Source organism: Kitasatospora sp. NPDC001159 (assembly GCF_053598235.1).
Window position 1 is genome coordinate 1 of record NZ_JBSFJV010000052.1, and the last position, 57491, is coordinate 57491.

Here is a 57491-nt window from a genome sequence, read left to right on the forward strand (position 1 = left end):
CACTCGGGGTGTTTCCTGATGTGGGGCAGCGACACCCCCGGCGGCCTCGGGCTCGGTGCCTGGCCGCAGCCGGGCGAGATCGGCGGCGTCGGGCTGTTCGCCATCGTGCTGCTGGTCGGCGGCGCCGCCGCGCTCGTGGTCGGTCCGCGCAACTCCGTCGTGCTGGCGACCGCCGCCGCCGCGGCCAGCGCCTTCCTGATGCGCTACTGGTACGCCGCCCACATGTACAAGAACCAGGCGGTGATGCTCTACCCGCGCACCAACCAGCAGCTGCTGTACTGCTTCATCGTGCTCACCGGCCTGGCGCTGTTCCTGGGCATCGAGCGGTACCTGGAGAAGCGCCAGCGGACGGCCGCCGCGGGGCCGACGGCCACCGCCGCCCGTACGCCCCGCCGGTACGCCCTCGCCTCGCTCTGCGCACTCGGCCTGCTGTTCGCGATGGCCGGCTCGTCCACCGGGAGCCGGTACATGCCCGACTCGCGGAACGACAGCACCGGTACCTTCGCCTACAAGGCCCAGATCCTGCGTGGCCTGGACGGCACCTGCTCGCCGTACGTCTCGGGCAAGCAGTGCGTCGACCCCGGTGTTCCGACCGTCTACGACCAGGCGGCCAAGGTCCGCCAGGAGCAGGAAAGGCAGCAGAAGCCCGAGAACCAGGTGCTGACCTGCCGGAGCCAGAACTCGCGTCCGAAGGACCCGAAGCCGCCGACGGAGTAGAGGCCGGGGGCTGAGCCCCACCGCCAACGGCTGAGGGCCGGCACTCCTGACGGGGCCGGCCCTCAGCCGTTGGTGCTGCGCCGTTGCTACGACCCGGGATCAGCGATCGGAGCCGACCGGGGCGTCGAGGCGGTCACTGTTGTGACGGACGCCCTCGGTGATGGCCACGGTGCGGGCCAGGTCGGTGAGCTTCTTCTCCAGCGAGCGGAAGCGCAGGTAGGTGTTGAGGGTGAGGAAGCCCATGGCGATCACCATCAGGTAGAGCACCAGGTCCGTACCGCGGCCGACGCCGAGCGCGGTGGCCAGCTTGGTCACGCCGGTCGGCCACAGGATGGCGACGACGTTGGCGATCACGAACAGCGCGAAGGCGATGCGCTTCCACGCCCGGGTGTTCGCCGCGTCCCAGCGCCGGACGAACAGGAGGGCCATGGCCACCGCGGCCACGACCAGGATCAGCTGGATCCAGAGGTGATTCATCGGCGGTTACGCTCCCGCAGCGAGATGTCGAAGAGGATGTTCACGCCGTTGATCAGGGACTGGCCCTTGGCGCGCGAGTAGTCGGTGTAGAGGATGTCCACCGGGACCTCGGCGACCCGGAGGTCCGAGCCGGCGAGGAAGGAAACGATCTCCGAAGCGTGGGCCATGCCGTTCATGGTGATCTTGATCCGGCTGGCGGCCTCACGGTTCATCACGCGCAGACCGTTGTGCGCGTCGGTGAGCTTGAGCTTGCGGGCGGTCGGGCTGACCGCGGCGGCGGTGCGGAGCACGACCCGCTTGATCCACGGCACCTGGCCGGTCTGCTCGATGAAGCGGGAGCCGAGCACGATGTCGGCCTCGTCCTGGCGCAGCAGAGCCACCATCTTCTCGACGTCCGCGGTCTGGTGCTGGCCGTCCGCGTCGAAGGTCGCGAAGTACTCGGCGCCCTCCTGCTCCAGCGCGTACCTCAGACCGGTCTGGAGCGCGGCGCCCTGCCCCAGGTTGACCGGGTGCCGCACCAGGTGGGCGCCGGTCGACATGACGTGCTGGGCCGTGTCGTCGGTGCAGCCGTCGTCGATCACCACGATGTTCGGGAAGGTCTTGCGTGCCCCCTCCACGACGTCGGCGATCACCTGGCCTTCGTTGTAGGCCGGGATCACCAGCCAGACGTTGTCATACTCGGACACAGGTGCTCCATGCTTGGCGAACGGCACGGCGTCGCGTGCCTCGGGTCTGTCTATCGGTGATGATCATGGGCGTTGGCCGATCACAGTCCGTCCCCCGCCCTCAGGAGGTCCGCAGCGGCTCTGCTGCGGTCCGGTCGGCCGACACGGCGGCGGGGCGGGAGGGGAAGGCGCGGTACAGCGACCACAGCATCAGGACGGCACTGACCAGCGAGCCCGCCAGGTACGCGAGCTCCGCGCGGAGACCGACGTTGCCCGGAGTGAGCGCGACAGCCACCAATGCTACGGAACCGGCGGTCCAGCCCACCAGCTGACGGCGGTGCTGGGCACTCGACATCAGCGCCTGGCCGAAGACCGTCGCCAGGACGTAGCAGAGCGTTCCGAACACCAGCCAGACGAAGTCCAGCGGCCCGAGCACGTCCTTGGCGTTGAACAGCAGCGGGTTGAGCTTGGAGCCGAGCACGATCACCGGCAGGCCGCCGCCGATGCACATCGCGGCGACGATCGCGGTGGTGCGGGTCAGCACCTTGCGGAACTCGGCGTGGTCGCCGGCCGCGGCGGCGCCGGAGAGCGCGGAGACCATCGAGGCCTGCAGGGCGCTGTAGGCGAACAGCGGAGCCCGGGCCATCACCACGGCCTGGCCGACCGCGAAGACCAGCGCGTCGGAGGCCTCGGAATGCTTCGGCGCGAGCAGGCGTACACAGACCACGGTCGCGTTCACCACCAGCTGGCTGAGCAGCACCGAGGCGATCAGCAGGCCGAGGCCGCTGGTGAGCTGTTTCCAGGACACCTCGGGCCCGGGGGCGCGGTCGGCGAGGGTGCCGCGAAGGCCGATCAGCGAGGCGGCCAGCGGGGAGACGAACAGGATCAGGCCGAAGGCCAGCGCCGAGTGCAGTCCGACCACCGCCGCCAGCGCGGCCAGGCCGATGCGCAGCCCGCCGTCGACGGCCAGCTGGCTGCCGTACGGACCGAACAGCCCGAGGCCGGCCAGCGCGCCGCGGGCGACCGAGCTCACCGCGAGGCCAGCCAGGCCGCCGGCCAGGGCCAGCACCAGCGACTTGTCACCGCTGAACAGCAGGTCGGCGATCGGGCCGACGGCGGCGGCCAGCACCGCGCAGACCGCGACCAGGATCGCCATGGCGAGCAGCAGCATCCGCCGTACCGCGGGTAGCGCTCCGTGCCCGGCCACCTTGCGGGCGGCCACCAGCCGGGTCAGCTCCAGCTCGACGGGCTGGAAGAGTCCCCACCCCACGGACATCACGATGGTCCAGAGCATCGTCACCCTGGCCGCGCCTGCGGTGCCCAGGCTGTAGCCCACGAGCGCCATGTAGACGTACGCCGAGGCTCCGAGCACGACTGTGCCACCGACCACGAGCCGCGCCCCCGGGGGAAGCACCCCAAGCAGCTTGGCGATCGGGTTCTTCATCACATGACCACCGAATTCAGCGGCCGGCCTTGCCACACGTCTCCGCACGAGGCCGGCCAGGCCGTGCGATTGCTGTGAATAGTAGCGGGTGGCCGTGAATGCTCGGTGCGCACGGGCATCCCCCGTGACCTCATCTCAGACCCCGGGGAAGGCACGGCCCCACGGCTGGGTCCAGAGGTGTCCTGATCGCTCACCACATTGACCGTCAGGCCGTGCTCGGCCAGGCCCCGCTTGATCCGGTCACCCACGGAACGGTCTGCGGTCAGGATGGTCGGCGTCGGGTGCGGCGCAGGGAACTGCTCGATGGCGCCCTTGAACTCGGGTCGGATGCTGGATCTCGCTGTCGGGCGAGCTGTGTACGGTCGACACGGTGCCGTGCCCCTCCGGTCAAGTCCCTGCCGCCCGTCTCCCCCTACCGGGTTCGGACTTCCTCTACCGTCTGCGGGCAGGCTGCAAGCGCCCAGCATACCGAGGGTGGCGTTGGCCCAAACGGCTCAGGGGCCCTCTGGACAGCCTGCGAACCATCGCACGCGAACGCGGTCCGCCCGCCGAGCGACGCCGGACGGTCGACGGTGGAACGGATCCGCTGGTCAGGACCCGGACGGGCCCGACTCCCCGCCCCGGAACACCCAGACCTTCAGCAGCACGAACCGGGCCACCGTGGCCAGGCCGTTGGCGACGATCAGCCCGGCCACCTCGACCGACCGGGAGGCGTCCGGCACCACCCGGTCCAGCAGGGCGAGCACCCCCGAGCTGAGGCCGAGCCCGATCAGGAAGGCCACCGCGCCCTGCAGCTGGTGGCGGACCATGCCCTCCGATCCGACGACCCCGAAGGTGAAGCGGCGGTTGGCCGCGGTGTTGGCCACCGCGCTGACCGCCAGCGCGATCAGGTTCGCCGCCTGCGGGTTGGTGAACCACCGCGCGGCGACGAAGAGGCCCAGGTAGAAGAGGGTGCTCAGAAGCCCGATGACCAGGAAGGACGGCAGTTGCCGCCGGGTCTTCGGGGTGGGCCCGGCGGGCTCCTCGGCCAAGGTCACCGGTCCGTGCCCCGCTCGTCGTCCTCGGCCGAGTCGTACCCGACGAAGTAGCTCGGGCGGGCCTGCACCGCCGAGTAGATCCGGCCGACGTACTCCCCGAGCAGTCCGACGCAGATCAGCTGCACGCCGCCGAGGAACAGCATCCCGATGAACAGCGAGGACCAGCCGGGCACGGTCGACCCGAGCGCGTACGAGACGGTGGCGTGGATCGCGAGCGCGATGCAGACCACGAAGCTCACCAGGCCGAGGTAGGTGGCCAGCCGCAGCGGGGCGGCCGAGAAGTTGGTGATGCTGTCCAGCGCGAGCCGCACCATCTTGGACAGCGGGTAGTGGGTGCCGCCGGCCACCCGCTCCTCGCGCACGTACACCACTTCGCCGCTGGGGAAGCCGAGCCACGGCACCAGCAGCCGGTAGACCGGCTGGTGCTCGGGCAGCTGCTTGAGGGCGTCCACCGCCGCGCGGCTGAGCAGCCGGAAGTCGCCGGCCTGGTTGGGCATCCGCTTGCCGACCAGCTTACGCATCAGCCAGTAGTACGCGCCGGCCGTGCGGCGCTTGAAGACGGTGTCGGTGCCGCGGTCCCCGCGCACGCCGTAGACGACGTCGAGGTTCTGCTCGCGGGCCAGGTCGAGCATCTCCGGGATCTTCTCCGGCGGGTCCTGCAGGTCGGCGTCGATGCTCACCACGTAGTCGCCGAGCGCCCGGTGGATGCCCGCGGTGAGCGCGGCCTGGTGCCCCGAGTTGCGGGCGAAGCGGACGATGCGGAACTCCGGCCAGTCCTGCCGGATCTTCTGCATCAGCACGGGTGTGGCGTCCCGGCTGCCGTCGTCGACACCCACGACCTCGTAGTCGACCCCAAGCCCGTCCAGGATCGGACGCAGCCGCTCGACGGTCAGCGGGAGCGCCTCCTGCTCGTTGTAGATCGGCATCACGACCGAGAGCAGCGGTGCCGTAGACATGCGTTGGGTCCCACTTTCCGCGACGGCGGGGCTGGATGGTGAGCCGACCATAACAGTCGGCCATGAGCTGCCCGTGAGAGGAAGGGCGCCCGGGTGAGGGCCGGGTGAGACGCCGAAGGGCCCCACGCACCGCGGGGGTGCGTGGGGCCCTTCGGACTGGCCTGTGCGAGGCAGGTCAGAGCATCAATTACTTGACGATCTTGGTGACCTGGCCGGCGCCGACGGTGCGGCCACCCTCACGGATGGCGAACTTCAGGCCCTCCTCCATGGCGATCGGCTGGATCAGCTGAACGCTCATGGCGGTGTTGTCGCCCGGCATGACCATCTCGGTGCCCTCGGGGAGGGTCACGACGCCGGTCACGTCCGTGGTACGGAAGTAGAACTGCGGGCGGTAGTTGTTGAAGAACGGGGTGTGGCGGCCACCCTCGTCCTTCGACAGGATGTAGGCCTGGGCCTCGAAGTCGGTGTGCGGGGTGACCGAACCCGGCTTGATGATGACCTGGCCGCGCTCGACGTCCTCGCGCTTGATGCCACGGAGCAGCAGACCGACGTTCTCACCGGCCTGGCCCTCGTCGAGCAGCTTGCGGAACATCTCGATGCCGGTGACCGTGGTGGTGGTCTTGGTCTCCTTGATGCCGATGATGTCGACAGTCTCGTTGACCTTGAGGATACCGCGCTCGATACGACCGGTGACGACGGTGCCACGACCGGTGATCGTGAAGACGTCCTCGATCGGCATCAGGAACGGCTGGTCCACGGCGCGGGCCGGGGTGGGGATGTTCTCGTCGACCGCGTGCATGAGGCCGAGGAGCTTCTCGCCCCACTCCTTGTCGCCCTCGAGGGCCTTCAGGGCGGAGACGCGGACGACCGGCAGGTCGTCGCCCGGGAACTCGTACTCGGAGAGCAGCTCACGGACCTCGAGCTCGACGAGCTCCAGGATCTCCTCGTCGTCCACCATGTCGGCCTTGTTCAGGGCGACAACGATGTAGGGGACGCCGACCTGGCGGGCCAGGAGGACGTGCTCCTTGGTCTGCGGCATCGGGCCGTCGGTGGCGGCGACGACGAGGATCGCACCGTCCATCTGGGCCGCACCGGTGATCATGTTCTTGATGTAGTCCGCGTGACCCGGGCAGTCGACGTGGGCGTAGTGACGCGCCTCGGTCTGGTACTCGACGTGCGCGATCGAGATGGTGATACCGCGCTGCCGCTCCTCCGGCGCCTTGTCGATCTGGTCGAACGGCGTGAAGGGGTTGATCTCCGGGTACGCGTCGTGCAGCACCTTGGTGATGGCCGCGGTAAGGGTCGTCTTACCGTGGTCGATGTGACCGATGGTGCCGATGTTGACGTGGGGCTTCGTCCGCTCGAACTTCGCCTTCGCCACTGCAGTCCTCCTGAGGACAGTTCCTGTACGCCGTGCTGACGTCAGTTGGTCTTGATCGGGCTGGGTCCGTGGTGCCGGAAGCACCTCGCACCGTCCCGCGGGGTGGGGGCCGGAGGCCCCGGGAGAATCCGTCCGGATCCTCCCGGGTCGCCTCCTAATAGCCTAAGGGGTCGGAATCATCCCGAATGTCGGACTGATCCTGAAGCCGGCAGGGCCGGACCTCACTCGCCCTTGGACTTGGCGATGATCTCCTCAGCCACGGCCTTGGGGACCTCGGCGTACGAGTCGAACTGCATCGAGTAGCTGGCGCGACCAGAGGTCTTGCTGCGCAGGTCACCGACGTAGCCGAACATCTCGGAGAGGGGCACCAGCGCCGTGACGACGCGGGCACCGTGACGCTCGTCCATGGACCGGATCTGGCCACGGCGAGAGTTGATGTCACCGATCACGTCGCCCATGTAGTCCTCGGGCGTGGTGACCTCGACGGCCATCATCGGCTCAAGAAGAACCGGCTTGGCCTTCCTGGCGCCTTCCTTGAAGGCCATCGAACCGGCGATCTTGAACGCGAGCTCGGAGGAGTCGACGTCGTGCGACTGGCCGTCGAGCAGCTTCACGCGGACACCCTGCAGCGGGTAGCCGGCGAGAACACCGAACTCCATGGCCTCCTGGCAACCGGCGTCGACCGACGGGATGTACTCCCGCGGCACGCGGCCACCGGTGACCAGGTTGACGAACTCGTAGCCCTCGGCCTGCTCGAGCGGCTCGATCGCGATCTGCACCTTGGCGAACTGACCGGAACCACCGGTCTGCTTCTTGTGGGTGTAGTCGATGCGCTCGACGGCCTGACGGATCGTCTCGCGGTACGCGACCTGCGGCTTGCCGACGTTGGCCTCGACCTTGAACTCACGGCGCATACGGTCGACGAGCACCTCGAGGTGCAGCTCGCCCATACCCGCGATGATGGTCTGGCCGGTCTCCTCGTCCGTGTTGACCTGGAAGGACGGGTCCTCCTCGGCGAGACGCTGGATGGCGACACCCAGCTTCTCCTGGTCACCCTTGGACTTGGGCTCGATGGCGACGCGGATGACCGGGGCCGGGAAGTCCATGGACTCCAGGATGACCGGGTTCTTCTCGTCGGCCAGCGTCTCACCGGTGGTGGTCTGCTTCAGGCCCATGACGGCGACGATGTCGCCGGCGCCCACCGACTCGATCTCCTCACGCTTGTTCGCGTGCATGCGGTAGATCTTGCCGATGCGCTCCTTCTTGCCCTTCACGGCGTTCAGCACCGAGGTGCCGGACTCCAGGCGGCCGGAGTAGATCCGGACGAAGGTGAGCTTGCCCAGGTGCGGGTCGGACATGATCTTGAACGCCAGCGCGGCCAGCGGCTCGTCGTCCGAAGCCTTGCGGGAGATCTTGGTCTCCGGGTCGTTCGGCTTCGTGCCCTCGATGGACTCGATGTCCAGCGGCGACGGCAGGTACTTGACGACCGCGTCGAGCAGGGGCTGAACGCCCTTGTTCTTGAACGCGGTACCGCAGAAGATCGGAGTGAAGTCCGAGTTCAGGGTGCCCTTGCGGATCGCGTCCTGCAGCAGCTCGACCGGGATCTCGGCCTCTTCGAGGGCGAGCTCCATGATCTCGTCGCTGACGTTCGAGACGGTGTCGATCAGCTGGGTGCGGTACTCGTTCGCCTGCTCCTGCAGCTCGGCCGGGATGTCGACGATGTCGTACATCTCGCCCTTGGCGGCCTCGGCGGACCAGACCAGCGCCTTCATGCGGACCAGGTCGACAACGCCCTGGAAGTCCGACTCGGCACCGATCGGGAGCTGCATCACCAGCGGGGTGGCGCCGAGGCGCTCCACGATGGTGTCGACGCAGAAGAAGAAGTTCGCGCCCGTGCGGTCCAGCTTGTTGATGAAGCAGATGCGCGGGACGCCGTAGCGGTCAGCCTGCCGCCACACGGTCTCGGACTGGGGCTCGACACCAGCGACACCGTCGAACACCGTCACGGCACCGTCGAGGACGCGCAGCGAACGCTCCACCTCGACGGTGAAGTCGACGTGCCCCGGGGTGTCGATGATGTTGATGGTGTTGTCGACGCCGTCGACCGTCCAGTGACAGGTCGTCGCGGCCGACGTGATCGTGATGCCGCGCTCCTGCTCCTGCTCCATCCAGTCCATGGTGGCAGCGCCATCGTGGACCTCACCGATCTTGTACGAGACACCGGTGTAGAACAGGATCCGCTCGGTGGTGGTGGTCTTGCCCGCGTCGATGTGCGCCATGATCCCGATGTTGCGGACCCTGGCGAGGTCAAGGGAGGTTGCAGCCATGGTGGCTCGTTCTCTCTCTGTCTAGTGACGGGGTACGGACTACCAGCGGTAGTGCGCGAAGGCCTTGTTGGACTCGGCCATCTTGTGGGTGTCCTCGCGACGCTTCACGGAAGCGCCCAGGCCGTTGCTGGCGTCGAGGATCTCGTTCATCAGGCGCTCGGTCATGGTCTTCTCGCGACGGGCGCGGGAGTAGCCGACCATCCAGCGCAGCGCCAGGGTGCTGGCGCGGCCCGGGCGGACCTCGACCGGAACCTGGTAGGTCGCGCCACCGACACGGCGGGACTTGACCTCGAGGGCCGGCTTGACGTTCTCCAGCGCGCGCTTCAGCGTGACGACCGGGTCCGAGCCGGTCTTCTCGCGGACGCCCTCGAGGGCGCCGTACACGATCCGCTCGGCGGTGGAGCGCTTGCCGTGCAGCAGGATCTTGTTGACCAGCTGGGTGACGACGGGGGAGCCGTAGACCGGGTCGATGATGACCGGGCGCTTCGGGGCGGGGCCCTTACGAGGCATTCTTACTTCTCCTTCTTGGCGCCGTAGCGGCTGCGGGCCTGCTTGCGGTTCTTGACACCCTGGGTGTCGAGCGAACCGCGGATGATCTTGTAGCGGACACCAGGAAGGTCCTTCACACGACCACCGCGCACCAGCACGATGGAGTGCTCCTGCAGGTTGTGGCCCTCGCCCGGAATGTAAGCGGTGACCTCGATCCCGCTGGTGAGGCGCACACGGGCGACCTTGCGGAGAGCCGAGTTCGGCTTCTTCGGGGTGGTCGTGTACACACGCGTGCAGACCCCACGGCGCTGCGGGGAGCCCTTCAGCGCGGGAGTCTTGTTCTTCTCGACCTTGTCCTGCCGGCCCTTTCGGACCAGCTGCTGGATCGTAGGCACCGTTTCTCCGTTTTCTGTGTGCCAAGGCTTGGTGGAACTAACCTGCGGTGTTCCCTCGCACACGACCCCGTGGTCGACCCACGCGGTCGGGTGTGTTGGGCTATTCCGACACGGAATCCCATGAGCTGATGTACAGCGACGGCGCTCTACGCGCGGCGCGCTGGGAGGCGCTCCGGCTCGGCGCGGCGACCGGTGTGCATGCACGCACAAGGACCCGGGGACACCCCAGGCACAAGGTCAGAGCGTACCTAGCGCATGGGGCGCGGTCAAAACAAATGCAACGCCGCAGGTCGTGGGGTTCCCGCCGGAAGCGGGGCGGGAACCGGTCCGGGGCGGAGCTCCTTACCACAACCGAGCACCGCCCGCACCGCGAAACCCTACGCCTCCGAACGGGCCCCGGCGAGCCGGGCGCGGTCCTCCGCGACGTTGCCCCCGGGCCCGTCGGACAACGGCGGCAGGGCCTGCCCACGGTTGTCCGACACCGCGGTGAGCAGACCCGTCGCGAGCGCCGCCACCGAGTACACCGCGACCCAGATCGGCCAGCCGCCGTGCGGCACCCAGGCGGCCGGGCTGATCAGCAGCGGACCGTCGGTGCCGACCGCGTTGCGGCGCAGCGCCCAGACGAAGGCGGCGGCGTTGACCAGTGCGAGCGAGAAGCCGGAGAGCACCAGCAGCCGTCGCCAGGCGAAACCGCCCCACGGCAGTCGCTCGTGGCAGAGCGCGGCGCACATGATCGGCAGCCCGACGGCGATCGGCAGCAGGTAGCGGCCCTGCCGGATCATGCCCAGCTGGCGTGCCTGCATGGCCTGGGCCGCTATCGGTATCACCACGATCCCGGCCGCTCGGGTTGACCACACCGAACATGAAGAGCGCCATCGGAGTGGCCGCGGTGACCACGCCGAACAGGGTGAAGGACCGCCGCCGCCGCTCCGCCGCCGAGACGCTTGAAGCGTCGCCTCTCCGAGGCGGCCGTGGGCGTCGCAGCGCGGCGAACGGCGGACAGCGGGCGAACTACCTGGCGCCCACCAGGATCATCAGCATCCAGAAGGCGCAGCCCAGGTAGCCGAGGACCAGCCCGAGGACGGCCGCGCCGTCCCCGTTCGTGTTGCGCTCGCGGATCTGCGCCCGGGCGACGTGGCCGGTGACCACCGCGACCACCGCCGGCAGTGCCAGAAAGCCGGTCAGGCCGCACACCACGGAGACCACGGCCAGCACGTTGGTGGGACGGACCTGCGGTGCCGGAGGTGGCGGCAGGAACGTCGCCGGGACCGGCTGCACGGCCTGCAGCGGCGGCGTCACCATCGGCCCGGCCGGCAGGTCGGCCACCAGGGCGGCCAGTTCGCCGTAGGTGAGCGCCCGGGCCGCCGCCTCGTGGCGCTGCTCGTACTCCTCCGCGGAGAGCCGGCCCTCGGCGAAGCCGGCCTTCAGCACGTCCACCGTCCGGTCGCGGTCCGCGTGGCTCGCCCGCATCGCCGCCTGCGGGGAGGGCGCGGGCTGCCCGCCGGGGACCGCCGGCCGATGGCCGTGCCGATGGGAGGGACGGTACTCGCCCCACGGTTGAACGGACATCCGCCACCTCCCGGCACCGCGGAACCCCCGCGCGCGCTCACTGGTCCTCATAGTGCAGGACGAACGGGGGAGCTGAGTAGTTGCCAAATCGGCCCACCGACCGTCGGCACACGGCCGCGGGGTGGCGCGCCTCACCCGTTCGGGGGACACGCTCAGGGGATGCTCAAGGCGGGCGACAGCCTGTTCGGGCGATGACAGGCTGGGCCCCGGACAACCGTTCATCCATCTCCTAGCGAAGACAGAAGGCCGCCATGCAGGCGTCAGCGCCACCGTCCTCCGACCACCCCGGCCCGGACACCCCGTCCGCCGTCAGCATCCAAGGGCTGTGGAAGCACTTCGGCAGCCAGGCCGCCGTGGCCGGGCTCAGCCTGGAACTGCCCGCAGGGGCGTTCATCGGCCTGGTCGGGCCGAACGGCGCGGGCAAGACCACCACGCTGTCCATGGTCACCGGCCTGCTCCGGCCCGACCAGGGCACCGTGCTGGTGCACGGCACTGACGTGTGGGCCGACCCGGTCACGGTCAAGGCCCGGATCGGCATCCTGCCCGAGGGCCTGCGGATGTTCGAGCGGCTCAGCGGGCGCGAACTGCTGCAGTACACCGGCCGGTTGCGCGGCCTGCCCGACGCCGAGGTGGACCGCCGCGCCGAGGAGCTGCTGGCCGTCCTGGACCTCGGCCACGACGCCGACAAGCTGGTCGCCGACTACTCCACCGGCATGCGCAAGAAGGTCGGCCTGGCCGCCGCGCTGCTGCACAACCCCGATGTGCTGTTCCTGGACGAGCCCTTCGAGGGCGTCGACCCGGTCTCCGCCCAGACCATCCGCGGCGTGCTCAAGCGGTACGCGGCGGCGGGCTCCACGGTGGTCTTCTCCAGCCATGTGATGGAGCTGGTCGAGCAACTCTGCGACTGGGTCGCGGTGGTCAACGCCGGCCGGGTGATCGCCCAGGGCCCGCTGGACTCCGTCCGGGGCGGGCGCAGCCTGCACGCGGCCTTCCTCGACCTGATCGGCGTCCGCGAGGACGACGGCCAGGCGCTCGGCTGGCTCGGCGGGAGCGCCCGGTGAGCGAGCGCAGCGAGGTCACCGTCGAAAGGAGCGCTGTTGTGCCCGACGGACGGACGGTGGTCCGCGCCCTGGTGGCGCTCAAGCTGAGGCTGCTGCGCAACGGGCTGCGCCGCAGCCCCGGCCGTACCGCGGTCTACGTCATCGGCGGTCTGTTCGGACTGGCCTTCGCGGGCGGTGTCGCCGTCGCCATGACGGCGCTGAACGGGCGTTACGACGGCTCCGCGAACGCCGGGGTGGTGCTGCTCGGCGTGCTCACCCTGGGCTGGGCCGCGCTGCCGCTGTTCCTGTTCTCCAGCGACGAGAGCGCCGACCCGACCCGGCTCACCATGCTGCCGCTGCGGCCCGGTCCGCTGCTGCGCGGCTCGCTGCTGGCCGCGCTGATCGGGCCCGGTCCGCTGATCAGCCTGGTGCTGGTGACCGGCGCGGCGCTGTCCGGCGCCGAGGGGGGTGCTTCGGCCGCGGCTGCGGTGGTCGGGGTGCCGCTCGCGGTGCTCTGCCTGGTGACGCTCTCCCGTGCGGTCGCGGCCGGCAACGCCCGGATGCTCTCCAGCCGGCGCGGCAAGGACTTCGCGATCTTCGGCGGGCTGGCCTTCGCGCTGCTGGTCCAGGCCGCCAACGTCGGTTCGCAGAGCATCTTCGGCCGCCGGGGCGGGCCGATCGACCTCAGCCCGCTGGCACCCATCGCCTCGGTGCTGCGCTGGATCCCGCCGATCAGCGCTGCCGACGCCACCCACACCGCCGGCGAGGGCCGGTACGCGCTGGCGTTGCTGCAGCTGGCCGCGGCCGGGGCGCTGCTGGTCCTGCTGCTGCGCTGGTGGCGGAGCAGCCTGCAGGAGCTGATGGTCACCGCGGACTCCTCCACCCTGGAGGTGGCGCGCGGGGTGCAGACGTCGCGCGGCTGGCGCTTCCTGCCGCAGGGCCGGACCGGCGCGGTGATGCAGCGTCACCTGCGGTACGCCTGGCGCGAGCCGCGGGCCAAGGCGGCGCTGTTCACCAGCATCGGGATGACGCTGGTGATCTGCGTGCTGTCGGTGGTCCAGGGCTGGTCGAGCGTCTACCTGCTGGCGATGACCGGGACCTTCCTCGGGCTGCAGATGCTCAACCTGTTCGGCATGGACGGCTCGGCGTTCTGGATGATCGCCGCCACCCTGCGCACCCCGGCCGACGCCCGGGACGAGCTGCGCGGCCGGGCGTACGCGGTGCTGTCGTACGCCGTCCCGGTCGCGGTGCTGCTCGGGCTGGTGCTGGCCGCCGTCACCGGCGACTGGGCCCGGCTGCCGTCCGCGCTCGGCCTGGCGTTGGCGATGCTCGGCTGCGGCGTCGCGCTCGGCTCGGTGTTCAGCGTCCTCGCGCCGTACACCATGCCGGCCGACAGCAACCCGATGCGCAACGCGGCCCCGGGGCAGGGCGGGCTGATCCTGCTCAACCAGTTCGGCTCGATGTTCGGCGTCGCGCTGCTCGCCCTGCCGGTCGGTGGCTACCTGCTCTGGGCGCTGACCTCGGACGGGCCGACCTGGCCGGTGCTGCTGATCGGCCCGCTCTACGGCGGCCTGATCGCCGCCCTGGGCGTCCGGCTGGCGGCCGCGCGGCTGCTGGAGCGCACCCCGGAGATCCTGGCCAAGGCGATCGAGCGCTAGGGCCTGTCCGGCGGATGTTGTCGCGGGCCCGGCAAGATCCGCCGGGCGGGCCCTACCTGTCCCGTCGGTCGGCTCGGCCGCTCCGGCATCATGGGCCGGAGAGGTCGGGCCGTCGAGGAGAGCAGGGACACACCGTGGGCAAGCGCGCGCAGCAGGGCGGGAACGCCGGGCCGCTGCTGGAGCAGGCGGTGCGGTCGGTGCTCACCGCCCCGGACGAGGGGCTGGACCTCGCGCTGGACACCGGGGCCTCGCTGCTGGCCGCCTCGGCCGGGCAGTGGCCGGCGGTCAGCCGGGCGCTGCTGGGGTACGTGGACACCGCCGTGGGCCGTTGCTGGTCGGCGGGCTGGCGCCCGGCCGACCTGGTGCGGGTGGTGCGGCGCACGCTCAAGCCCGTCCACCTGGCGCTCGCGGTGGACCTGATCGCCGCCGAGGGCCGCCGCCACCCCGCCGCGAGCCTGGACCGGCGCTGGCAGGAGCAGCTGCGCGAGCTGGAGACCGAGGTCTGGTGGTCGGACGACGAGCAGTACCTCGGCGCCTTCGCCCACCTGCACCGCCTGGACCGCTTCGCGCTCGCCACCGCCGTCCTGGAGCTGCTGCGCAGCTGGGGCCGGCTGCCCCCGATCGCCCCGGTCGGCCCGGCGCCCGGCCAGTCGGTACGGGCGCAGCGCCCCGCCGACCCGGTGACCGGTGAGCCGCGGATGCTGGCGCGGATCCGGGCGCTGCTGGCCAAGGCCGAGTCCACCGAGTACCCGGAGGAGGCCGAGGCGCTGACCGCCAAGGCCCAGCAGCTGATGGCCCAGCACAGCATCGACGAGGCGCTGCTGGCCGCGGCCGGTGCCGACCGGGACACCCCGGCGGCGCTGCGGATCGGCGTGGACAACCCGTACGAGGGCCCCAAGACGATGCTGCTGGACGCGGTCGCGACGGCGAACCGGTGCCGGGTGGTGTGGGCGAAGGAGTTCGGCTTCTGCACCGTGATCGGCTTCGACGGCGACCTGGACGGCGTCGAGCTGCTCTACACCTCGCTGCTGGTGCAGGCCACCCACGCGCTCAACAAGGCCGGCTCCGGCAAGGACTCCCGCAGCAAGGCGTTCCGGCAGTCCTTCCTGGTGGCGTACGCGGCGCGGATCCGCGAACGGCTGACCACCGCCACCGAGCGGACCACCAGCGCCGCCGCGGCCGGGCGCCACCTGCGCGAGGACGGCACCGAGGAGCAGCTGCTGCCGGACGAGCGGCTGCTGCCCGCGCTGGCCGCCCGCTCGGCGAAGGTGGACGAGGAGGTCGGCCGGCTGTTCCCGAAGCTGGTCTCGCAGCGGGTGCGGGTCAGCGACGGCGAGGGCTGGGCCGCCGGACGGGCCGCCGCCGACCGCGCCGCGCTGCACGGGCGGGGCGAGATCCACAACTGACGTCCCGCCTGTCGGTGATGTTCAGTACGATCATGACGTCTCCGGCGACAGCCAAGCCGGGACACCTGGTGCGACCTTTCGTAGTAACGGACGCCGGGCAGGCGTTTGCAGGGCGTGGAGCCTTTGCCGGTGGGCGGGCCGTGAAGCGCCAACCAGGCAACCGGGCAACCGGGAGCCCAATCCGGTCGCGAGATCGGAGGGAATCGCCTCCTCACCACGGAGGCGAGGAAGCCAAAGAACGTACCCCGCCACGAACGAAGGGGGATTCGACGTGACGGAGTCGGCGGCGGAGTCGGGATACCGCGACCGGGTGCGCGGAGCGCTGCTCGGCGGCGCGATCGGCGATGCGCTGGGTTGGCCGGTGGAGTTCCTGCAGCTCCATCAGATCCTGGACCGCTTCGGGCCGCAGGGCGTGACCGCGCTGCCGTCCGGGAGCGGGCCGGTGCAGGTCACCGACGACACCCAGATGACGCTGTTCACCGCCGAGGGCCTGATCCGCGGTTTCGTCCGCGGCTGGACGGGCGGCGGCGGCTCGGTGCCGGAGGCCATGCACGGCGCCTACCGGCGCTGGCTGCGGACCCAGTACCAGGGCGAGCCGGACACCGAGCCGCAGCCCCGCCCGTACGACGGCTGGCTGCTGGGTCGGCCGTTCCTGTACGCGCGGCGGGCACCGGGCAACGCCTGCCTGAGCGGGGTGTCCGAGCACCCGGTGTTCGAGGCGCCGTCCGCGATCGGGCGGCCGGGGCCGATCAACCCCGGCTCCAAGGGCTGCGGCACGGTGATGCGCTCGGCGCCGTTCGGGCTGGCCCGCCTCGGCGTCGAGCAGTCCTTCGGGCTGGCCGTGCAGTGCGCCCAGCTCACCCACGGGCACCCGACCGGCTACCTCGCGGCGGGCGCCTTCGCGGCGCTGGTCGAGCGGCTGGCAGCCGGGACGGAGCCGTGGGCGGCGGTCGGCGAGACGGTCGAGCAGATCCGCGAGCTGCCGAAGTCCAAGGAGACCGTCCAGGCGCTGGCCCGGGCGGTGCGGCTCGCCCAGGAGGCCGAGCCCTCGGCGGACACGGTGGAGCGGGTCGGGCTGGGCTGGGTCGCCGAGGAGTGCCTGGCCATCTCGGTGTACGCGTTGCTGGCCGCCACCCTCGACCCCGACCCGGTGCGCACCGCGCTGCTGCTGTCGGTGAACCACTCCGGGGACAGCGACTCCGCCGGCGCGGTCTGCGGCAACCTGGTCGGGGCCGCGTACGGCGCCTCGGCGCTGCCCGCCGAGTGGGCCGGGGCGGTCGAGGGGCGGGCCGAACTGCTGACGGTCGCGGACGACCTGCTGGTGCTGTTCGGCAGCCGCGACCCCGGCCACCCGGCGCTCGGCGGGCGCTACCCGGCCTGGTAGGGGCTACTTCGCCTGCGGGTCGGTGACCTGACCGAGGAACAGCGGCCGCCCGCCCGAGGTGTCCCGGACCAGGAACAGGAACGGCCGGTCGATGTGCAGTTGGACGGGCTCGTTCGGGGCGGGCGCCGCCCCGGCGGCGATCCCGACGCCGCTGCCGGCCGCCGCGACGGTGCCCTCCTCGTCGACCTGAACGGTGGCCTTCTGCACCACCGTGCTGACGGCGAGCGGCTCCTTGGCGATACCGCTGAGGTCGGCGTGGTCGAAGACCGAGTGGACGCCGAGCGAGCGCAGCGCGGGGGTGAGCTCGTTGGACGTGTCGAAGTGGAAGCGCGGCAGCTGCAGGTCGACGGGCTGCTCTGCGAGGGCGCCGAGGATCCGGTCGAGCTGGGGCTGGTCCAGCCCCTTGGCGAAGGCCGCGAAGCCGCCCTGTGCGGGCACGATCAGGTCCATCACCAGGTTGCCGTCCTTGTACGGGAGTTCGACGGCCTGCCAGGGCTCGCCGGCGATCCCGCCGGAGCCGTCGGCGTACTTGAAGTCACCGGTCTGGCTCATGGTGGGGACGGACGGGGTGGACCCGTCGAGCTTGTGGAACGGGCGGTCCGCGGTGTGCCCGGGCTTGAACTCGGAGGCCCACTTCGCCTTGAGGTAGAGCGCGTCGGTGAGGACCACCCGGCTGTCCCCGTTGATCTGGTTCGGGGCGAAGAGGTCCTTGATCCGCCCCTCGGTGGCCTTCTCCACGGCCGCGTTGACGGCCTTGCGGCTGCCCTCGGGGTCCTTCTTGAAGTCGGTGGTGTGCACTCCGGCGTCGAAGGCGGCGGCGAGGCCGGCCAGGTAGTCGGGCTCCACCGGGAAGCCCTGCTGCGTCCAGACCTCGTCGCTCTGGCGCAGGGTGAGTCCGTCGGTGGTCGGCACGGGTCGGTTCAGGGCGCCGGTGGCGAGGGCGTACTGCTTCGGGTCGAGGTCGGTGTGGAGGGCCTTGGCGAGCTCGTCGGCGGTCACGCCGCGGGCGCCGGGGAGCAGCATGGCGAGCACGGTGGCCAGGCCGGACGGGGAGACCACGAGGTTGCGCCCGGCGTCGTCCGGCTTGGCGGTGAGGGTGTGCAGGAGGTCGAGCCCGAAGGCGTCGGTGGCCTTCGCGGTGGCGGCCACCTGGGCCGGATCGACCGCGGCCCCGCCGTCCGGCGCGGAGGCTCTCAGCTCCGTGCCGGTCGCGGCCCCGGTGCTGCCGCAGCCGGCGATCAGCGGCGCGGCGAGCGCGGCGGCCAGGAGCAGCGCCGCCGGGCGGCGGGACGTACGACGGGTTCCGGTGCTGCTGTTCGTCATGGCCCTTCGACGCGGCACCCCGCCGACCGGTTCCGCGCCGGCTACCGGACGACAGGAATCCGACCGCTTCGCCAGTCATCGAGCCGCTTGCGAATGCTCGCGACCATGGGCAGCGCGTCCACCTCGTCCGGGTTGCACCAGGCGGTTTCGAAGGACTCGTCCGAGGTGCGGGGGGCCGCCGACAGCCGTGACGCGGTGGTGCGACGAGCCTGGGTATCTCGACAGCTACCGGATGCAGTTGATGCGACGGATCTGGCGGGAACACACCGGAGTTGAGGACCCACTGGCCGACCTGAACGAGGCGGCGCTGTTCCGGCGGATCTTCGGCAGCGAGACCGAGCCTTGACCGTTCAGTCCCAGAGTGCTCCGAGCGCCAGCAGCTCGTCGCGGTACTCGATCCGCTCGACCCACTCCGTCGGCCAGACCGACTCGCCGTGGTGGGCGCCCGCGAAGGCGCCGGTCAGGCAGGCGAGCGAGTCGGAGTCGCCGGAGCTGTACGCAGCCCGGCGCACGGCCGCGACCGGGTCGTCCGGCAGCAGCAGGAAGCAGAGCAGGCCGGTGCCGAAGGCTTCCTCGGCGACCCAGCCCTCGCCGGTGGCCAGGCACGGGTCGGCCTCCAGGTCGGGTGCGGCGAGTGCGGCGTCCAGCTGGTCCAGGACGGCCAGGCAGTCGTCCCAACCGCGGGCGATGACGGCCTGCGGCGAGGAGCCGTACCAGCGCGCGGCGAGGTCGCCGAGCCAGAACTCGTCGTACCGCTCGCGGCTCGCCAGCGCGTACGCCCGCAGCACCGCGGGCAGCCCGGCGGGCGGGAGGCCCTCGGCGAGCTTGCGGACGGCGTAAGCGGTGAGGTCGCAAGCCGCTTTCCAACGTATGTTGGTTGCTATCTGAATCGCCCCAGGTCAAGGTGATTCCGAAGGTGCCTAGCTCCACCTCGTCGTCATCGATCTCGCGCACGTGCACACGTTCAGCCACCCGGGCACCCTGACACGACGCGCCGCCCGGCACGGAACCCGGCGGCGCGTCACCTCACAATCGGGCGATCTACCTGATCCGGTGTCACGCACCAGTGGTGCCGTCGATGCGCTCCCGGAGCAGGTCGGCGTGGCCGTTGTGGCGGGCGTACTCCTCGACCATGTGGACGTAGATCCAGCGGAGGCTGACGTCCTGCTCCATGAAACGGCCAGTGTCGGTCAGAGCACGGTCGGCGCAGAGCTCGCGGGCACGGGTGATCTCCGCGTGCCAGGTGGCGAGGGCGTCGTGCAGTGTGGCGCCCTCGGCCAGTTCGAAGCCGCCGTCGGGGGCAGAGGGGTCGGCCTGCGGGTCGTAGATGGGCAGGGCCTGTTCTCCGGCGAACACTCGACGGAACCAGTTCCGCTCCACCTCCGCCATGTGCTGGACGAGGCCAGTCAATGTGAAGCCGGACGGCGGCACGGACGCGAGGGCGGCCTGCTCCTCGTCCAGGCCCTCGCACTTCCTGGCGAGCGTGGCGCGGTGAAAGTCAAGCCAGCTTTCGAGCGTGGTGCGCTCGTCAGCGTTCAGAGGCGGCAAAGGGCGTTCGATGGCGCTCATCGGTCGATTATCACCAACGACCGAAGCCATCGACAGGCAGGACCCTGACAGGGGCGAACGTTACTTGATGAGGCACTAGAACGGGAGAGCGGGCTTGCTCTCCGCCCCGATGGTGACCAGCTGCTCATGGAACTGCCGGGTCAGGATCTCCTTGGGGTAGTTCGCCTGGAGCTCCTGGTCCAGCTCTCCGGCGATCATGAGCAGGGAGGGCAGTGACTTCCGCTCTGCCTCGAAGGCTCGCCCGGCGACAGCAACGGCCTCCTCAAGTTCACCTCGGCGAGCCGCAGCGACACCGAGCGTGAGCCTGGCCTCCGCCATGCGCATGGGCGAGCGCTCGGACCCGTCGGGCGCGGTGCCCACCTGGATGACTTCTCTGGCGTGGACCGTGGCGCGGTCGTCATCGCCGAGCAGCCGGTAGGCGTCCATCGCGTAGAAAGCCCACTTGTCGGGATCGATGACGAAGTGGTGGTCCGGGTGTTCCGGCCGAGGAAGGCGTTCCAGCCTGGCACGCCCGGCCTCAAGGGCGTCTCGCACTCCTCGGCTGTCGCCCATGCGCCCGTAAGCCTTGGCGGCCTGCCCATAGAGCTGAGCACCGATCGAGTGGCTGGCGTCGGCGGCGTGGCCAGCTTCAACAGCGGTGATCACGTCAGCGAAGCGCCCCTGCGTGAGGGCGAACCATGCCTCAAGTTCCCATGCCCAGGCGACGATCTCACCATGGCCACTCTCGACTCCGAGGCGGAGGGCTGCGGCCCTGCTGAGGTTCGCCGCCTCGACCTGGCCCATGTCGTATTCGAGGCAGCCGCCCAGCAGGAAGAGCCACCCGGCATCGACCAGCAGGTCACGGTGCTGCTTGAGTGAGATCCGGCGGTCCAACTGTCGGGTGACGAAGTTGATCCCCTCGCGGGTCTTCTGGTGGAGGTCGGCAGCCGGCGCGTACGGATAGGCCCGGCAGAGCTGGTAAATCGCGGCTTCGATCGACTCCATCGATGCCGGGTTTATGTCGGACTGCTCAATCCGTCGCACCATCTCGGCTACCTCCCACAGGCCGAAGCTTCCTGCGGGCGGCAAAGCAACGGCGGCTGGCGGTTGTGTGACCACTCCTACCACAGCGCCGCGCTCCCAGGGCCGGGCGGCCAAGCCGAGAAGATGGCCGGGAATCCGCAGACCGTCCGCGACCTGGATGATCTTCTCCATGGTGGTGATCACGCCTTCACCACGGGCCAACTTGCCGACTCGTTCGGCCTTCATGTCGATCGCCTCACCGATCTTGGTGAAGCTGATGCCACCCCATTTCCGAGCCAGCGCGAAGACCTCGCCCAAGTCGCGACGGTTCAGGGCATCGCGCACGTCGGCGCGCTCAAGGATGTGCGGTGGGAGTGCAGCGGGCGTTGGAGCTTCAGGCATGATCACGTCCCCATGTGCCGACCTGACGCCGAGTCGCGTTTTGATCACCAAGTGTACCCATCATGGGTATACCCACCATGGGGGAGCGACTGCGGCCCCTCTCCCTGAATCCTCTTCTGTGCGCAACGAATTGCCGTCAGAGGAGGGGCAGGATGCCAGCCGTCGAGGTTTCCGCGTTCGAAGCGAGGCTCACGCGGCACCGCCGATCCGTCGGAACGGCAAGGGATCACCTGCGTGAGTTCCTTCGGCGGGTTCCTGGCGGTGACGCCCTCCTGGCCGATGGCCGGCTTGTGCTTTCGGAGCTGGTGACCAACGCGGTGATGCACGCGCGGGTATCGCCCGGGCGAGAGATCGCCGTGCGCTTCGAGTTGGTCTGCGGCCACCTCCGGATCGAGGTGCACGACGCGAGCAGCGAGAAGCCGGTGATCCGGCGGTCCACCGGACCGGGTGACGCGTCGGGCCGGGGGCTGTGCCTGGTGGAGGCCTTGTCCATGGAGTGGGGCTGTGAACCCCGGCCGGAAGGTATCGGGAAGATCGTTTGGTCCTTGGTGGGCCCGGAAGGTGGTGCTCGATGAGGCGCGCGAAGGCGTCCATTGCGGCGGCGTGGCGGTGTTTCTACTGCGGTGCGGGGCTGAGGAAGGCGCGGGCCCGGTACATCGTCGTGAACAGTCAGGCGGTGCGTGTCCACAGCTGGCACCCGCGTCGCGCGGGGGAGGTGTCCGGGAAGTGATGCCGCTTGGAGGCCACGGCGGACCGGGGACGAACCTGGTCCTGGCGGCCGGAAGTCCTGGGCCGGGGGCGGAATCGCCGTACCCGTTCCCGGTGGTCGTGGAAGTGCGGGGCGTGGCGGCGCCTGCGCGGTTCAGCAGGCTGCCGGACGCGATGGCCGCGCTTCTGAAGACGCTGAGCGCACTGCCGCTCAGCCCGGACCAGCACGGGTACTTCACTGAGCTGTTCGGGCCGCCGGAGGTGCAGTCGATCGGGCACCGGCTCGCGACGCACGGGGAGGTGCGAGCCCTGGCCTTCCTCGACCTGACCCCGACCGTGGTCCGCCTGTACCCGGCTGCCCCCTGGACGCCCCGGTGATCCGCCGACTGCGGGTCTGGCGGGACCGCGCCTTGACCTGGTGGCTCCTGGACGGCCAGTTCTCGCGGCTGGCGCGGGCAATCTCGCCGGGGCGGCGCGCCGCGCACCGGGAGGTGGCGCAGTGGTGTGCCGAGCCGGGATTCCTCGACGGCTTCCGGACGGACCTGATGCAACGGATCTGGCGAGAGAGAACCGGAGTTGATGATCCGCTGCTCGGTCTGAGTGAGGCGGTGCTGTTCCGGCGGATCTTCGGGCGTGACCCCGAGGAAGGCGGGACAGCGCAGTAAGGCCTGACTTGATCAGGGACAACTGAAGACGTGCCGGACCACCCCGTGACCTTGGCAGGGGTGGGGTGGTCCGGTGGGTCGGAACCCGATGCCGATGGTATCGGGCTCCTCGGCATGTCTGTGCACGGATGAGCTGATTCGGTTGCAGATCAAGGGAGTTGAAGCACTGTTGGACGAGGACGACGACTTCGGTGCGGAGTTGGCGGCGAACCTCGACCCGGACTCGTGGGTGTGGCTGCCGGGCGTGGACTACGCGGCCGGATGGCGGACCGCGCGCCGGACGGCGGACGAGCTGAACGGCCTCCTGGCGGTGTGTGGCGTGGAGCGCAGACAGCTGCGGGCCATCGCCGACACCAATGCCCAAGGCGGCCCGGTGGTTCGGCTGGAGGGTGTCGCTGAGGGCTGGTTGAGCCTGGAGGAACTGCTGTGCCTGGCCGCGCACGCCCGGCGGGAGCTGGCCTGACCGGTAGGGGTGGCTGAGCACGTGGCCTGCCGGGGGAGGCTTTGGGCGGTGTCCTTGCCGGGTTGGGATCGGGCATGGTCGGGGGGCCGTAAGCTGCTGCGAACTCGGTCAGGGCTTTTGGGCCTGACCGCAATTGGGCCGAGTGGCCCCCCGTCCTTGCCCGACGCGGGCCCCAGCCCGGCAAGGTGCGTAAAGCCTCCCTCGGCCGGCCACCCCCGGCCCCCCGGCGGCAGCGAACGGACCTGGGCGCCTTCCGCTTTCCAGCGGTCAAGCATCCGTGGGCGGCCAGCCGCCCGGCCCGGAACGGCCGCAAGGCCGCATGCCCGGCCGGGGCGGCTGGGGCCGCCCGGCGGCGCGGATGCGCCGCCGCTTGAGTAAGTAAAGGCAAGTTGCGACAGCCCCGGCCCGGCCGCCTGATCACCGCTCGCGCAACAGGCTGGTGCCTGTCGGCGGCGCCTGAGAGAATGTCAAACGTAAGCACCTTTGCACGACGGGGGTCCGCCCCGCTGGTTCGGCCAGCGAAACGCTCTCCGGGCACATTCGATGCCTGATCCGGCTACAGGCCGTTGATCTCTCTCCTGACTCGCAGGTAGCGCGCCCGCCTGCGGCCGCGCCGCACTCCATCCATCCCCGCATCGGCCTGTCCGCCGGTGATCACGGAAGGAACCTCTCCCATGTCACGACCAACCGGTCAGCACCTCCGCCCGCCCCTGCCCACCCCGCATGCCTGGAGGCTGCCCCGTGTCCGGCACCGATGGCGCTGCCACGCCCGCGCACCGCTGTCCCGATCCCCCGGCGGAACCGACCTCGGCGGCGGCATCCCGCCCCGCGTCGGCGCACATGACCCGTGAGGAGTGGCTCCGGCACCACGTCGCTCGGGCGCCCAAGATCACGCCTGAGCAATGGCGGAGAACTCGGGCCCTCCTCCGGACGGCCGATCGGCGTGATCGATAGGTAGGAGCGCCCGGCCTCGACTTCGCACCACTGACAGCCGAGGCCGAGCGCCCGCCGGGGTCATCCGATCCAGATCGGCTCAATGGTCTCGTAGTCGAAGCCGTTGCCTCGCCACCTGGCCGGGTGCACAACCACGGCCCGGAGGTACTGGCCCAAGATCGCACGCTTGGCAGCCATGGTCGGCGCCTTGTCCCACTCTTCCCGCACCTGTTCGGGGGTCTGCCGGTATCGAGCGGCCGTCATACGGTCCCGCGACCGCTCGGCCAGCTCCGCGCGCCGCTCCTTGATGGTCGCCTCCAGCACGGGCACCAGGGCGAAAAACGTGTCCGAGGAGACGACGCCCTTCGCATACTCAACGCGCAGCCGCTCCAACCGCGACTGGAGATCGTCAAGCTCTCGCTCCACCTCGCCCTGTCCGTCGGCCCCGGGCTCGGACCCGTCATCGCCTTTGGGGCGGTTCTCTTCCAGGTGGAGGAAGAGAAGATCCTCGATCAGCTCGTCCAGCGGATCCACCTGGCGCTGGATGCGACCGCACCCGCCGTACGACGGCTGCGGGCATTTGTAGATCGGCGTGTAGTCGCCGGTCCGCCGGTTCTTCGTCCGGGTCCCGTTCAGAGGCTTGTTGCACACCCGGCCGTCGTCCAGGACCCGGCCGCAGCGAAGCAGCCCGGACAGCAGGTACTTCCGGGTACCAGCGCCGGTGAAGTCCTTACCGCCCTTCCGGCGCGCCGCCTCGGTCACCACGGCTTCCCACAGCTCGACCGAGATGATCGGCTTCCACTCGCCCCGCACGTACTGGCCGTGCTGATCCCTGAGTGCCGAGCCGAACGGATCATGGTGCACCTCGTGCGGCCTGGAGTCCGTACGGTCAGGGTGCAGCGCACCGGTATAGACCACGATTCCGGCAATGCGCGGAGAGAGCAGCATCCGCTTGAACGACTTCATGTGCCACTGCTCCGCCTTCACCGGGCGAATGCCGGATGCCGTGAGGCCGAGAACCAGCGAAGTCCACGCCTCGCCCGCAACGAACCGCTCAGCGGCCTGGCTCAGCGCGTCAGCCTCCCTGGGCTCCAGGCTGACCCCATCGTCTTTCCACCCGAACCGACGGCCTCCGTTGCGGTGGCGACCCTCCTGGGCGACCTGCAAGCGCGCTCGCGCGACCCGGCGGGCGGTGTCCGCACTGGACTTGTTCGCAATGGTCACCAGGATGCGGGCCATGGCCTGGCCGGCGTCGGTCATCAGGTCGAGCTGCCCAGTGACGGACTTGACCGGCCTCCGGTAGTACTGGACGAGATCGATCAAGTCCTCAAGGTCGCGGTTCTGCCGGGCGAGACGGTCAAGGTCGTAGACGATGATCCCGTCGATCTTGCCGTCCTCGTAGTCCGCCAGCATCCGCCGGAACTCGGGGCGGACAACCACCCAGTTGCTTCGGCCGTCCGGTCCTACAACGCGCCGCTTCCGGTAGGCGCTCGTGTCGTTCTCGACGTAGAACTCCGAGACTTTCCAACCGAGTTGTTCGGCGAGAGCGGTCACGTCCTCCCGTTGCCGGGTGACGCCCTTCTCCAGTCCGAGGGGGTCATCCGAGATCCGAACGTATCCACCGACCCGCAGCGGTCGGTTCACTGCATCGTGTCGATTCACATGGCTCCAAGATAGGTTGAGAGACCGTGAGGTCGCTGGCGGCGAGCGCGGTCGGGTGGCCGTGGGTGAGCGCGGACTGCAGCTGCGCGGCGCCGGAGAGCTGCCGGGCGTCCAGGTCGCGGATCAGCCCGATCGGGGCGACCCGCATGTTGGCGCCGCAGCCCTTGGAGCCGACGTCGCTCGCCTGCTGCCAGCGGTACTCGGGGTGGCTGAGCCGCTCGCAGGCGCGCAGGCAGGTCATGCCGGGGGCGCGGTTGTTCTCCGGGGATCGCCACCAGTCGACGAACTCCTCGCGGACCGGCCGCTCCAGCCGAAGCGGCGTCAGCGGCCCGCGTTCCAGGGCGGTGCGCAGGCCGCGGCCGAGGGCGAGGGTCATCTGGGTGTCGTCGGTGACCAGCGCCGGCTCAGGCAACGGGAGTTGACGCCAGTCCGGACAGTACTGGGCGATGTGCTCGATCTCGTCGAACTCAGTACGGTGGCCGATCGCGTCGCCGATCGCCAGCCCCAGCAGCGCCCCCGTCGCCTTGCCCACGGCAGCTCCCCCTCTTCCCGTTACAGCTCGACCTGCAGTTCCTTGAGTCCCCGGATCACGTAGCCCGGGTTCCACTCGGGTTCGCGGACCAGCCGCAGGCCCGGGGCCCGGCGCAGCAGGGTGCCGTAGGACTCGGTGAGCTCCAGTCTGGCAAGGGGCGCGCCGAGGCAGAAGTGGATTCCGGCGCCGAAGGTGATGTGCGGGTTGTCGGTGCGGCCGAGGTCGAGGCGGTCGGGGTCGGCGAAGCGCTCGGGGTCGCGGTTGGCGGAGCCGAAGAGCAGGGCGATCTCGGCGCCGCGCGGGATGGTGACGCCGCGGACCTCGATGTCCTCCAGCACCCAGCGCTCGAACATCTGCAGCGGGGTGTCCCAGCGCATCAGTTCCTCGACGGCGGTGGGCAGCAGTTCGTCGACCGAGCCGCGCAGCCGGGCGAGTTCCCCGGGGTTGCGGAACAGCGCCCACCAGCCGTTGCCGGTGGTGTTGACGGTCGCCTCGTGGCCGGCGTTGAGCAGCAGCACGCAGGTGGAGACCATCTCCTGCTCGCTGAGCGCGTCGGAGCCCTCCTGGGCCTGGATCAGCGCGCTGATCAGGTCGGTGCCGGGGGCGCTGCGGCGCTCGCGGATCAGGGTGCGCAGGTAGTCGGAGAACTCGATGCTCGCGGTGACGGCCCGGCGGGCGGCCTCCTCGGTCGGGTTGAGCTCGAACATGCCGGTGATGTCGGCGGACCAGGGGCGCAGCAGGTGCCGGTCGCTCTCCGGGACGCCGAGCATCTCGGCGATCACGGCGACCGGCAGCGGCTCGGCGACGGCGGCGATCAGGTCGCCGCCGCCGGCCGCGAGCAGCCCGTCGACCAGTTCGCCGGCCAGACGCCGGACGGTCGGCCGCAGCCCCTCGACCATGCGCGGGGTGAAGGCCTTGGAGACCAGGCGGCGGATCCTGGTGTGGTCGGGGGCCTCCAGGTCGAGCAGCCCGTGGTCGTTGAGGGTGTGGAAGGGCTCGTGCGCCGGATCGGGTTCGGGGCGGCCGAACTCCTGGTGGCTGTAGCGGTGGGTGTAGGTGCGGCCGAGCCGTCGGTCGCGCAGCAGGGCGCTGACGTCCTCGTGGCGCGAGACGAGCCACTGGTTCGTCGGCTCGAAGTACGTCACCGGCGCGTGCTCGCGCAGCTCGGCGTACGCGTCGTACGGGTGGGCCACGAACTCCGCCGACCAGGGGTCGATCTTCGCCGTCGTCGTCATCGGTCGATCACTCCAGGCCGTGAGGGGAAGCCGGGAAGATCATCGTATGAATGCGGTGCGTCCGTAAAGGGTCCTTACGCCCCTTCCGTGACCAGTCGCCGCACCAGCTCGGGCAGCGCCCGGGAGATCGGTTCCCGGATCACCTCGGCCGCGGCCTCGTCGAAGGGGGTCGGCTCGCCGTTCATGACGACCAGCCGGGCACCGCCCTCCAGCGCGATCTGCGGCAGCGCGGCCACCGGGTAGACCTGGAGGCTGGTGCCCACCGCGACGAAGATGTCGCAGGCCTTGGCGATCGCGTCCGCCTGCTGGAGCACCATCGGGTCCAGGTTCTCCCCGAACATCACCGTTCGAGGCTTGAGGATGCCGCCGCAGTCCCGGCACGCCGGGTCCGGCTCGCCCGCCTCGACCCGCGCCAGCGCCTCCTCCATCGTCCCGGTGACCCGGCAGCGCACGCACTGCACCTCCCGCGCGGTGCCGTGCAGTTCGAGCATCTTGCGGGCGGGCAGGCCGGCCCGCTGGTGCAGCCCGTCCACGTTCTGGGTCAGCACCCGCACCGGCAGCCCGGAACGCTCCAGGTCCACCAGCGCGCGGTGCCCGGCGTTCGGCTCGGCGGCCAGCGCGCCGGCGTCGCGGCGCATCAGCCAGGCCCGCTTGCGCACCTCCGGATCGGCCAGGTACGGGCCGATGGTCACGAGCTTCTGCGCCGACGGGTCCTTCTGCCACAGACCCTGCGGGCCGCGGTAGTCGGGGATGCCGGAGTCGGTCGAGATGCCCGCGCCGGTGAGCACGGCGATCAGGGGGCGCTTCGCGTTCATACCCGGGACGGTACGACCGCCGCCCCGCCCGCGGCCACCGAAAATCCGGTGCGCCCGGTCAACTCCCGCCGCACACTGGGCCGGTCACCCGCCGTACCGCGAAGGAGCCCCGCGCAGGGAGCAGTCAGCCTCTCGCCCGCCCAGATCCCCGAGCTGCTGCTCGGGCTGGCCACCGTCCGTCCGGTCTTCCTCTGGGGAGCGCCCGGGATCGACAAGTCCTCCCTGGTCAGGGCGTTCGCCGAGTCGCTCGGCCTGGAGTGCGTGAGCCTGGTCGGCACCACGGATCACCCGCACCGGCGAACTCCCGGCCTCCCCCGCAGGGGGAGTCGGTCAGGCCCCGCCCGTAGCGAGCCGCTCAGGCCTCCCCCGCCACCACCGCCCCGGCCTCGTACGCGAACACCACCGCGTGCACCCGGTCGCGCAGCCCGAGCTTGCTCAGCACATTGCTGACGTGCGTCTTCACCGTGTGCTCGCTGACCACCAGCTCGGCCGCGATCTCCGCGTTGGACAGCCCGCGCGCGATCAACCGCAGCGTCTCCTGCTCGCGCAGGGTCAGCTGCTCCAGCAGCTTGGACGGCGGCCGCACCGCCCGCTCCGGCGCCCCCGGCCGGCGGGCGGCGAACTCGCCGATCAGCCGCTTGGTCACCGAGGGCGCGAGCAGCGCCTCCCCCGAGGCGACCATCCGCACCCCGTGCGCCAGGTCGTCCCGGCGGACGTCCTTGAGCAGGAAGCCGCTGGCGCCCGCGTACAGGGCGTCGAAGACGTAGTCGTCGATGTCGAAGGTGGTCAGCATGATCACCTTGGTGGACGGGAACTCGGCGCACACCCGGCGGGCCGCCTCCAGCCCGTCCATCACCGGCATCCGGACGTCCAGCAGCAACACGTCCGGGTGGTGCGCGCGCACCGCCTCGACCGCCTCGGCGCCGTCGCACGCCTCGGCCACCACCTCGATGTCCGGCTGCGCGTCCAGGATCATCCCGAACCCGGCCCGCACCAGCTCCTGGTCGTCCGCGACCACCACCCGTATCGACGTCATCCGCCCACCCTCTCCACCACGCCCGTCGGCCCCAGCGGCAGCCGGACACTCACCAGGAAACCCTTGCCCTCCGGCCCCGGACCGGCCTCGGCCCGGCCGCCGCAGGCCGTCGCCCGCTCGCGGATGCCGACCAGCCCGCGCCCGCCGGACCAAACCGCCACCGTACGGTCGGCCGCCAGCGGCACGCCGTGCCCGTTGTCGGAGACCTGGACCTCCAGCACGTCACCGGCGCGCCGCACCCGGATCGCGGCCCGGTCGGCCCCGGAGTGCTTGACGGTGTTGGTCAGCGCCTCCTGCACGATTCGGTACGCCGCCGCCTCCACGTCGGCGGGCACCGCGCCCAGCCCGTCGGCGAGTTCGAACTCCACCTCCAGGCCGGCCCGGCGCACCCGCTCCGCCACCTCGGCGAGTTCGGCCAGCCTGGGCTGCGGCGCCAGTTCCCGCCCGGCCTCCGGATCCTTCAGCACACCGAGCACGCGACGCAGTTGGACCATCGCATCGCGACCCGAGTCGGCGATGGTGTCGAAGGCGCGGATCGCCCGGTCCGGATTGCTGCGCACCACCAGCGGCCCGGCCTCGGCCTGAATGACCATCAATGACACGGCGTGAGCCAGGATGTCGTGCATCTCCCGGGCGATCCGGGCCCGCTCCTCCGCGACCGCCCGCGCCGACTCGCTGGCCGCCCGCTCACCGGCCTCCCGCGCCCGCTCCGCCTGCACCCGGGCCAACTGCCGCTGGGCGCGCACCAGGGAGCCGAAGACGAAGGTGCCGATCGAGGTGACCAGACCGAACAGTGCGCCGTTCGGCGAGTGGGTGCCGAGCACGTTGCCGGCCATCACGACCGCCAGGACGCTCCAGCGCACCCGGTCCGAGGAGCGCTCCGCCACCGTGTAGAAGCCGATCACCCCGGACAGCGGCACCTGCGGATTCGCCGAGTGCGCCACGAGTGAGATCACCAAGGACGGCAGGCTCGCCAGCGCCAGCACCGTCAACGGCGCCCGGCGCCGCCAGGGCAGCGGCAGCGAGGTCGCCACCGCGAGGAGGTAGACCCACCACGGGCGGGCCGTGTCGTCGTTGTAGACCGACCACACCGCCACCGCGGCCGAGCAGACCGCCAGGAAGGTGTCCGGCACATACGGGCTCAGCCCGGTCGTCCATGTCCGCCAGCGCGCCACGCGCTCCACCGTCGCCCCTCCCCCGCACCCGGGGGGCCCGCCCCCGCGGAGAAGATCATGCCCTACCGGCAGAACCTCCGGCACCGCCCGGTCAGGCACCGCTGACCGTCACACCGCCGGTCTCCGCCCGCGCGGTGATGCTGTGCGCCGCGCCCGGCTGGGAGGGAATGCTCACGTCCGTCCCGCCCGTCGTGGCCTGCGCGTTCACCGTGTACGCCTCCCCGGACGGCACCTTCAGCTTCACCCCGCCGTTCAAGGTCGTGGCCTCCACCTTCGAGGGCGCGCTGGCGAAGTCGGCCCGCACGCCCCCGTTCACCGCGGTCAGCCGCACCTGCGGGGAGGTCAGCCCACTGGCCTCGACCCCGCCGTTCTTCACGTCGGCCTCCGCCTCAGCGGCCAGCCCGGACAACTTGATGCCGCCGTTGCCCTCCTTGACCCGCACCTTGGTCCCGGCCGGCACCCGCACGGTGTACCCGACCCCGCAGGAGTCGCAGTCGTACGTCAGCCGGAGCACGCCGTCCTTCACCTCGTGGGTGCTCTTCGGCGGGTCCCCCTTGTAGTTCTGGTTCTCGACCACGTGCACCGCGTCGCCGCCGCCGGTCACCACCACGCCGCCGTTCTGTCCCTCGACCACCAGCTCCTTGACCTGCTCGGCCACCCCGTAGCTGACCGTCCGGTGCTCCTGGTCGTCCCCGATCGGCAGACAGCCCGACATCCCGACCAGCACCCCCGCCGTGATCGCCATCGCGCCCAGCACCCGCTTCATCTCCGGCCCCCTTCGCAAGCCCCGCCATCCCGACACCGAGAAGCCTCCCGCGGCGACCCCCTCCGCCACCTCCCTCGCCGGAGCGGTTCCCGCGGCTCCCCCGTGAGGGGGAGGTCGAGGGGCTTCATCCAGCAGGGCTGCCAGCCGAAGCGTCGTCAGGAGGCGGGACCGGAGGGGAATTCGCGGATTCCCCGACGGCACGGCCGGTTCGCGAGTAGCTTGTTTGCCCGCGCTCAACCACCCGCGCCCACCCCTGCCGACGCGAACGCAGCGAGGGCTGATCAGGCATGGCCAACACGCCGTCCGGCGGCCCCGGACCCACGACCGGCCACGGCCTCGACGACCGCGTACCCTTCCTGGCCAGGCTGGACCAAGCCGACCGCAGCGCACTGCTCGCACCGCTACCAAGCACTCGGGTTGGTGGAGGCCACCGAACTGCTGCTGCTCTCCACCGAAGGCGCCCAGGCCCTGGCCGCCGTGGTCAGCTGGCTCTCCGGTTCCACCCGAATGTGGCCAGGGCTCACCGCCGCGCAGCGCACGGAGGACACCGCCGTCGCCACCGACCGACCGCTGTTGCTGGGGTGGTACGCCGAGAGTCCTGAACCCGAGCCGAGTGGACCGGTCGCCGTAACTGTCCTGCCATTACTCCGCCGCCGCAGTACCCGACCGTCCCGCCGCAGCATCCCGGCGGGGATGCGTACTGGGGCGGGACGGCACCCACACCCGGATCCGCCGCCCGGAGGACTGGCGCGCGGCGGCCACCGCCGCCCGCTAGACAGGCCCTGGAGCAGGCCCGGCAGCCGGAAACGCCGCAGGGCGGCCACCCCGTGAGGGGTGACCGCCCTGGCGATCAGTGGCCGTCGCCGGCCGAAGAGGTGACTCAGCCGGTGTACGGGCCGTAGTCGTAGTCATCCAGCGGAACCGCCTGGCCGGAGCCGGCGCCGAAGGGCGACAGGTCGTAGTCGTCGTAGCCGACGGCCGAGTACATCGCGGCCTTGGCCTCCTCGGTCGGCTCGACCCGGATGTTGCGGTAGCGGGGCAGACCCGTACCGGCCGGGATGAGCTTACCGAGGATGACGTTCTCCTTGAGGCCCAGCAGCGGGTCCGACTTGGCGTGGATCGCCGCGTCGGTGAGGACCCGGGTCGTCTCCTGGAAGGAGGCGGCCGACAGCCAGGACTCGGTGGCCAGCGAGGCCTTGGTGATACCCATCAGCTGCGGACGGCCGGAGGCGGGGTGACCGCCCTCGGAGACCACACGACGGTTCTCCTGCTCGAAGCGGCCGCGCTCGACCAGCTCGCCCGGCAGCAGCTCGGCGTCGCCCGACTCGATGATCGTCACGCGGCGGAGCATCTGCCGGATGATGATCTCGATGTGCTTGTCGTGGATCGACACGCCCTGCGAGTTGTAGACCTTCTGGACCTCGGCGACCAGGTGGACCTGGACGGCACGCTGGCCCATGATGCGCAGGACGTCGTGCGGGTTGGTGGCACCCATGGTCAGCTTCTGGCCGACCTCGACCGCCTCGCCCTCGCTGACCAGCAGCTTCACACGCTTCGAGACCGGGTAGGCGATCTCGTCGCTGCCGTCGTCCGGCGTGATGACGATCTTGCGGGTCTTCTCGGTGTCCTCGATCCGCGCCCGGCCGGTGGCCTCCGAGATCGGAGCCACACCCTTGGGGGTACGGGCCTCGAAGAGCTCGACGACACGCGGCAGACCCTGGGTGATGTCGTCACCGGCCACACCACCGGTGTGGAAGGTACGCATGGTCAGCTGGGTACCGGGCTCACCGATGGACTGGGCGGCGATGATGCCGACCGCCTCACCGATGTCGACCAGCTTGCCGGTGGCCAGCGAACGCCCGTAGCACATGGCGCAGGTGCCGACGGCCGACTCACAGGTCAGGATCGAGCGGACCTTGACCTCGGACACGCCGTGGCGGATCAGCTCGTCGATCAGCACGTCACCGAGGTCGGTGTTGGCGGTGGCCAGCAGCTTGCCGTCGACGGTGATGTCCTCGGCGAGCATGCGGGCGTACACGCTGGTCTCGACGTCGTCGGCCTTGCGCAGCACGCCGTCGGCGCCCACGGAGCCGATCGACAGCTTCAGGCCGCGCTCGGTGCCGCAGTCCTCCTCGCGAATGATGACGTCCTGGGAGACGTCGACCAGACGACGGGTGAGGTAGCCGGAGTCGGCGGTACGGAGGGCGGTGTCGGCCAGACCCTTACGGGCACCGTGGGTGGAGATGAAGTACTCCAGCACGGTGAGACCCTCACGGAACGACGCCTTGATGGGCCGCGGGATGGTCTCGTTCTTGGCGTTCGACACCAGACCACGCATACCGGCGATCTGACGCATCTGCATCATGTTTCCACGAGCACCCGAGTCGACCATCATGAAGATGGGGTTCGTCTTCGGGAAGTTCGCGGCCATGGCGTCCGCGACCTCGTTGGTCGCCTGGGTCCAGATGCCGACGAGCTCCTGCTTGCGCTCGTCGTTGGTGATCAGACCGCGCTCGTACTGCTTCTGGACCTTCTCCGCCTTCGCCTCGAAGCCCTCCAGGATCTGGGGCTTGCTCGGCGGGACGATGACGTCCGAGATCGAGACGGTGACACCCGAACGGGTCGACCAGTGGAAGCCGGCCGCCTTCAGGTTGTCCAGGGTCGCCGCGACGACGACCTTCGGGTAGCGCTCCGCCAGGTCGTTGACGATCGCGGAGAGCTGCTTCTTGCCCACCTCGTAGTCGACGAACGGGTAGTCCTCGGGCAGCAGCTCGTTGAAGAGCGCGCGACCCAGGGTGGTGGTCAGGCGGAAGGGCTCGCCCTCGAACCAGGTCGGCTGACCGTCCTCGTCCACCGGGGCGGTCCAGCCGCGCGGCGGGACGGTGCCGGCGCCGAGGCGCAGCTCGATCGGGGCCTGGACGTCCAGGTCGCGGGCGTCGAAGGCCATGATCGCCTCGGCGGTCGACGAGAAGGAGCGGCCGGCGCCCTTCACGTTGTCGCGGTCCGAGGTCAGGAAGAACAGACCGAGCACCATGTCCTGGGTCGGCATGGTGACGGGGCGACCGTCGGCCGGCTTCAGGATGTTGTTCGAGGACAGCATCAGGATGCGGGCCTCGGCCTGCGCCTCCGCGGAGAGCGGCAGGTGGACGGCCATCTGGTCACCGTCGAAGTCCGCGTTGAACGCGGTGCAGACGAGCGGGTGGATCTGGATGGCCTTGCCCTCGACCAGCTGCGGCTCGAAGGCCTGGATGCCGAGGCGGTGCAGGGTGGGCGCACGGTTCAGCAGGACCGGGTGCTCGGCGATGACCTCTTCGAGCACGTCCCACACGACCGGGCGGGCACGCTCGACCATGCGCTTGGCCGACTTGATGTTCTGCGCGTGGTTCAGGTCGACCAGGCGCTTCATCACGAACGGCTTGAAGAGCTCCAGCGCCATGGCCTTCGGCAGACCGCACTGGTGCAGCTTGAGCTGCGGGCCGACGACGATGACCGAACGGGCCGAGTAGTCGACTCGCTTGCCGAGCAGGTTCTGGCGGAAACGGCCCTGCTTGCCCTTCAGCATGTCGCTGAGGGACTTCAGCGGGCGGTTGCCGGGGCCGGTGACCGGACGGCCGCGGCGGCCGTTGTCGAACAGCGCGTCGACGGCCTCCTGGAGCATGCGCTTCTCGTTGTTCACGATGATCTCGGGGGCACCGAGGTCGAGCAGGCGCTTCAGGCGGTTGTTGCGGTTGATGACGCGGCGGTACAGGTCGTTCAGGTCGGAGGTCGCGAAGCGGCCACCGTCCAGCTGCACCATCGGACGCAGGTCCGGCGGGATGACCGGGACGCAGTCCAGCACCATGCCGTTCGGCTTGTTGCTGGTCTGCAGGAACGCGGAGACGACCTTGAGGCGCTTCAGCGCACGGGTCTTCTTCTGCCCCTTGCCGGTGCGGATGATCTCGCGCAGGCGCTCGGCCTCTTCGGCCAGGTCGAAGGTCTCCAGGCGGTCCTTGAGGGCCGCCGCGCCCATCGAGCCGGAGAAGTAGGTGCCGAAACGGTCGCGCAGCTCGCGGTAGAGCAGCTCGTCGCCCTCCAGGTCCTGGACCTTGAGGTTCTTGAAGCGGGCCCACACCTCGTCGAGGCGGTCGAGCTCGCGCTGCGCGCGGTCGCGCAGCTGCTTCATCTCGCGCTCGGCGCTCTCGCGCACCTTGCGGCGCACGTCGGCCTTGGCGCCCTCGGCCTCCAGCTCGGCCAGGTCGGTCTCGGCCTTCTTGGCGCGGGCTTCGAGGTCGGAGTCGCGACGGTTCTCGATCTGCTGGCGCTCGACGGAGACGTGCGCCTCCAGGGACGGCAGGTCGCGCTGGCGGCGCTCGTCGTCGACCCAGGTGATCATGTAGGCGGCGAAGTAGATGACCTTCTCGAGGTCCTTCGGCGCCAGGTCGAGCAGGTAGCCGAGGCGGGACGGCACACCCTTGAAGTACCAGATGTGGGTGACCGGGGCGGCCAGCTCGATGTGGCCCATCCGCTCACGGCGCACCTTGGCGCGGGTCACCTCGACGCCGCAGCGCTCGCAGATGATGCCCTTGAAGCGGACGCGCTTGTACTTACCGCAGTAGCACTCCCAGTCCCGGGTGGGGCCGAAGATCTTCTCGCAGAAGAGGCCGTCCTTTTCGGGCTTCAGGGTGCGGTAGTTGATGGTCTCCGGCTTCTTGACCTCGCCGTGCGACCACTGGCGGATGTCGTCGGCGGTGGCCAGGCCGATGCGGAGCTCGTCGAAGAAGTTGACGTCAAGCACTGGTCGTCAAGCCCTCTTTCGTAATTCGAGAGTCTTATCTGTGGTCTGAGGGGGGCCTGGGGGTGGGCCGGCTGCTCGGGGCAGCCGGCCCGACCTCCGTCAGACCTCTTCGACGCTGCTCGGCTCGCGCCGGGACAGGTCGATGCCGAGCTCCTCGGCGGCGCGGAACACGTCCTCGTCGGAGTCCCGCATCTCGATGGACTGGCCGTCCGAGGACAGCACCTCCACGTTGAGGCAGAGCGACTGCATTTCCTTGATGAGAACCTTGAAGGACTCGGGAATGCCGGGCTCGGGGATGTTCTCGCCCTTGACGATGGCCTCGTAGACCTTGACTCGGCCGAGGACGTCGTCGGACTTGATGGTGAGCAGCTCCTGCAGCGCGTACGCAGCGCCGTACGCCTCCAGGGCCCACACCTCCATCTCACCGAAGCGCTGACCACCGAACTGCGCCTTACCACCGAGCGGCTGCTGGGTGATCATCGAGTACGGACCGGTCGAACGGGCGTGCAGCTTGTCGTCGACCAGGTGGTGCAGCTTGAGGATGTACATGTAGCCGACCGAGACCGGCATCGGGAACGGCTCGCCGGAGCGGCCGTCGAACAGCCGGGCCTTGCCGGTGGAGTTCACCAGGCGCTCACCGTCACGGGTGAGGGTGGTGTTGTCCAGCAGGCCGGTGATCTCGTCCTCGCGGGCGCCGTCGAAGACCGGGGTGGCGAGGTTGGTGCCACCGGCGACCTGGTCGGCGCCGATCGACTGCAGACGCTGGGCCCACTCGTCGGCGAGACCGGAGACGTCCCAGCCCTGCTTGGCGAGCCACCCGAGGTGGATCTCCAGGACCTGTCCCGGGTTCATTCGGGACGGGACACCCAGCGGGTTGAGGATGATGTCGACCGGGGTGCCGTCCTCCAGGAAGGGCATGTCCTCGACCGGGAGGATCTTGGAGATGACACCCTTGTTGCCGTGGCGGCCGGCGAGCTTGTCACCGTTGGTGATCTTGCGCTTCTGGGCCACGTAGACGCGGACCAGCTGGTTCACGCCCGGGGGAAGCTCGTCGCCCTCCTCGCGGTCGAAGACGCGGACGCCGATGACCTTGCCGGACTCACCGTGCGGGACCTTCAGCGAGGTGTCGCGGACCTCACGGGCCTTCTCGCCGAAGATCGCGCGGAGCAGGCGCTCCTCGGGGGTCAGCTCGGTCTCGCCCTTCGGGGTGACCTTGCCGACGAGGATGTCGCCGGTGACGACGTCGGCGCCGATCCGGATGATGCCGCGCTCGTCGAGGTCCGCGAGGACCTCCTCGGAGACGTTCGGGATGTCCCGGGTGATCTCCTCGGGGCCGAGCTTGGTGTCACGGGCGTCGACCTCGTGCTCCTCGATGTGGATCGAGGAGAGGACGTCGTCCTGCACGAGGCGCTGCGACAGGATGATCGCGTCCTCGTAGTTGTGACCCTCCCACGACATGAACGCCACGAGCAGGTTCTTGCCGAGGGCCATCTCGCCCGCGTCGGTGCAGGGGCCGTCGGCCAGCACCTGGCCGGACTCGACCCGGGCGCCCTCGTCCACGAGCACCTTCTGGTTGAAGGCGGTGCCCTGGTTGGAGCGGGTGAACTTGGCGGCGCGGTACGTGGTGTACGTGCCGTCGTCGTTGGCCACGGTGACGTAGTCGGCCGAGACCTCCTGGACGACACCGGCCTTCTCGGCGGTGATGACGTCCGCGGCGTCGACGGCGCAGCGGTACTCCATGCCGGTGCCGACCAGCGGAGCCTCGCTCTTCAGCAGCGGCACCGCCTGGCGCATCATGTTCGAGCCCATGAGCGCGCGGTTGGCGTCGTCGTGCTCGAGGAACGGGATCATGGCGGTCGCGACCGACACCATCTGGCGCGGCGAGACGTCCATGTAGTCGATCTCGGTGCCGGGGATGTAGTCGATCTCGCCACCACGGCGGCGGACCAGGACACGCGGCTCGGCGAAGGTCAGCTCCGCCGTCAGCGGGGCGTTGGCCTGCGCGATGACGTAGCGGTCCTCCTCGTCGGCCGTGAGGTAGTCGACCTGCTCGGTGACGACACCCTCGATGACCTTGCGGTACGGGGTCTCGATGAAGCCGAAGGCGTTGACCCGGCCGTACGAGGCCAGCGACCCGATCAGACCGATGTTCGGGCCTTCCGGGGTCTCGATCGGACACATGCGGCCGTAGTGCGAGGGGTGCACGTCACGGACCTCGAAGCCGGCGCGCTCACGGGAGAGACCACCGGGGCCGAGGGCGGACAGACGACGCTTGTGGGTCAGGCCCGACAGCGGGTTCGTCTGGTCCATGAACTGCGACAGCTGGCTGGTGCCGAAGAACTCCTTGATGGAGGCGACGACCGGCCGGATGTTGATCAGGGTCTGCGGCGTGATCGCCTCGACGTCCTGGGTGGTCATGCGCTCGCGCACGACGCGCTCCATACGGGCGAGACCCGTACGGACCTGGTTCTGGATGAGCTCGCCGACGTTGCGCAGGCGGCGGTTGCCGAAGTGGTCGATGTCGTCGACCTCGACCACGATGTCGCGGCCGGTCTCGTCACGCCACTCGGTCTCACCGGCGTGCAGCTTCACCAGGTACTTGATCGCACCGATGATGTCGGGCTCGGTGAGCACGCCGGAGTCCAGCGACTCGGCGTTGCCCAGCTTGCGGTTGAGCTTGTAGCGACCGACCTTGGCCAGGTCGTAGCGCTTCGGGTTGAAGTACAGGTTCTCCAGCAGCGTCTGCGCGGCCTCGCGCGTCGGCGGCTCGCCCGGACGCAGCTTGCGGTAGATGTCCAGCAGCGCGTCGTCCTGGCCCTGGGTGTGGTCCTTCTCCAGGGTGTTGCGCATCGACTCGTACTCGCCGAACTCCTCGAGAATCATCTCGTTGGTCCAGCCGAGAGCCTTGAGCAGCACGGTGACGGACTGCTTGCGCTTGCGGTCGATGCGGACGCCGACCATGTCGCGCTTGTCGATCTCCATCTCCAGCCAGGCACCACGCGAGGGGATGACCTTGCAGGAGTAGATGTCCTTGTCGGACACCTTGTCCAGGGTGGAGTCGAAGTACACACCCGGGGAGCGGACCAGCTGCGACACGACGACACGCTCGGTGCCGTTGATCACGAACGTGCCCTTGTGGGTCATGAGCGGGAAATCGCCCATGAAGACCGTCTGAGACTTGATCTCACCGGTCTCGTTGTTGGTGAACTCGGCCGTGACGAAGAGCGGAGCCGCGTACGTGAAGTCGCGGTCCTTGCACTCGTCAATGGAGTTCTTCGGCGGCTCGAAACGGTGGTCGCGGAAGGTCAGGGACATCGACCCGCTGAAGTCCTCGATCGGGGAGATCTCCTCGAAGATCTCCTCCAGACCGGACTTGGTGGGGACGTCCTGACCAGACTCCAGCGCCTCCTCGACCCGGGTCTTCCAGGCCGCGTTGCCGAGCAGCCAGTCAAAGCTCTCGGTCTGCAGGGCCAGGAGGTTCGGGACCTCGAGGGGCTCCTTGATCTTCGCGAAGGAGACGCGGAGCGGGGCGGTGGATGCGGCGGAATTGTTCGAGGCGTTGCGCGGCGCGGCCAAGAGGGGGGTCCTTCCGAGGGCTCGGAGCTCACTACGCGCGTACCAGCCGGGCCTGCTTGAGCCTAGGTGCCGCCTCCCTCACCACTGGCCTCTGCCGGAGTCGAAACCCCAGGTCAGAGCCGCGTTGCGGAGGCGGTGCCAGACCCCTTCAGGGCAACGCAAACTCCGGGCGACGAGTCACGGAGAAGCTAACAGGCAGCGCAAAGGGACAGTGTAGCCAAAGGCCACACTGCTGTCCAGCTCTGATTCGGAAACCGAATCGGAGACTCCTCCCGGTAGCCGGCGGACGCGGGCGCCCACCGGGTACTGCTCTAACTCACGTGGAGTCACTTCCCGCCGGAGCCGCTGGTTATGCATCCAGCCGCAAACCAACCGGGCGGACTCGCGCCTTGAGAATCGCGCGCCGCGCCAGGTTCGTCAAGGGCCCGCCGGCGGGGCGGACCTCGACCCGTTCATCGGTCCGAACCCCTCCGGCGTTACAGAAGCCGTGGTGGGGGCCACCGTCGATGACGGTGATCACCATACTCCTCGGCGCCGACAGTGCCGAGTGGGCGTTCGGCCACACCGGTGGTTCGGGACGGCCTCCGGATACGCGAAAAGGCCGGGCCGACCACCCGCAGGGGTGATCGGCCCGGCCTCAGGCCCCCTCAGAGGGGGCGAGAAGTCACTTGACGGTGACCTTGGCGCCGGCACCCTCGAGGGCGGCCTTGGCCTTCTCGGCAACGTCCTTGGCAACCTTCTCCAGGACCTTGGCACCAGCGGTGTCAACGAGGTCCTTGGCCTCCTTCAGGCCGAGGGAGGTCAGGGTGCGCACCTCCTTGATGACCTGGATCTTCTTGTCGCCGGCGGACTCGAGGATGACGTCGAACTCGTCCTGCTCCTCGACGGCCTCGGCGGCCGGGCCGGCAACGCCAGCGGCGGCCATGGCGACCGGGGCGGCAGCGGTGACGTCGAACTTCTCCTCGAAGGCCTTCACGAAGGCAGCGAGCTCGATGAGGGTGAGCTCCTCGAACTGCGCGAGCAGCTCGTCCTGGGTCAGCTTCGCCATGATTGGCGTCCTTCCACTAAATCGGCAGGTGGTGCCGGATGTACGGGTTGGCGGGCGTACGGGCCCGCAGCGAGGCGTGAGCCTGCCGAATTACTCGGCGGCCTCGTCCTCGGCGGCGGGAGCCGGCGTACCGGCACCGCCCTGCTCGACCTTGTCGCGCAGCGCGTCCACGGTGCGGACGAGCTTCGACGGCAGGGCCTGGAAGAGCGCGGCAGCCTGGGACTGCTTGGCCTTCAGGGCACCCGCCAGCTTGGCGAGCAGCACCTCGCGGGACTCGAGGTCCGCGAGCTTCTTGATCTCATCGGCGGACAGCGCCTTGCCGTCAAGGACACCGCCCTTGATGATGAGAGCGGGGTTCTCCTTGGCGAAGTCACGCAGAGCCTTCGCCGACTCCACCGGGTCACCGGTGACGAAGGCGACAGCCGTCGGACCGTTGAACAGGTCGTCGAGCTCGGAGATCCCGGCCTCATTGGCCGCGATCTTGGTCAGCGTGTTCTTCACCACGGCGTACTCGGCGTTGTCGCCGAGCGAGCGACGCAGGGTCTTGACCTGCTTCACCGAGAGACCGCGGTACTCGGTCAGCAGCGCCGCGGAGGAACCACGGAACTTGTCCGTGATCTCGGCGACGGCAGCAGCCTTGTCGGGCCTGGCCATAGGCTTACGCCTCCTTCCGTGATGTCGAAGTCCGGCCGACCGCGAAAGTCGACCATTCACGCCTCGAACCGACCGGACGGAAGGAAAGCTCCTGCGCAAATGCAATGAGCCCCGGTGCGCAGGCGCACGGGGCTCGAAACGACCTCAACGGGCGGCCGCGCGAACGCGGTACCCGGAAGTCGAAGCTCCAGACACACCTGCGCGGGCTGCCTGCGCTAGGCGCAGATCCTTCGGTCACCGGCTCCCTGACGAGCGCGCGGCGACAACCAGCGGTCTTTGGCTTCGGCAACAGTAACCGGACTCGTTCGCACGGCGCAAATCGCCCTCGGCCGGGTGGGCGGACGGGCCGGCTCAGCGGGCCAGCGGGGAGACCGTCCGGACCCCGGTGTCCACGGTGTCCGTCTCCGCCGGGGCCTGGGCCGAGAGCAGCGGCCCGGCGAAGTCGGAGTAGAGCACCGAGTCGTCCGCCCGGCCGCTGTCCCCGTTGCCGGTGCGCTGGAGGCGGACCAGCTGGTCCTTGTCGTTGAGCCAGAGGTCCACGCTGAGCGAGAGCGATCCGCCGGGCGCCAGGGCGGCCCGCAGGCCGTCCCGGCGGGCCTGGCTCAGCTGGGTCTGGGCGGCCGCGTACTTCTCGGCGGTGGTGGTCACCCGGTAGTGCTCGACGGTCGAGTCCTCGAACTTCTCCTCGCCGACGAAGGCCGGGTCCACCCCGTCGGCGGTGGCCGCGGCCAGCGCCTCGACCGGGTTCAGCAGGTCGATCAGCCCCGCGTACGGGACCTCCTTGTGGCCGTCCGGGCCGGGCGGGACGGGCGGGACGGAGAAGCGCTCCCAGTGCTTGCCGCCGTTGCGGGCCGCGGTCGCGGCGTCACCGCCCTGGTAGGCGGTGGTGTCCACGACGATCAGCTGTTCGGCATCGGCCGGGGTGGAGCGCTTGATCTGCAGCGCCGTCTTGGGCGCCCAGAACAGCGGACCGGACCCGGCGTCCCCGCCCAGCCGGTAACTGACCTTGGCCCGCCGGGCGGTCTGCATCGCCAGCTCGGCGGAGAGCAGCACCCCGTGCGGCGACCGGTCGGTCGGCTTGGCCGGCCCGGTCGGGGTCGCACTGGTCGGCGGGGCGCTGGCGGACGTCGGGCTGCCGGACGGCGTGCCGGAGGCGTCGTCGCCCCCGCCGCACCCGGTCAGCCCGCTCGCGAGCACGGCGACAGTGGCCAGCGCCGCCAGCCGCTGCCGTCCCGCCATCGTCCGTTCCTCTCTCACCGGGCCACCCTGCCATCCGTCCCCGGGGTCAGTGGGCGGTGGCCCCTTGGTGAGCCTCTCCAGTCGGACTCTTCCACCGTGTCGGACGAGTCGGGCGCCTGAACGGAGACCGCGGCACCGCAATCCGAGTAGCGCGTGGTCGCCGTGACCTGGGCGCCGATCTTGGCGTCGGCCTGGGTGGCCCATTTGATCATCAGCTCGGCGTCGGCCCACGGGTCGAGGCGCTGCCGGTTGCCGCCGCCCTTGGTCAGCCTCCCTTTGATCCGGTCGAGCTGGTCCTGGGTCGGCCCTCGGGCTGCCCTCGGGGCGCGCGGTGCGCCCGGGGTGGTCAGCCGGTGGTGGCGGCGCCGCCCTTGGCGAGCTTCGCCAGCTCGGTCACCTCGATCGTGTCGGACTTGGCCGGCGCGGTCGTGGTGACCGGGGTGCCGTAGTCCGAGTAGGTGACGGTGACCTTCATCGCGCCCATCTTGGTATCGGCCTGCTCGGTGCGCTTCACCACGAGCTGGTCGGCGTCCACCCAGACGTCGATCGTCTCGCTGGTGATCCCTGCGGTGGAGAGCGACTTCTTCAGGCGGTCGAGCTGCTCGGGGGTCAGCTTGTTGCCGTTCGCCGCCGCCAGGTCGGCCAGCTTCAGCTCACCGCTGTAGTGGGTGGCCGACTTGCCGTTCACCGTCTCCTGCCCGACCTCGGTCACGCCGCCGGAGGCGATCAGGGTCCGCACGCCCTCCACCGGGTCGGCCTTCTTGAGTTGGTCGCCGCTGCCGGTTCCGCCGGCGCCGCCCTGCATCTTGGCCATGTCGTCGTAGCCGACGTGCACCCAGTGCCGGCCGTTCGACGCCTCCAGGGCAGAGCCGCCCAGCTGCATGTACATGCCGTCCTCGACGAACCGGTACACGAACGCCGTGCTGCCGATGCTGCTCTGCATCTTCTCGGCGCCCGGGGTGCCGGACATGTCCATCGTCAGGTCGCCCTGGAGACCGTCGCCCCAGGCGATCGCACCATCGGCCTTCATGGTCACGCTGCCGACCGCGATCGACTCGGCGACCTTGGCCGACTTGGCGGCACCGGTCTTCTGGGTGACCTGCTCCAGGAAGACCGCCGGGCTCACCTTGGCCGGCGGGTCGGCCGGGGCGTTCGTGGCGGCTGTGGCAGCGGCGGTGGTCGGCGCGGCCGGTGCGGCGTTCTTACCGTCGGAGTCGTCGTTGTTGTTGCAGGCGGTCGCGGTCAGCGCCAGGGCGGCGAGGACGACGGCGACGGCGGTCTTACGGGTTCCAGCCATTGTGGTTCCCCCCTTGAGAACCTCCGGGCGCGCGGTGCGCCCGGAGCGGTAGCCGGTTGGTCGGTGCGGATCGAGCGGGTGCGGGACCGGCTCAGCCGAACAGCTTGAGCAGGTCGGCCTGGGAACCGAGGTCGCCGGCGGCGGGCGCCTCGATCTTGTCGCCCTTGCCCAGGTCGGAGTACTTGACGGTGACGGCCTGCGACTCGCCGTTCGTGTCGCCGTACTCCTGGTACTTGACGAGCTCCTGCTTGCCGTTCAGCCAGAAGTCGATGGTGAGGGTCTTGCCGTCCTCCTCCAGCTTCTTCTGGACGGACTGGCGCTGCTCCGCCGAGAGCGTGGTCATCCCGGCCACCAGGACCGAGGTGTCCTCGACCGCCCGCAGGTGGGTGGTCTGGACGCCGTCCACGGTCTCCTGGCCGACCTTGCTCAGCTTTCCGCTCTGCGCGGCGACGGTGAGCTGGGCGACCGGGTTCATCATCTGGCCCGTCACCAGGAAGGCGCCGCCCATCTCCTCCGAGGCGGGCACCTTGACCCAGTGCTTGCCGCCCAGGGCCTGGGTGTCGGCACCGCCGACGTAGGCGTCCGTCCCGACCACCCGGACCTTGAGCTTCTTGCCCTCCATGTCGATGGTCAGGTCCACGGCCACCTTGCCCGGGTCCTTCCAGTCGGCGGTGCCGCCGCCACCGGGGTTGGAGCTGTCCGCGGAGGTCATGGCGACCTTGCCGTTGCCGGCCTTCTGCATCACCAGGGCGGAGGCGGCCAGCGCGGCCTTCGGGTCGCCGGTCAGCGCGGCCGCGAGCGAGCCCGGGTCCTTGGCGTCGGTGCTCTTGGCGTCGTTGCCGCCCTTGCTGCCGCACGCGGTGAGGGCGGCCACCAGGACGGCGGCGGTGGCGACGGTCGAGGCGAGGCGCACAGCGCGCATGGAGGTACCCCCGTTAGTTCTTCGGAAGAGCCGATCCTCAGCTTCTTCTCACGCGGACTCTAACGGATCGCAGGATCCGTTCCGCACCGGATATCTCCCCTCCCGTCACCCGGCTGCACCAGCTGTCGTGTCCCCCGCTCCGGAGGCTGAGACGTCCGTCGTGGTCACCGTGGTTCCGGCACTCCCCCGGGCCGTCTCACGCAGCCTCAACAGCCGCTGGCCGGGCCCGACCCAGAGGTCGTAGCCGATCTCCGTCACCCCTTGCCGGCGGTACCAGTCGACCACCACGGCGAGCCGCCCAGGGCTCAACTCCCGGTCCGCGCCGAAGTAGTCGGCCACCGGCGCGGAGCCCTGGTAGTGCGCGACGGTCAGTCCGGCGAGCTGCTCGCCGCCGAGCGAGCCGAGCCGGTCGGTCTGGGCGATCGCGTACGCCCGGCTGCCCGGGTTGGTGACCAGGTCGGTGGTCCAGCCGCCCGCGTAGCCGGCCGGGTCGGTCCCGGCCTTCGGGTCGAGCGACTCGGCGGTGGCGCGGTCCGCGTGCTTGGTCGCGCCGCCCTGGTAGGCGAGGTCGATCGCGCCGTCCCGGAGGGTCAGCTGCCCGGTGCCCAGTTCGTCGGTGACGGTCAGCGCGGCCTCGTCCCGGTCACCCCAGGCCAGCGTGCCGCTCGCGGTGCGCTTGCCGGACGCGCTCTCCTGCACCACGTCGATCCGGGCGCCGCCGGTGTCGTCCAGGGCCTGGGCGGCGGTGAGCACCACCTGCTTGGGCGGGACCGGCGCCGGCTCGCCGGGGACGCGAGTACCGGGGGCCGCCAGGACGCTGCAGCCGGTGACGGCGCCGAGCAGCAGCAGGGCCGCCGCGAGCGCGGCGAGGCGAAGGGCGGGCGGCACGGCACACTCCTGCGGTCACAGGCTCTCCACATGATCTGACCGGCAGAGCGTACGACGGCTCGGGCAGGTGTTCCCATCCGCCCGTGTTCCGATCCGGCAACCGTTTCGCCCCCGCAACGACGACGGCGGGCCCGCACCCCCCGGTGAAGGGGGCACGGGCCCGCCGTACGGACTGCTCTAGAGCGCTGGGGCTCAGACCGCGGCCGGGTCCTCCTCGACGAGGAGGTTGCGGGTGCGGTTCGGGTCCACCTGGATGCCGGGGCCCATGGTGGTCGAGAACGCGGTCTTCTTGATGTAGCGGCCCTTGGCGGCGGACGGCTTGGCGCGGAGCACCTCGTCCAGCGCGGCGGCGTAGTTCTCGACCAGCTGCTCGTCGGTGAAGGAGGCCTTACCGATGATGAAGTGCAGGTTCGAGTGCTTGTCGACGCGGAACTCGATCTTGCCGCCCTTGATGTCGTTGACAGCCTTGGCGACGTCCGGGGTCACGGTGCCGGTCTTCGGGTTCGGCATCAGACCACGGGGACCGAGCACGCGGCCCAGGCGGCCGACCTTGCCCATGAGGTCCGGGGTGGCGACGACGGCGTCGAAGTCCAGCTTGCCCTTCGCGACCTCGTCGATCAGCTCGTCGGCACCGACGATGTCGGCACCCGCAGCACGCGCGGCCTCGGCACGCTCGCCGGTCGCGAAGACCAGGACCCGAGCGGTCTTACCGGTGCCGTGCGGGAGGATCACGGTGCTGCGGACCATCTGGTCGGCCTTGCGCGGGTCGACGCCCAGGCGCATGGCGACCTCAACGGTGCCGTCGAACTTGGTGGTGCTGGTCGCCTTGGCGAGGCGGACGGCCTCGAGGGGGGCGTAAAGGCGCTCGCGGTCGACCTTGGCGTCCGCGGCCTTCAGAGCCTTGCTGCGCTTCACTGCTGCTCCTGAATGGTGAATGGAGTTGTGGTGTCTCGGGCCTGCGCAGGCCCTACCACAGGGACGGCTGAGCCGATTTGTCCCGGGCGGGACGGGGGCTGATCAGCCCTCGACGGTGATGCCCATCGACCGGGCGGTGCCGGCGATGATCTTCTCCGCCGCGTCCAGGTCGTTGGCGTTCAGGTCGGGCATCTTGGTGGTGGCGATCTCGCGGACCTGGGCGCTGGTGAGCTTGGCGACCTTGGTCTTGTGCGGCTCGCTGGAGCCCTTCTCGATACCGGCGGCCTTCAGGATGAGGCGCGCGGCCGGCGGCGTCTTCGTGATGAAGGTGAAGGAACGGTCCTCGTAGACCGTGATCTCCACCGGCACGATCATGCCGCGCTGCGACTCGGTCGCAGCGTTGTAGGCCTTGCAGAACTCCATGATGTTGACGCCGTGCTGGCCCAGCGCGGGGCCGACCGGCGGCGCCGGGTTGGCCGCGCCGGCGTTGATCTGGAGCTTGATAAGCCCCGTGACCTTCTTCTTCTTGGGAGGCATGTCTCTCCGGGTCCTTCCGAGAGGTGATTGCTGGTGCGTGCGGAACCGGGGCGACACCCGGCCGCCAGCACACACATCGGGCCAGGCTAACGCGTCCGCGCCGCTGGACCAAAACGGATTCGGGGCGGGGCCCGCGACCCCGCCCCGAATCCGAAGACCGTATGACTAGTTCTTCTGGATCTGGTCGAAGGAGAGCTCGACCGGGGTCTCCCGGCCGAAGATCTCGACCAGGCCCTTGACCTTCTTCGAGTCGGGGTTGATCTCGTTGATGGTCGCCTGCAGGGTCGCGAACGGGCCGTCGGTGACGGTGACCGAGTCGCCGACCTCGAAGTCCAGCACCTGGATCTCGGTCGGCTTGACCGGCGAGGGCTTGCCGGCCTCCTTGGCGGCCTGGCGCTCGACGTCCGGGGCGAGCATCTTGACGACCTCGTCCAGGGTCAGCGGGTACGGGTCGTAGGCGTTGCCGACGAAGCCGGTGACACCCGGGGTGTTGCGCACGACGCCCCAGGACTCGGGGGTGAGGTCCATGCGCACCAGGACGTAGCCGGGGAGCTTGTTCTGGCGGATGGTCTTGCGGTCGCCGTTCTTGATCTGGACGACCTCCTCCTGCGGCACCTCGGCCTGGAAGATGTACTCCTCGACGTTCAGCGAGACCGCGCGCTGCTCCAGGTTCTGCTTCACCCGGTTCTCGTAGCCGGCGTAGGTGTGGATCACGTACCACTCGCCCGGCATGAAGCGCAGGTCCTCGCGGAACTTGGCGACCGGGTCGACCTCGGCCTCTTCCTCGACGGACTCCTCGGCGGCGAGCTCCTCGTCGCTCTCCACGTGCAGCGCGGCCTCCTCGGCGGGCTCGCCGGCCTCGGCCTCGTCGTACGCCTCGACCTCGTCCTCGTCGCTGTCCGAGGCGTCCACGATCTGCTCGGCGGTCTCGGCGTCGTCAGCCAGCTCGGCCGCGTCCAGCTCGGCGGCGACATCCGCCTCGCGGACGGTCTCGTCGGCGTCGTACAGGGGGGACTCAGACACGGTGGCTGCTTCTTTCCTGGAGATGGTGAAGGTGGCGCGCTCCGAAACCGGCCCGGCGCGCGGCTGCTCGCGCGGGCGCCAGGAGAGGCCTCGGAGACTTCAACAGTACCGAGTCCACGGTACGCGCGCGTACGTCCGCCGCCGACAGCTCGACCCGGGCCGAGGAATCGGCCCGGGTCGGGAGGTGGTTTCGAAGGTGGGGCGGCCGGATCAGCCGAACACCCAGAGGCTCAGCTTGGAGAAGCCGTAGTCGAGGCCGGCGACGAAGGCCATCACGACCACGACGAAGGTCACCACGACCGCGGTGTAGTTGGTGAGCTCGTTCCGGCTGGGCCAGACGACCTTGCGCAGCTCGGCGATGATCTGGCGGTAGAACAGCCCGATCCGAGCGAACAGACCCTTCTTGGCCCGCTTGCCGGACTTCTTCTTGCCGGACTTCTTGTCACCCTCGGCAGCCGTGGTCTCGGCAGCGCCGTCGGCCCCCTCGGGGTTGCCGCTCTCAGGCGTTGCGGTGGAGCCCGTGGTCTCCGTCACTCGTCCTCACCTGAATCCGGGTCCGGCCGAACATCACCTGCGTACCCGTTTGAGGCACGAGCGGTCGGCTTAAGCGGTGCTGATCGGTGCCCTCTCCGCATCAAGCCCGCTCGCTCTGTGGAGCGAACGGGCTGAGTACGGATCAAGCAGCAGGGCAAGAGGGACTCGAACCCCCAACCGCCGGTTTTGGAGACCGGTGCTCTACCAATTGAGCTATTGCCCTACAGAGCCTCGCGACTCTTGTGGCGACCAACCTACCGCATCTCCCCCCGCTGTCTGTACAGGCGGTGAAAGCTCCGGTCTTTTTCGGTGGGCCGTCGAGCAGCGAGTGTACGTGGTCGAGGGGTGTTTGGTCGAACCTCTTCTTCCGGGACCGGGATCGACCCGGCAGATGTCCGGCCGGGCGCGTCGGTCACCGGCGGATCGGCGGGGCCGCGATCCGGACGGAACCGTACGGATACTGAAACCGCGATGCCCGGTCCGTCCCGGTTCTGCGACGATGCAGACATGAGCGCTTCCACCCCGCAGCCCGACCAGTCCATCCGCCCCGCCGACCGCCGGGTCTCCGCCCGGATCGGCGCGATCGCCGAGTCCGCGACCCTTGCCGTGGACGCCAAGGCCAAGGCCCTCAAGGCGGCCGGCCGGCCGGTGATCGGCTTCGGTGCCGGCGAGCCCGACTTCCCCACACCGGACTACATCGTCGAGGCGGCCGTCGAGGCCTGCCGCGACCCGCGGAACCACCGGTACACCCCGGCGGGTGGCCTGCCCGAGCTGAAGGCCGCGATCGCGGCGAAGACGCTGCGTGACTCCGGCTACGAGGTGGACGCCTCCCAGGTGCTGGTCACCAACGGCGGCAAGCAGGCGATCTACGAGGCCTTCGCCGCGATCCTGGACCCGGGCGACGAGGTCATCGTCCCGGCCCCGTACTGGACCACCTACCCGGAGTCGATCCGGCTGGCCGGCGGTGTCCCGGTGGAGGTCCTGTCCGACGAGACCACCGGCTACAAGGTCTCGGTCGAGCAGTTGGAGGCCGCCCGCACCGAGAACACCAAGGTGGTGCTCTTCGTCTCGCCGTCCAACCCGACCGGCGCGGTGTACACCCGGGCCGAGGCCGAGGCGATCGGCCGCTGGGCGCTGGAGCACGGCCTGTGGGTGCTCACGGACGAGATCTACGAGCACCTGGTCTACGGCGACGCGGAGTTCACCTCGCTGCCGGCCCTGCTGCCCGAGCTGGCCGACAAGTGCATCGTGGTCAACGGTGTCGCCAAGACCTACGCGATGACCGGCTGGCGGGTGGGCTGGGTGATCGGCCCCAAGGACGTGATCAAGGCTGCGACCAACCTGCAGTCGCACGCCACCTCGAACGTCTCCAACGTCGCCCAGCGCGCCGCGATCGCCGCCGTCGCGGGCGACCTCTCGGCCGTGCACGAGATGCGCACCGCCTTCGACCGCCGTCGCAAGACCATCGTGAAGATGCTCAACGAGATCGACGGCGTCGTCTGCCCCGAGCCGGAGGGCGCGTTCTACGCGTACCCGTCGGTCAAGGGCCTGCTGGGCAAGGAGATCCGCGGCAAGCGCCCGCAGACCTCCGGCGAGCTGGCGAGCCTGATCCTGGACGAGGTCGAGGTCGCCGCCGTCCCCGGCGAGGCCTTCGGCACCCCCGGCTACCTGCGGTTCTCCTACGCGCTCGGTGACAACGACCTGGTCGAGGGCATCAGCCGGATCCAGAAGCTGCTCGGCGAGGCCCGCGACTGAGGCAGTCCCCGAGGTGGTTCCGGTACGGACGTCAATCCGACGTACGGGATTCACCCGACGCGCCGCCCTCTTTCACCCCTTCGGGGGATGGGAAGGGGGCGGTTCCCGTTCGGGGGCCGCATACGGCAGTATCGGCGGATGGAACGCCTGTTGAACCCGCGAGACGTCAGGGGCCTCCCGAAGGCCCACCTGCACCTGCACTTCACCGGCTCGATGCGGCCCGCCACCCTGCTGGAGCTGGCCGACAAGCACGGCGTCCGGCTGCCGGAGGCGCTCAGCTCCGGCGAGCCGCCCCGACTGCGGGCCACCGACGAACGCGGGTGGTTCCGCTTCCAGCGTCTCTACGACACCGCCCGCTCGGTGCTCAGGGACGAGTCGGACATCCGCCGACTGGTCCTGGAGACCGCGGAGGACGAGCGGCGGGACGGCTCCCGCTGGCTGGAGATCCAGGTCGACCCAACCTCCTACGCGCCCCGGCTGGGCGGGCTGATCCCCGCGCTGGAGCTGATCCTGGACGCGGTGGAGCACGCCGCTGAGGCCACCGGGGTGGGCATCCGGGTACTGGTCGCGGCCAACCGGATGAAGTCCCCGATGGACGCCCGGACGCTGGCCCGGCTCGCCGTCCGGTACACCGACCACGGCGTGGTCGGCTTCGGCCTCTCCAACGACGAGCGCCGCGGCCTGGCCCGGGACTTCGACCGCGCCTTCGCGATCGCCCGCAAGGGCGGGCTGCTGGCCGCCCCCCACGGCGGCGAACTGGCCGGGCCGGAGTCCGTCCGGGACTGCCTGGACGACCTGGGCGCCGGCCGGATCGGCCACGGCGTGCGCGCCGCCGAGGACCCCCGGCTGATGGCCCGGCTCGCCGACCGCCAGATCACCTGCGAGGTCTGCCCGTCCTCCAACGTCTCGCTCGGCGTCTACGAGCGCCCCGAGGACGTCCCGCTGCGCCGGCTGTTCGACGCCGGGGTGCCGCTGGCGCTCGGCGCGGACGACCCGCTGCTGTTCGGCAACCGCCTGGCCGCCCAGTACGACCTGGTCCGGGACGTACTGGGCTTCAGCGACGCCGAACTGGCCGAGCTGGCACGGCAGTCGGTGCGCGGCTCGTGCGCGCCGGAGGCCGTCCGCAAGGAGCTGCTGGCGGACATCGACGCCTGGCTGGTGAACGGGCACACCGCCGCCGGGGCCCCGGCCTAGAGCTTGACGCCCACCATCACCGGCTCGTTCACGAGCTCCACCCCGAAGACCTCCCTGACCCCGTCCCGGATCTCCCGGGCCAGCGCCAGCAGGTCCTCGGCGGTGGCCGAGCCGCGGTTGGTCAGCGCCAGGGTGTGCTTGGTGGAGAGGGTCGCCGGGCCGCTGCCGTAGCCCTTGCCGAAGCCCGCCTTGTCGATCAGCCAGGCCGCCGAGGTCTTGGTGCAGCCCTCCGGGGCCGGATAGGCGGGGGCGTTCTCGGTGCCCGGGCGGGTGCGGAACGACTCGTACTGCGCGTCCGTGAGCACCGGATTGGTGAAGAAGGAACCGGCCGACCAGGTGTCGTGGTCCGCCGGGTCCAGCACCATGCCCTTGCCGGAGCGCAGCTTCAGCACCGCCTCGTACGCCTCCCCCAGCGGCACCCGCTCGCCCTGCTCGACGCCGAAGTGCTTGGCCACCTCGACGTACTTGACCGGGGTGGAGAGGCCCGCGTGGTCCGCCAGGGCGAACCGCACCCGCAGCACCACGTAGCGGTCCGGCTCGCCCTTGAAGCGGCTGTGGCGGTAGGAGAACGCGCACTCGGCGTTCGCCAGGGTGACCACCTCGTCGGCGGTGCGGTCGTAAGCGACCACCTCGGTGATCGTCTGGGCGACCTCCTGGCCGTACGCCCCGACGTTCTGCACCGGCGTCGCACCCGCCGAGCCGGGGATGCCAGCCAGGAACTCGATCCCGGCCAGGCCGTGCTCGCACACCGCACGCGTGACCGCCTCCGACCACACCTCGCCGGCCGCCAGCTCCAGCACGGTGCCGTCCAGGGCGAACCCGCTGGTGGCGATCCGCAGCGCCGTGCCGGGGAAGCCGGAGTCGCCGATCACCAGGTTGGAGCCGCCGCCGAGGACCAGCAGCGGCTCGCCTGCCGCGTCGGCCTCGCGGACGGTGGCGATCACCTCGTCGTCGGTGTGGGCGGTCACCAGACGGCGGGCCGGGCCGCCGAGCCGGAGCGTGGTCAGCGGGGCGAGGGGGGCGTCGTTTTCTACCAGCACGCCCACCAGCGTACGGGGACGGCGGGAAGCCGCTTCCCGTGGGAAGGCGTTCCCGGGAAGCAGCTTCCCGTCCAGCTCCCACGCCTCGGCCGTCTCGATCACCGGCTCCCCGGCGCCGACGTACAGGGCGGGCACCGGCCCGTCCACGAAGGCCTGCTCCGATCCGTACCCGCCCCGGGCGCCGGAAGCCCGTCGAACGGGCCCCCGGGACGGCCGATCAGCGAAGGGGCCGCAGCTCAGACGAGCCGGACGACCGCCTTGGACATCCCGAGCACCTTCTGCCCGCCGGTGGTGGCCAGCAGGTCGACCTGCACCTTGCGGTCGTCGAGCTTCTTGGCGACCTTGGCGGAGACCTCGACCACCGCGCCCACCCCGTCGTTCGGCACCGGCACCGGGCGGACGAAGCGGACGCCGTACTCGACCACCGCGGCCGGGTCGCCGACCCAGTCGGTGACCACCCGGATCGCCTCGGCCATGGTGAACATGCCGTGCGCGATGACGTCCGGCAGGCCGACCTCCAGCGCGAACTTCTCGTTCCAGTGGATCGGGTTGAAGTCGCCGGAGGCGCCCGCGTACTGCACCAGAGTGGCGCGGGTCACCGGGAAGGACTGCGCCGGCAGCTCGGTGCCGACCTCGACCTCGTCGTAGTTGATCGCCATGCCGCTCACTCCCCCGCCTCGTCGGCGGCCCGGGCCACCAGCGTCATGATCGACGTCACCACGTGCTCGCCGCTCTCGTCCGCCACCTCGCCACGCACGGTGAGCACGTCGTTGCCCGCCAGCGACTTGATGTTGTCGATGGTGATCGCGACCGTCAGCCGGTCACCGGCCTGCACCGGGCGGGTGTAGACGAACTTCTGGTCGCCGTGCACCACCCGGCTGTAGTCCAGGCCCAGGTCCGGATCCTCGACCACCTGGCCGGCCGCACGGTAGGTCATCACGAACGGGAAGGTCGGCGGGGCGATCACGTCCCGGTGGCCGAAGGCCTTCGCCGCCTCCGCGTCGGTGTACGCCGGGTTGGCGTCCCCGATCGCGATCGCGAACTCGCGGATCTTCTCCCGGCCGACCTCGTACGGCTCGGTGGGCGGGTAACTACGCCCGATGAAGGAGGGGTCGAGCGCCATGGCAGCTCCTCGGAACGCGGGTGGATACGAAAAAAGCTCCGGGCCGCACCCCCTGAGGGATGCGGCCCGGAGCAGAAGACCTGAATTCACACAGGCCCGACGCCCTGCGACAGGGTCAGCGGGTCTCGCGGTGCGCGGTGTGCGAGTTGCAGCGGGGGCAGTGCTTCTTCATCTCAAGACGGTCCGGGTCGTTACGCCGGTTCTTCTTGGTGATGTAGTTCCGCTCCTTGCACTCCACGCAGGCCAGCGTGATCTTCGGGCGGACGTCGGTGGCAGCCACGGGAGTGCCTTCCTTGGACAACGAATAAGAACACAACAAGAGTAGCCGACCGGGAGTGCGATCTCCCGACCGACTACGCGGGGTAGCGGTGACCGGACTTGAACCGGTGACACAGCGATTATGAGCCGCTTGCTCTACCAACTGAGCTACACCGCCACAGTGATCCGCAGTACAGCCTGAGCTGACTGCTTCTCACCAGAGCCCCCATGCGGAATCGAACCGCAGACCTTCTCCTTACCATGGAGACGCTCTACCGACTGAGCTATAGGGGCGAACGAGGAAGAGATTACACGTTCCGCGCCCAGAGGTGAAATCCGTATCCCGAGGCGAAGACCGCAGGTCGACGAGGTGCACGGACGGTCGATCCGAGGCCGGGCGTTCGACCGGCCCGCGAGCCGTGCGCCCCGACCCGATACGACTATTGCCCGCCTCCCGGCGCCCCGCCCCCACGCGCCATAGGCTCGACGCTCATTGATCGGGGCACCGGCCGTTCCCTCCCGGGGCCCACCCCACGGGGCCGATCCCCACGAGCCCCACTGGCCAACGCGGGAAGGAGCCGGCGATGGACAACTCAGCCGCCGACGGGCCGCACTCCGGGCCCGGCCCGGCGGCCAACCCGCTCGGGCACGGCCCGGTCCTCCTGCTCACCGGCGCCCGACTGGCCGACGGACGGATGGTGGATGTCCGGATCAGCGGAGACCGGATCCAGGCGGTCGGCACCGTCGGCAGCCTCGGCCCGCTGCCCGCCCTGCCCGGCGCGCCCACCGTCACCACCGGCGCCCGGATCGACCTCAAGGGCTACCTGCTGCTCCCGGCCCCCGCCGAGGCGCACGCCCACTACGACGCCGCCTTCTCCGCCGCCCTGCCCACCCCGCCGCCGGACACCCCCGCCGACCTCACCCGCCGGGTCACCGAGGCCGCGCTCACCTCGCTCGGGTACGGTGCCACCGCCCAGCGCACCCACGTCCGGATCGGCGACGTGCACGGGCTGCGCCGACTGGAGGCGGTGCTCACCGCCCGCCAGGCGCTGCGCGGCCTCGCCGAGCTCCAGGCGGTGGCGATGCCCCGGCTGCTCACCGGCCGGGCCGGCGCGGACGGGCGGGCACAGCTGCGCGAGGCGCTCAAGCTGGGCGCCACGGCGGCCGGCGGCTGCCCGGAGCTGGACCCGGACCCGGCCGGGTACGTGCAGCTGCTACTGGAGGCCGCCCGGGAGGCGGACTGCCCGGTGGACCTGCACACCACCGCTGCGGACGCGGCTCAACTGGCGCGGCTGACAGGCGCGTTGGCGCCGCATCGGCCCCGGGTGACGCTCGGCCCGTGCGGGTCGCTGGCCCGGGGCGGCTCCATGGTGCTGGCGACCAGCGGGGTGCGGGTGGTCTGCCTGCCGCAGAACGGCGGCTGCACCGGGCTGGAAGGCCGGGTGAGCAGCCTGCGGCCGGGCCTGGTACGGGAGTTGGCCGCGGCCCGGGTGCCGTTGGCGGCGGGCAGCGGCGCGTTGCGGGACCAGTCCAATCCGGTCGGCCGGGCCGATCCGCTGGAGTCGGCCTATCTGCTGGCGGCGAACGGGGAGTTGGGGCCGGAGGAGGCGTACGACGCGGTGGCGAACCAGGCCCGGGCTGCGCTCGGGCTGCCGCCGGTCCGGGTGGACGCGGGGTTCCCGGCGGAGCTGCTGGCGGTGCGCGGGGAGAGCCTGGCCGGGGCGCTCACGGGCGGGCACAGCCGGCTGGTGGTGCACAGCGGCCGGGTGGTCAGCCGGACCAGCGCGGTACGGGAGTTCGCGGACACCGTGGCGCTGGCGCTGCCCCGGCAGTCCGACGGCGCGGACTGCTGAGACCCCTGTCGGGGAAGTGGCCTGTCGGGGAAGTAAAAGGGGCGCGCGACGTGCGTCGCGCGCCCCTCCCCCACCTACTGGCCGCCGTCGGCGGCGGCTCGAGCGGCCCCAGGCTTCCCCACATGGAGCAGGGCCCGCTCGTTTCAGCAGTGACACTACGCCCACGGAACACCGCCGCTGACCGGCCTTGACGCTCTCCTGTCGCCCGCCTGGCCGCTCTTGACGGCGCTTGACGCGGTGGTCCCATCCGGCGCCCTAGGGCACCTAGGGCACGTAGCGGTACCCGATCCCCGGCTCGGTGATCAGATGCCGCGGGCGGGCCGGGTCGCGCTCCAACTTGCGGCGCAGCCCGGCGAGATAGACCCGCAGGTAGTTGCCGCGCGTCTCCTGGGCCGGGCCCCACACCTCGCGCAGGATCTGCCGCCCGGGCACCAGCCGGCCGGGGTTGGCGAGCAGCAGGCTGAGGATGCGCCACTCGGTCGGGGTGAGCCGCACCGGGCCGCCCGGGCCGGTCACCGTGGTGGCCGCGAGGTCGACGGTGTGGTCGCCGATCACCGGCCGGCCCGGCGGCACCCCGCCTAACGGCCGGCGCAGCACCGCGCGCAGCCGGGCCAGCAGCTCGTCCATCAGGAAGGGCTTGGTGAGGTAGTCGTCGGCGCCCGCGTCCAGGGCGCCGATCTTGTCGGCGGCGTCGGTCCGGCCGGAGAGCACGATGATCGGCACCGCGCTACGGGTGCGCAGTCCGCGCAGCACGTCCATGCCGTCGACGTCGGGCAGTCCGAGGTCGAGCAGGACGGCGTCCGGGACGGAGTGCACGGCCCGGTCGAGCGCCTCGCCGCCGCTGGCGGCGGTGCGGACGGCGTACTGCCGGGCGCTGAGGTTGATCCGCAGGGTGCGCAGCAGGGCCGGTTCGTCGTCGACGATCAGGACCTCGCACCTGTCGATGGTTCGCTCACTTCGTTCACTCATGATGCGGTGGCTCCTCCCGGGCGGCTGGTTCGGTGGCGGCGGGCAGGGTGAGCAGCATGGTGGTGCCTCCCCCGGGGGTGTCCTCGACCTCCAGGCTGCCGCCCATCGCCTCGGCGAGGCCGCGGGAGAGTGCGAGCCCGAGGCCGACGCCGGTGGTGTTGTCGGTGTCGCCGAGCCGCTGGAAGGGCAGGAAGACCCGGTCGCGGTCCTCGGGGGCGATGCCCGGGCCGCGGTCGATCACCCGGATCTCGACCTGGTCGGCGTGGTGGCTGGCGGTGACCAGGACGGGCGCCCCGGGGGCGTTGTGGCGCAGCGCGTTGGTGATCACGTTGGCGAGGACGCGTTCCAGCAGCGGCGGGTCGGCGAGCACCGGCGGGGCGCCCTCATCGATGCCAACAGCCAGGTCGATCGACCGTCCCGGCGCGTACGGGTCGGGGAGGCTGTCGAGCGCCCTGGGCAGGATCTCGTCCAGGTGGGTCTCGGTGAGGTGCAGGGTGAGCGCGCCAGCCTGGAGGCGACTCATGTCGAGCAGGTTGTCGACCAGGCGGGTGAGCTTGACCAGCGACTCGTCGGCGGTGGCGAGGAGTTCGGCCTGGTCCTCGGGCGAGAACTCGACGTCGGGGCTGCGCAGCGAGCCGACCGAGGCGCGGGCGGCGGCGAG

The 57491-nt window shown here is 70.3% G+C and carries 50 protein-coding genes, 3 tRNA genes and 3 pseudogenes; 13 read left to right on the forward strand and 43 right to left on the reverse strand.

The window, feature by feature from the left end:
- Positions 1 to 717: hypothetical protein (locus ACWC9T_RS24540; RefSeq protein ID WP_449823195.1), on the forward strand; the 717-nt coding region annotated here is incomplete at its 5' end.
- A 99-nt stretch (positions 718 to 816) separates the two neighbouring features.
- On the opposite strand, the gene ACWC9T_RS24545 is transcribed toward ACWC9T_RS24540, so the two are convergent.
- The 11 genes from ACWC9T_RS24545 to ACWC9T_RS24595 form a co-directional block, all read right to left on the reverse strand.
- A complete protein-coding gene (locus ACWC9T_RS24545; RefSeq protein ID WP_449823196.1) occupies positions 817 to 1194 on the reverse strand; it encodes a DUF2304 family protein in 378 nt (125 codons plus the stop codon).
- A complete protein-coding gene (locus tag ACWC9T_RS24550) occupies positions 1191 to 1880 on the reverse strand; it encodes a glycosyltransferase family 2 protein (RefSeq protein ID WP_355669645.1) in 690 nt (229 codons plus the stop codon). The genes ACWC9T_RS24545 and ACWC9T_RS24550 overlap by 4 nt, the downstream gene beginning before the upstream one ends.
- Positions 1881 to 1980: 100 nt before the next feature.
- Complete coding sequence (locus ACWC9T_RS24555; protein ID WP_449823197.1) at positions 1981 to 3303, reverse strand: hypothetical protein; 1323 nt, start codon at positions 3301 to 3303, stop codon at positions 1981 to 1983.
- A 590-nt stretch (positions 3304 to 3893) separates the two neighbouring features.
- Entirely contained in the window at positions 3894 to 4334 is a 441-nt protein-coding gene (locus ACWC9T_RS24560; RefSeq protein ID WP_449823198.1) for a GtrA family protein, read from the reverse strand.
- A 2-nt stretch (positions 4335 to 4336) separates the two neighbouring features.
- Positions 4337 to 5296, reverse strand: a complete 960-nt coding sequence (locus tag ACWC9T_RS24565) for a glycosyltransferase family 2 protein (RefSeq protein WP_449823199.1) — start codon at positions 5294 to 5296, stop codon at positions 4337 to 4339.
- A 187-nt stretch (positions 5297 to 5483) separates the two neighbouring features.
- A complete protein-coding gene (gene tuf, locus ACWC9T_RS24570; RefSeq protein WP_449823200.1) occupies positions 5484 to 6677 on the reverse strand; it encodes an elongation factor Tu in 1194 nt (397 codons plus the stop codon).
- Between the two features lie 221 nt (positions 6678 to 6898).
- On the reverse strand, positions 6899 to 9004 hold the full coding sequence (gene fusA, locus ACWC9T_RS24575) for an elongation factor G (protein ID WP_449823201.1): 2106 nt from the start codon (positions 9002 to 9004) through the stop codon (positions 6899 to 6901).
- Between the two features lie 39 nt (positions 9005 to 9043).
- The gene (gene rpsG, locus ACWC9T_RS24580; RefSeq protein WP_030055803.1) at positions 9044 to 9514 is read right to left on the reverse strand and encodes a 30S ribosomal protein S7; all 471 of its coding nucleotides are present in this window, start codon (positions 9512 to 9514) and stop codon (positions 9044 to 9046) included.
- A 2-nt stretch (positions 9515 to 9516) separates the two neighbouring features.
- On the reverse strand, positions 9517 to 9888 hold the full coding sequence (gene rpsL, locus ACWC9T_RS24585; RefSeq protein WP_014144289.1) for a 30S ribosomal protein S12: 372 nt from the start codon (positions 9886 to 9888) through the stop codon (positions 9517 to 9519).
- A gap of 377 nt (positions 9889 to 10265) precedes the next feature.
- Positions 10266 to 10691 (reverse strand): hypothetical protein, encoded by a 426-nt coding sequence (locus ACWC9T_RS24590; RefSeq protein ID WP_449823202.1) that lies wholly within the window; start codon positions 10689 to 10691, stop codon positions 10266 to 10268.
- 208 nt (positions 10692 to 10899) lie between these two features.
- Positions 10900 to 11457 (reverse strand): DUF1707 and DUF4190 domain-containing protein, encoded by a 558-nt coding sequence (locus ACWC9T_RS24595; protein WP_449823203.1) that lies wholly within the window; start codon positions 11455 to 11457, stop codon positions 10900 to 10902.
- A 251-nt stretch (positions 11458 to 11708) separates the two neighbouring features.
- Here ACWC9T_RS24595 and ACWC9T_RS24600 point away from each other — a divergent pair, with 251 nt between their 5' ends.
- The 4 genes from ACWC9T_RS24600 (at position 11709) to ACWC9T_RS24615 (ending at position 16945) form a co-directional block, all read left to right on the forward strand.
- Complete coding sequence (locus ACWC9T_RS24600; RefSeq protein ID WP_449823204.1) at positions 11709 to 12518, forward strand: ABC transporter ATP-binding protein; 810 nt, start codon at positions 11709 to 11711, stop codon at positions 12516 to 12518.
- Entirely contained in the window at positions 12515 to 14155 is a 1641-nt protein-coding gene (locus tag ACWC9T_RS24605) for a transporter (RefSeq protein WP_449823205.1), read from the forward strand. The genes ACWC9T_RS24600 and ACWC9T_RS24605 overlap by 4 nt, the downstream gene beginning before the upstream one ends.
- Positions 14156 to 14289: 134 nt before the next feature.
- Entirely contained in the window at positions 14290 to 15561 is a 1272-nt protein-coding gene (locus ACWC9T_RS24610; protein ID WP_449823206.1) for a DUF2786 domain-containing protein, read from the forward strand.
- 271 nt (positions 15562 to 15832) lie between these two features.
- Complete coding sequence (locus ACWC9T_RS24615; protein WP_449823207.1) at positions 15833 to 16945, forward strand: ADP-ribosylglycohydrolase family protein; 1113 nt, start codon at positions 15833 to 15835, stop codon at positions 16943 to 16945.
- Between the two features lie 3 nt (positions 16946 to 16948).
- On the opposite strand, the gene ACWC9T_RS24620 is transcribed toward ACWC9T_RS24615, so the two are convergent.
- The 4 genes and pseudogenes from ACWC9T_RS24620 to ACWC9T_RS24635 all read right to left on the reverse strand — a co-directional run bounded on the left by ACWC9T_RS24620 (position 16949) and on the right by ACWC9T_RS24635 (position 21241).
- Positions 16949 to 18268, reverse strand: a complete 1320-nt coding sequence (locus tag ACWC9T_RS24620; RefSeq protein ID WP_449823208.1) for a serpin family protein — start codon at positions 18266 to 18268, stop codon at positions 16949 to 16951.
- Between the two features lie 350 nt (positions 18269 to 18618).
- Positions 18619 to 19128: pseudogene (locus ACWC9T_RS24625) on the reverse strand (ADP-ribosylglycohydrolase family protein); the annotation flags it as partial.
- Positions 19129 to 19324: 196 nt separating this feature from the next.
- The gene (locus ACWC9T_RS24630) at positions 19325 to 19837 is read right to left on the reverse strand and encodes a DinB family protein (protein ID WP_449823209.1); all 513 of its coding nucleotides are present in this window, start codon (positions 19835 to 19837) and stop codon (positions 19325 to 19327) included.
- A gap of 75 nt (positions 19838 to 19912) precedes the next feature.
- Entirely contained in the window at positions 19913 to 21241 is a 1329-nt protein-coding gene (locus ACWC9T_RS24635) for a tetratricopeptide repeat protein (protein ID WP_449823236.1), read from the reverse strand.
- A 152-nt stretch (positions 21242 to 21393) separates the two neighbouring features.
- On the opposite strand from ACWC9T_RS24635, the gene ACWC9T_RS24640 reads away from it, so the two are divergent.
- The 4 genes from ACWC9T_RS24640 (at position 21394) to ACWC9T_RS24655 (ending at position 23077) form a co-directional block, all read left to right on the forward strand.
- A complete protein-coding gene (locus tag ACWC9T_RS24640; protein WP_449823210.1) occupies positions 21394 to 21816 on the forward strand; it encodes an ATP-binding protein in 423 nt (140 codons plus the stop codon).
- Between the two features lie 307 nt (positions 21817 to 22123).
- Positions 22124 to 22327: a hypothetical protein gene (locus ACWC9T_RS24645; protein ID WP_449823211.1), complete on the forward strand. Its 204-nt coding sequence runs from the start codon at positions 22124 to 22126 to the stop codon at positions 22325 to 22327.
- Positions 22324 to 22614, forward strand: a complete 291-nt coding sequence (locus tag ACWC9T_RS24650; RefSeq protein ID WP_449823212.1) for a hypothetical protein — start codon at positions 22324 to 22326, stop codon at positions 22612 to 22614. The genes ACWC9T_RS24645 and ACWC9T_RS24650 overlap by 4 nt, the downstream gene beginning before the upstream one ends.
- A gap of 169 nt (positions 22615 to 22783) precedes the next feature.
- A complete protein-coding gene (locus ACWC9T_RS24655) occupies positions 22784 to 23077 on the forward strand; it encodes a hypothetical protein (protein ID WP_449823213.1) in 294 nt (97 codons plus the stop codon).
- A 1014-nt stretch (positions 23078 to 24091) separates the two neighbouring features.
- On the opposite strand, the gene ACWC9T_RS24660 is transcribed toward ACWC9T_RS24655, so the two are convergent.
- The 4 genes and pseudogenes from ACWC9T_RS24660 to ACWC9T_RS24675 all read right to left on the reverse strand — a co-directional run bounded on the left by ACWC9T_RS24660 (position 24092) and on the right by ACWC9T_RS24675 (position 28254).
- Entirely contained in the window at positions 24092 to 25672 is a 1581-nt protein-coding gene (locus ACWC9T_RS24660; protein ID WP_449823214.1) for a recombinase family protein, read from the reverse strand.
- 25 nt (positions 25673 to 25697) lie between these two features.
- Positions 25698 to 26204, reverse strand: a pseudogene (locus ACWC9T_RS24665) (ADP-ribosylglycohydrolase family protein); the annotation flags it as partial.
- A 20-nt stretch (positions 26205 to 26224) separates the two neighbouring features.
- Entirely contained in the window at positions 26225 to 27439 is a 1215-nt protein-coding gene (locus tag ACWC9T_RS24670; protein ID WP_449823215.1) for a cytochrome P450, read from the reverse strand.
- A 74-nt stretch (positions 27440 to 27513) separates the two neighbouring features.
- Positions 27514 to 28254 carry an SIR2 family NAD-dependent protein deacylase gene (locus ACWC9T_RS24675; protein WP_449823216.1) on the reverse strand — a complete coding sequence of 247 codons (741 nt, stop codon included), beginning with the start codon at positions 28252 to 28254 and terminating at the stop codon, positions 27514 to 27516.
- A gap of 75 nt (positions 28255 to 28329) precedes the next feature.
- On the opposite strand from ACWC9T_RS24675, the pseudogene ACWC9T_RS24680 reads away from it, so the two are divergent.
- A pseudogene (locus ACWC9T_RS24680) lies at positions 28330 to 28533 on the forward strand (hypothetical protein); the annotation flags it as partial.
- A gap of 76 nt (positions 28534 to 28609) precedes the next feature.
- On the opposite strand, the gene ACWC9T_RS24685 reads toward ACWC9T_RS24680, so the two are convergent.
- The 16 genes from ACWC9T_RS24685 to ACWC9T_RS24760 form a co-directional block, all read right to left on the reverse strand.
- A complete protein-coding gene (locus tag ACWC9T_RS24685; protein ID WP_449823217.1) occupies positions 28610 to 29290 on the reverse strand; it encodes a response regulator in 681 nt (226 codons plus the stop codon).
- Positions 29287 to 30474, reverse strand: a complete 1188-nt coding sequence (locus ACWC9T_RS24690) for a sensor histidine kinase (RefSeq protein WP_449823218.1) — start codon at positions 30472 to 30474, stop codon at positions 29287 to 29289. Before ACWC9T_RS24690 ends, ACWC9T_RS24685 begins: the two co-directional genes overlap by 4 nt.
- A gap of 82 nt (positions 30475 to 30556) precedes the next feature.
- Positions 30557 to 31231, reverse strand: a complete 675-nt coding sequence (locus tag ACWC9T_RS24695) for a DUF4097 family beta strand repeat-containing protein (protein WP_449823219.1) — start codon at positions 31229 to 31231, stop codon at positions 30557 to 30559.
- Positions 31232 to 32111: 880 nt separating this feature from the next.
- On the reverse strand, positions 32112 to 36005 hold the full coding sequence (locus ACWC9T_RS24700) for a DNA-directed RNA polymerase subunit beta' (RefSeq protein WP_449823220.1): 3894 nt from the start codon (positions 36003 to 36005) through the stop codon (positions 32112 to 32114).
- A 99-nt stretch (positions 36006 to 36104) separates the two neighbouring features.
- Positions 36105 to 39581 carry a DNA-directed RNA polymerase subunit beta gene (gene rpoB / locus ACWC9T_RS24705; protein WP_449823221.1) on the reverse strand — a complete coding sequence of 1159 codons (3477 nt, stop codon included), beginning with the start codon at positions 39579 to 39581 and terminating at the stop codon, positions 36105 to 36107.
- A gap of 664 nt (positions 39582 to 40245) precedes the next feature.
- Positions 40246 to 40629 (reverse strand): 50S ribosomal protein L7/L12, encoded by a 384-nt coding sequence (gene rplL, locus ACWC9T_RS24710; RefSeq protein ID WP_449823222.1) that lies wholly within the window; start codon positions 40627 to 40629, stop codon positions 40246 to 40248.
- Between the two features lie 90 nt (positions 40630 to 40719).
- Complete coding sequence (gene rplJ, locus ACWC9T_RS24715) at positions 40720 to 41283, reverse strand: 50S ribosomal protein L10 (RefSeq protein WP_030290437.1); 564 nt, start codon at positions 41281 to 41283, stop codon at positions 40720 to 40722.
- Positions 41284 to 41634: 351 nt separating this feature from the next.
- A complete protein-coding gene (locus ACWC9T_RS24720) occupies positions 41635 to 42522 on the reverse strand; it encodes a hypothetical protein (RefSeq protein WP_449823223.1) in 888 nt (295 codons plus the stop codon).
- 346 nt (positions 42523 to 42868) lie between these two features.
- Positions 42869 to 43819: a hypothetical protein gene (locus tag ACWC9T_RS24725; protein WP_449823224.1), complete on the reverse strand. Its 951-nt coding sequence runs from the start codon at positions 43817 to 43819 to the stop codon at positions 42869 to 42871.
- 91 nt (positions 43820 to 43910) lie between these two features.
- The gene (locus ACWC9T_RS24730) at positions 43911 to 44741 is read right to left on the reverse strand and encodes a hypothetical protein (protein ID WP_449823225.1); all 831 of its coding nucleotides are present in this window, start codon (positions 44739 to 44741) and stop codon (positions 43911 to 43913) included.
- A gap of 105 nt (positions 44742 to 44846) precedes the next feature.
- Complete coding sequence (locus ACWC9T_RS24735; protein ID WP_449823226.1) at positions 44847 to 45629, reverse strand: hypothetical protein; 783 nt, start codon at positions 45627 to 45629, stop codon at positions 44847 to 44849.
- 192 nt (positions 45630 to 45821) lie between these two features.
- A complete protein-coding gene (gene rplA / locus ACWC9T_RS24740; protein WP_030290441.1) occupies positions 45822 to 46544 on the reverse strand; it encodes a 50S ribosomal protein L1 in 723 nt (240 codons plus the stop codon).
- 102 nt (positions 46545 to 46646) lie between these two features.
- The gene (gene rplK, locus ACWC9T_RS24745; RefSeq protein WP_224278191.1) at positions 46647 to 47081 is read right to left on the reverse strand and encodes a 50S ribosomal protein L11; all 435 of its coding nucleotides are present in this window, start codon (positions 47079 to 47081) and stop codon (positions 46647 to 46649) included.
- 165 nt (positions 47082 to 47246) lie between these two features.
- A complete protein-coding gene (gene nusG / locus ACWC9T_RS24750; RefSeq protein ID WP_449823227.1) occupies positions 47247 to 48104 on the reverse strand; it encodes a transcription termination/antitermination protein NusG in 858 nt (285 codons plus the stop codon).
- A gap of 210 nt (positions 48105 to 48314) precedes the next feature.
- A complete protein-coding gene (gene secE / locus ACWC9T_RS24755; protein WP_449823228.1) occupies positions 48315 to 48638 on the reverse strand; it encodes a preprotein translocase subunit SecE in 324 nt (107 codons plus the stop codon).
- A gap of 150 nt (positions 48639 to 48788) precedes the next feature.
- Positions 48789 to 48861 (reverse strand) — tRNA-Trp (locus ACWC9T_RS24760).
- A 284-nt stretch (positions 48862 to 49145) separates the two neighbouring features.
- On the opposite strand from ACWC9T_RS24760, the gene ACWC9T_RS24765 reads away from it, so the two are divergent.
- Positions 49146 to 50393, forward strand: a complete 1248-nt coding sequence (locus tag ACWC9T_RS24765) for a pyridoxal phosphate-dependent aminotransferase (protein ID WP_449823229.1) — start codon at positions 49146 to 49148, stop codon at positions 50391 to 50393.
- Positions 50394 to 50531: 138 nt separating this feature from the next.
- Entirely contained in the window at positions 50532 to 51587 is a 1056-nt protein-coding gene (locus ACWC9T_RS24770; protein WP_449823230.1) for an adenosine deaminase, read from the forward strand.
- Here ACWC9T_RS24770 and ACWC9T_RS24775 read toward each other — a convergent pair.
- The 6 genes from ACWC9T_RS24775 to ACWC9T_RS24800 form a co-directional block, all read right to left on the reverse strand.
- Positions 51584 to 52627 carry a UDP-N-acetylmuramate dehydrogenase gene (locus ACWC9T_RS24775; protein ID WP_449823237.1) on the reverse strand — a complete coding sequence of 348 codons (1044 nt, stop codon included), beginning with the start codon at positions 52625 to 52627 and terminating at the stop codon, positions 51584 to 51586. The genes ACWC9T_RS24770 and ACWC9T_RS24775 overlap by 4 nt on opposite strands.
- Before the next feature lie 236 nt (positions 52628 to 52863).
- On the reverse strand, positions 52864 to 53286 hold the full coding sequence (locus ACWC9T_RS24780; RefSeq protein ID WP_396250051.1) for a MaoC family dehydratase: 423 nt from the start codon (positions 53284 to 53286) through the stop codon (positions 52864 to 52866).
- Positions 53287 to 53291: 5 nt separating this feature from the next.
- Entirely contained in the window at positions 53292 to 53750 is a 459-nt protein-coding gene (locus ACWC9T_RS24785; RefSeq protein ID WP_449823232.1) for an FAS1-like dehydratase domain-containing protein, read from the reverse strand.
- A gap of 115 nt (positions 53751 to 53865) precedes the next feature.
- Positions 53866 to 54030 carry a 50S ribosomal protein L33 gene (rpmG, locus tag ACWC9T_RS24790; RefSeq protein WP_006604855.1) on the reverse strand — a complete coding sequence of 55 codons (165 nt, stop codon included), beginning with the start codon at positions 54028 to 54030 and terminating at the stop codon, positions 53866 to 53868.
- Positions 54031 to 54113: 83 nt separating this feature from the next.
- Positions 54114 to 54186, reverse strand: a tRNA-Met gene (locus ACWC9T_RS24795).
- 43 nt (positions 54187 to 54229) lie between these two features.
- Positions 54230 to 54302, reverse strand: a tRNA-Thr gene (locus ACWC9T_RS24800).
- A gap of 290 nt (positions 54303 to 54592) precedes the next feature.
- On the opposite strand from ACWC9T_RS24800, the gene ACWC9T_RS24805 reads away from it, so the two are divergent.
- Positions 54593 to 55861 (forward strand): hydrolase, encoded by a 1269-nt coding sequence (locus ACWC9T_RS24805; protein WP_449823233.1) that lies wholly within the window; start codon positions 54593 to 54595, stop codon positions 55859 to 55861.
- Positions 55862 to 56125: 264 nt separating this feature from the next.
- Here the strand turns inward: ACWC9T_RS24805 and ACWC9T_RS24810 are convergent, their stop codons facing one another.
- A complete protein-coding gene (locus ACWC9T_RS24810; protein ID WP_449823234.1) occupies positions 56126 to 56830 on the reverse strand; it encodes a response regulator in 705 nt (234 codons plus the stop codon).
- The coding region (locus tag ACWC9T_RS24815; protein ID WP_449823235.1) for a sensor histidine kinase at positions 56823 to 57491 on the reverse strand (669 nt) is incomplete at its 5' end. The genes ACWC9T_RS24815 and ACWC9T_RS24810, both read right to left, overlap by 8 nt.

Excerpts from the sequence above, each read along its gene's own strand:
- ACWC9T_RS24545 (WP_449823196.1), bottom strand. The coding sequence starts at position 1,194 with ATGAATCACCTCTGGATCCAGCTGATCCTGGTCGTGGCCGCGGTGGCC.
- ACWC9T_RS24555 (WP_449823197.1), bottom strand. The coding sequence starts at position 3,303 with ATGAAGAACCCGATCGCCAAGCTGCTTGGGGTGCTTCCCCCGGGGGCG.
- ACWC9T_RS24565 (WP_449823199.1), bottom strand. The coding sequence starts at position 5,296 with ATGTCTACGGCACCGCTGCTCTCGGTCGTGATGCCGATCTACAACGAG.
- fusA (WP_449823201.1), bottom strand. The coding sequence starts at position 9,004 with ATGGCTGCAACCTCCCTTGACCTCGCCAGGGTCCGCAACATCGGGATC.
- rpsG (WP_030055803.1), bottom strand. The coding sequence starts at position 9,514 with ATGCCTCGTAAGGGCCCCGCCCCGAAGCGCCCGGTCATCATCGACCCG.
- ACWC9T_RS24590 (WP_449823202.1), bottom strand. The coding sequence starts at position 10,691 with ATGCAGGCACGCCAGCTGGGCATGATCCGGCAGGGCCGCTACCTGCTG.
- ACWC9T_RS24595 (WP_449823203.1), bottom strand. The coding sequence starts at position 11,457 with ATGTCCGTTCAACCGTGGGGCGAGTACCGTCCCTCCCATCGGCACGGC.
- ACWC9T_RS24600 (WP_449823204.1), top strand. The coding sequence starts at position 11,709 with ATGCAGGCGTCAGCGCCACCGTCCTCCGACCACCCCGGCCCGGACACC.
- ACWC9T_RS24620 (WP_449823208.1), bottom strand. The coding sequence starts at position 18,268 with ATGACGAACAGCAGCACCGGAACCCGTCGTACGTCCCGCCGCCCGGCG.
- ACWC9T_RS24630 (WP_449823209.1), bottom strand. The coding sequence starts at position 19,837 with ATGAGCGCCATCGAACGCCCTTTGCCGCCTCTGAACGCTGACGAGCGC.
- ACWC9T_RS24635 (WP_449823236.1), bottom strand. The coding sequence starts at position 21,241 with ATGCCTGAAGCTCCAACGCCCGCTGCACTCCCACCGCACATCCTTGAG.
- ACWC9T_RS24640 (WP_449823210.1), top strand. The coding sequence starts at position 21,394 with ATGCCAGCCGTCGAGGTTTCCGCGTTCGAAGCGAGGCTCACGCGGCAC.
- ACWC9T_RS24645 (WP_449823211.1), top strand. The coding sequence starts at position 22,124 with ATGGCCGCGCTTCTGAAGACGCTGAGCGCACTGCCGCTCAGCCCGGAC.
- ACWC9T_RS24670 (WP_449823215.1), bottom strand. The coding sequence starts at position 27,439 with ATGACGACGACGGCGAAGATCGACCCCTGGTCGGCGGAGTTCGTGGCC.
- ACWC9T_RS24675 (WP_449823216.1), bottom strand. The coding sequence starts at position 28,254 with ATGAACGCGAAGCGCCCCCTGATCGCCGTGCTCACCGGCGCGGGCATC.
- ACWC9T_RS24685 (WP_449823217.1), bottom strand. The coding sequence starts at position 29,290 with ATGACGTCGATACGGGTGGTGGTCGCGGACGACCAGGAGCTGGTGCGG.
- ACWC9T_RS24695 (WP_449823219.1), bottom strand. The coding sequence starts at position 31,231 with ATGAAGCGGGTGCTGGGCGCGATGGCGATCACGGCGGGGGTGCTGGTC.
- rplL (WP_449823222.1), bottom strand. The coding sequence starts at position 40,629 with ATGGCGAAGCTGACCCAGGACGAGCTGCTCGCGCAGTTCGAGGAGCTC.
- rplJ (WP_030290437.1), bottom strand. The coding sequence starts at position 41,283 with ATGGCCAGGCCCGACAAGGCTGCTGCCGTCGCCGAGATCACGGACAAG.
- ACWC9T_RS24720 (WP_449823223.1), bottom strand. The coding sequence starts at position 42,522 with ATGGCGGGACGGCAGCGGCTGGCGGCGCTGGCCACTGTCGCCGTGCTC.
- ACWC9T_RS24725 (WP_449823224.1), bottom strand. The coding sequence starts at position 43,819 with ATGGCTGGAACCCGTAAGACCGCCGTCGCCGTCGTCCTCGCCGCCCTG.
- ACWC9T_RS24730 (WP_449823225.1), bottom strand. The coding sequence starts at position 44,741 with ATGCGCGCTGTGCGCCTCGCCTCGACCGTCGCCACCGCCGCCGTCCTG.
- rplK (WP_224278191.1), bottom strand. The coding sequence starts at position 47,081 with ATGCCTCCCAAGAAGAAGAAGGTCACGGGGCTTATCAAGCTCCAGATC.
- ACWC9T_RS24765 (WP_449823229.1), top strand. The coding sequence starts at position 49,146 with ATGAGCGCTTCCACCCCGCAGCCCGACCAGTCCATCCGCCCCGCCGAC.
- ACWC9T_RS24770 (WP_449823230.1), top strand. The coding sequence starts at position 50,532 with ATGGAACGCCTGTTGAACCCGCGAGACGTCAGGGGCCTCCCGAAGGCC.
- ACWC9T_RS24780 (WP_396250051.1), bottom strand. The coding sequence starts at position 53,286 with ATGGCGATCAACTACGACGAGGTCGAGGTCGGCACCGAGCTGCCGGCG.
- ACWC9T_RS24785 (WP_449823232.1), bottom strand. The coding sequence starts at position 53,750 with ATGGCGCTCGACCCCTCCTTCATCGGGCGTAGTTACCCGCCCACCGAG.
- ACWC9T_RS24805 (WP_449823233.1), top strand. The coding sequence starts at position 54,593 with ATGGACAACTCAGCCGCCGACGGGCCGCACTCCGGGCCCGGCCCGGCG.
- ACWC9T_RS24810 (WP_449823234.1), bottom strand. The coding sequence starts at position 56,830 with ATGAGTGAACGAAGTGAGCGAACCATCGACAGGTGCGAGGTCCTGATC.